Origin of the sequence: Roseibium sp. MMSF_3412, assembly GCF_030733265.1 — a bacterium.
Classification (GTDB): domain Bacteria; phylum Pseudomonadota; class Alphaproteobacteria; order Rhizobiales; family Stappiaceae; genus Roseibium.
Genome location: NZ_JASHJI010000013.1, coordinates 114,778 through 166,203 on the forward strand (window position 1 = coordinate 114,778; position 51,426 = coordinate 166,203).

At 59.4% G+C, this 51,426-nt stretch carries 45 protein-coding genes and 1 pseudogene (1 of these 46 only partly in view); 30 read left to right on the forward strand and 16 right to left on the reverse strand.

All coding sequences use genetic code 11. From position 1 onward, the window contains the following. Positions 1 to 785, reverse strand: partial view of a cache domain-containing protein gene (locus RBB49_RS20610; protein WP_306144773.1) — the 5' portion only. The gene continues 577 nt to the left of window position 1, outside the view; only the first 785 of its 1,362 coding nucleotides appear in the window; the start codon lies at positions 783 to 785; the stop codon falls past the left edge of the window. Positions 786 to 977: 192 nt separating this feature from the next. On the opposite strand from RBB49_RS20610, the gene RBB49_RS20615 reads away from it, so the two are divergent. From RBB49_RS20615 to RBB49_RS20625, 3 genes are all read left to right on the forward strand, one after another. Beyond that, a complete protein-coding gene (locus RBB49_RS20615) occupies positions 978 to 2,078 on the forward strand; it encodes a TRAP transporter substrate-binding protein (RefSeq protein ID WP_306144774.1) in 1,101 nt (366 codons plus the stop codon). A 74-nt stretch (positions 2,079 to 2,152) separates the two neighbouring features. Next, positions 2,153 to 3,190, forward strand: a complete 1,038-nt coding sequence (locus RBB49_RS20620) for a TRAP transporter small permease subunit (RefSeq protein ID WP_306144775.1) — start codon at positions 2,153 to 2,155, stop codon at positions 3,188 to 3,190. A 21-nt stretch (positions 3,191 to 3,211) separates the two neighbouring features. Continuing rightward, positions 3,212 to 5,878: a TRAP transporter large permease subunit gene (locus tag RBB49_RS20625; RefSeq protein WP_306144776.1), complete on the forward strand. Its 2,667-nt coding sequence runs from the start codon at positions 3,212 to 3,214 to the stop codon at positions 5,876 to 5,878. Between the two features lie 133 nt (positions 5,879 to 6,011). Here RBB49_RS20625 and RBB49_RS20630 read toward each other — a convergent pair whose 3' ends face one another. The 4 genes from RBB49_RS20630 to folE all read right to left on the reverse strand — a co-directional run bounded on the left by RBB49_RS20630 (position 6,012) and on the right by folE (position 10,276). After that, positions 6,012 to 6,734 (reverse strand): response regulator transcription factor, encoded by a 723-nt coding sequence (locus RBB49_RS20630; RefSeq protein WP_306144777.1) that lies wholly within the window; start codon positions 6,732 to 6,734, stop codon positions 6,012 to 6,014. Between the two features lie 26 nt (positions 6,735 to 6,760). Beyond that, positions 6,761 to 8,749: a PAS-domain containing protein gene (locus RBB49_RS20635; protein ID WP_306144778.1), complete on the reverse strand. Its 1,989-nt coding sequence runs from the start codon at positions 8,747 to 8,749 to the stop codon at positions 6,761 to 6,763. Between the two features lie 412 nt (positions 8,750 to 9,161). Further along, positions 9,162 to 9,638: a phosphoribosyl-AMP cyclohydrolase gene (gene hisI, locus RBB49_RS20640; RefSeq protein WP_306144779.1), complete on the reverse strand. Its 477-nt coding sequence runs from the start codon at positions 9,636 to 9,638 to the stop codon at positions 9,162 to 9,164. Further along, a complete protein-coding gene (gene folE / locus RBB49_RS20645; protein ID WP_306144780.1) occupies positions 9,638 to 10,276 on the reverse strand; it encodes a GTP cyclohydrolase I FolE in 639 nt (212 codons plus the stop codon). The genes hisI and folE overlap by 1 nt, the downstream gene beginning before the upstream one ends. 387 nt (positions 10,277 to 10,663) lie before the next feature. On the opposite strand from folE, the gene RBB49_RS20650 reads away from it, so the two are divergent. From RBB49_RS20650 to RBB49_RS20665, 4 genes are read left to right on the forward strand one after another with little or no spacing between them, the layout of a single operon-like run. Next, complete coding sequence (locus RBB49_RS20650) at positions 10,664 to 11,017, forward strand: nuclear transport factor 2 family protein (RefSeq protein WP_306144781.1); 354 nt, start codon at positions 10,664 to 10,666, stop codon at positions 11,015 to 11,017. A gap of 7 nt (positions 11,018 to 11,024) precedes the next feature. Then, positions 11,025 to 12,254: a GTP-binding protein gene (locus RBB49_RS20655; protein WP_306144782.1), complete on the forward strand. Its 1,230-nt coding sequence runs from the start codon at positions 11,025 to 11,027 to the stop codon at positions 12,252 to 12,254. Further along, positions 12,251 to 13,240, forward strand: coding sequence for a GTP-binding protein (locus RBB49_RS20660; RefSeq protein ID WP_306144783.1), 990 nt, complete (start codon positions 12,251 to 12,253; stop codon positions 13,238 to 13,240). The genes RBB49_RS20655 and RBB49_RS20660 overlap by 4 nt, the downstream gene beginning before the upstream one ends. After that, positions 13,237 to 13,503 carry a nitrate reductase gene (locus RBB49_RS20665; protein WP_306144784.1) on the forward strand — a complete coding sequence of 89 codons (267 nt, stop codon included), beginning with the start codon at positions 13,237 to 13,239 and terminating at the stop codon, positions 13,501 to 13,503. Before RBB49_RS20660 ends, RBB49_RS20665 begins: the two co-directional genes overlap by 4 nt. Before the next feature lie 77 nt (positions 13,504 to 13,580). Here the strand turns inward: RBB49_RS20665 and RBB49_RS20670 are convergent, their stop codons facing one another. Then, a complete protein-coding gene (locus tag RBB49_RS20670; protein ID WP_306144785.1) occupies positions 13,581 to 14,744 on the reverse strand; it encodes an S-(hydroxymethyl)glutathione dehydrogenase/class III alcohol dehydrogenase in 1,164 nt (387 codons plus the stop codon). Between the two features lie 594 nt (positions 14,745 to 15,338). On the opposite strand from RBB49_RS20670, the gene RBB49_RS20675 reads away from it, so the two are divergent. After that, entirely contained in the window at positions 15,339 to 15,623 is a 285-nt protein-coding gene (locus tag RBB49_RS20675; RefSeq protein ID WP_306144786.1) for a hypothetical protein, read from the forward strand. A gap of 52 nt (positions 15,624 to 15,675) precedes the next feature. On the opposite strand, the gene RBB49_RS20680 is transcribed toward RBB49_RS20675, so the two are convergent. Next, entirely contained in the window at positions 15,676 to 16,281 is a 606-nt protein-coding gene (locus RBB49_RS20680) for a TetR/AcrR family transcriptional regulator (RefSeq protein WP_306144787.1), read from the reverse strand. Positions 16,282 to 16,395: 114 nt separating this feature from the next. Here RBB49_RS20680 and RBB49_RS20685 point away from each other — a divergent pair. Continuing rightward, positions 16,396 to 17,322: pseudogene (locus RBB49_RS20685) on the forward strand (SDR family oxidoreductase); the annotation flags it as partial. Positions 17,323 to 17,377: 55 nt separating this feature from the next. On the opposite strand, the gene RBB49_RS20690 reads toward RBB49_RS20685, so the two are convergent. Continuing rightward, complete coding sequence (locus RBB49_RS20690; protein ID WP_306144788.1) at positions 17,378 to 18,130, reverse strand: SDR family NAD(P)-dependent oxidoreductase; 753 nt, start codon at positions 18,128 to 18,130, stop codon at positions 17,378 to 17,380. 555 nt (positions 18,131 to 18,685) lie between these two features. On the opposite strand from RBB49_RS20690, the gene RBB49_RS20695 reads away from it, so the two are divergent. From RBB49_RS20695 to RBB49_RS20705, 3 genes are read left to right on the forward strand one after another with little or no spacing between them, the layout of a single operon-like run. Beyond that, positions 18,686 to 19,369: a hypothetical protein gene (locus RBB49_RS20695; protein WP_306144789.1), complete on the forward strand. Its 684-nt coding sequence runs from the start codon at positions 18,686 to 18,688 to the stop codon at positions 19,367 to 19,369. Between the two features lie 48 nt (positions 19,370 to 19,417). Next, complete coding sequence (locus RBB49_RS20700) at positions 19,418 to 20,353, forward strand: aldo/keto reductase family protein (RefSeq protein ID WP_306144790.1); 936 nt, start codon at positions 19,418 to 19,420, stop codon at positions 20,351 to 20,353. A 43-nt stretch (positions 20,354 to 20,396) separates the two neighbouring features. Further along, entirely contained in the window at positions 20,397 to 21,584 is a 1,188-nt protein-coding gene (locus RBB49_RS20705) for a GNAT family N-acetyltransferase (protein ID WP_306144791.1), read from the forward strand. A gap of 12 nt (positions 21,585 to 21,596) precedes the next feature. Here the strand turns inward: RBB49_RS20705 and RBB49_RS20710 are convergent, their stop codons facing one another. From RBB49_RS20710 to RBB49_RS20725, 4 genes are all read right to left on the reverse strand, one after another. Further along, complete coding sequence (locus RBB49_RS20710; protein ID WP_306144792.1) at positions 21,597 to 22,667, reverse strand: phosphotransferase family protein; 1,071 nt, start codon at positions 22,665 to 22,667, stop codon at positions 21,597 to 21,599. Positions 22,668 to 22,820: 153 nt separating this feature from the next. Beyond that, complete coding sequence (locus RBB49_RS20715) at positions 22,821 to 24,257, reverse strand: HlyD family type I secretion periplasmic adaptor subunit (RefSeq protein WP_306144793.1); 1,437 nt, start codon at positions 24,255 to 24,257, stop codon at positions 22,821 to 22,823. Between the two features lie 2 nt (positions 24,258 to 24,259). Further along, positions 24,260 to 26,110, reverse strand: a complete 1,851-nt coding sequence (locus RBB49_RS20720) for an ATP-binding cassette domain-containing protein (RefSeq protein WP_306144794.1) — start codon at positions 26,108 to 26,110, stop codon at positions 24,260 to 24,262. A 113-nt stretch (positions 26,111 to 26,223) separates the two neighbouring features. Next, a complete protein-coding gene (locus tag RBB49_RS20725) occupies positions 26,224 to 26,682 on the reverse strand; it encodes a hypothetical protein (protein WP_306144795.1) in 459 nt (152 codons plus the stop codon). A gap of 277 nt (positions 26,683 to 26,959) precedes the next feature. Here RBB49_RS20725 and RBB49_RS20730 point away from each other — a divergent pair, with 277 nt between their 5' ends. From RBB49_RS20730 to RBB49_RS20760, 7 genes are all read left to right on the forward strand, one after another. Beyond that, positions 26,960 to 27,343: an antibiotic biosynthesis monooxygenase gene (locus RBB49_RS20730; protein WP_306144796.1), complete on the forward strand. Its 384-nt coding sequence runs from the start codon at positions 26,960 to 26,962 to the stop codon at positions 27,341 to 27,343. Positions 27,344 to 27,913: 570 nt separating this feature from the next. Further along, the gene (locus RBB49_RS20735) at positions 27,914 to 28,750 is read left to right on the forward strand and encodes a transporter substrate-binding domain-containing protein (protein WP_306144797.1); all 837 of its coding nucleotides are present in this window, start codon (positions 27,914 to 27,916) and stop codon (positions 28,748 to 28,750) included. Between the two features lie 14 nt (positions 28,751 to 28,764). After that, entirely contained in the window at positions 28,765 to 29,439 is a 675-nt protein-coding gene (locus tag RBB49_RS20740; protein ID WP_306144798.1) for an amino acid ABC transporter permease, read from the forward strand. Then, complete coding sequence (locus RBB49_RS20745; RefSeq protein ID WP_306144799.1) at positions 29,436 to 30,101, forward strand: amino acid ABC transporter permease; 666 nt, start codon at positions 29,436 to 29,438, stop codon at positions 30,099 to 30,101. Before RBB49_RS20740 ends, RBB49_RS20745 begins: the two co-directional genes overlap by 4 nt. Before the next feature lie 2 nt (positions 30,102 to 30,103). After that, on the forward strand, positions 30,104 to 30,877 hold the full coding sequence (locus RBB49_RS20750) for an amino acid ABC transporter ATP-binding protein (RefSeq protein ID WP_306144800.1): 774 nt from the start codon (positions 30,104 to 30,106) through the stop codon (positions 30,875 to 30,877). 24 nt (positions 30,878 to 30,901) lie between these two features. Continuing rightward, on the forward strand, positions 30,902 to 31,810 hold the full coding sequence (locus RBB49_RS20755; protein WP_306144801.1) for an aminotransferase class IV: 909 nt from the start codon (positions 30,902 to 30,904) through the stop codon (positions 31,808 to 31,810). 60 nt (positions 31,811 to 31,870) lie between these two features. Continuing rightward, positions 31,871 to 32,560: a GntR family transcriptional regulator gene (locus RBB49_RS20760; RefSeq protein ID WP_306144802.1), complete on the forward strand. Its 690-nt coding sequence runs from the start codon at positions 31,871 to 31,873 to the stop codon at positions 32,558 to 32,560. Positions 32,561 to 32,574: 14 nt separating this feature from the next. On the opposite strand, the gene RBB49_RS20765 is transcribed toward RBB49_RS20760, so the two are convergent. After that, on the reverse strand, positions 32,575 to 32,877 hold the full coding sequence (locus RBB49_RS20765; RefSeq protein ID WP_306144803.1) for a hypothetical protein: 303 nt from the start codon (positions 32,875 to 32,877) through the stop codon (positions 32,575 to 32,577). A gap of 105 nt (positions 32,878 to 32,982) precedes the next feature. Between RBB49_RS20765 and RBB49_RS20770 the strand changes: the two genes are divergently transcribed. Then, entirely contained in the window at positions 32,983 to 34,011 is a 1,029-nt protein-coding gene (locus RBB49_RS20770; RefSeq protein ID WP_306144804.1) for a LacI family DNA-binding transcriptional regulator, read from the forward strand. A gap of 30 nt (positions 34,012 to 34,041) precedes the next feature. On the opposite strand, the gene RBB49_RS20775 is transcribed toward RBB49_RS20770, so the two are convergent. Together RBB49_RS20775 and RBB49_RS20780 are read right to left on the reverse strand one after the other, a co-directional pair. Next, positions 34,042 to 36,015 (reverse strand): C1 family peptidase, encoded by a 1,974-nt coding sequence (locus tag RBB49_RS20775; protein ID WP_306144805.1) that lies wholly within the window; start codon positions 36,013 to 36,015, stop codon positions 34,042 to 34,044. 288 nt (positions 36,016 to 36,303) lie between these two features. Continuing rightward, positions 36,304 to 37,395 (reverse strand): hypothetical protein, encoded by a 1,092-nt coding sequence (locus RBB49_RS20780; RefSeq protein ID WP_306144806.1) that lies wholly within the window; start codon positions 37,393 to 37,395, stop codon positions 36,304 to 36,306. Positions 37,396 to 37,963: 568 nt separating this feature from the next. On the opposite strand from RBB49_RS20780, the gene RBB49_RS20785 reads away from it, so the two are divergent. The 10 genes from RBB49_RS20785 (at position 37,964) to RBB49_RS20830 (ending at position 49,820) form a co-directional block, all read left to right on the forward strand. Continuing rightward, positions 37,964 to 39,949, forward strand: a complete 1,986-nt coding sequence (locus RBB49_RS20785) for a long-chain fatty acid--CoA ligase (protein ID WP_306144807.1) — start codon at positions 37,964 to 37,966, stop codon at positions 39,947 to 39,949. A 17-nt stretch (positions 39,950 to 39,966) separates the two neighbouring features. Beyond that, positions 39,967 to 40,773 (forward strand): ABC transporter ATP-binding protein, encoded by an 807-nt coding sequence (locus RBB49_RS20790; protein ID WP_306144820.1) that lies wholly within the window; start codon positions 39,967 to 39,969, stop codon positions 40,771 to 40,773. Between the two features lie 14 nt (positions 40,774 to 40,787). Beyond that, a complete protein-coding gene (locus tag RBB49_RS20795) occupies positions 40,788 to 41,741 on the forward strand; it encodes a branched-chain amino acid ABC transporter permease (RefSeq protein WP_306144808.1) in 954 nt (317 codons plus the stop codon). Positions 41,742 to 41,746: 5 nt separating this feature from the next. Beyond that, positions 41,747 to 42,823, forward strand: a complete 1,077-nt coding sequence (locus RBB49_RS20800) for a branched-chain amino acid ABC transporter permease (protein ID WP_306144809.1) — start codon at positions 41,747 to 41,749, stop codon at positions 42,821 to 42,823. A 106-nt stretch (positions 42,824 to 42,929) separates the two neighbouring features. Beyond that, complete coding sequence (locus RBB49_RS20805; protein WP_306144810.1) at positions 42,930 to 44,264, forward strand: ABC transporter substrate-binding protein; 1,335 nt, start codon at positions 42,930 to 42,932, stop codon at positions 44,262 to 44,264. Positions 44,265 to 44,322: 58 nt separating this feature from the next. Continuing rightward, entirely contained in the window at positions 44,323 to 45,177 is an 855-nt protein-coding gene (locus tag RBB49_RS20810; RefSeq protein ID WP_306144811.1) for an ABC transporter ATP-binding protein, read from the forward strand. Between the two features lie 39 nt (positions 45,178 to 45,216). Further along, the gene (locus RBB49_RS20815) at positions 45,217 to 46,455 is read left to right on the forward strand and encodes a phenylacetate--CoA ligase family protein (protein ID WP_306144812.1); all 1,239 of its coding nucleotides are present in this window, start codon (positions 45,217 to 45,219) and stop codon (positions 46,453 to 46,455) included. A gap of 624 nt (positions 46,456 to 47,079) precedes the next feature. Then, positions 47,080 to 48,159 carry a ferrochelatase gene (gene hemH / locus RBB49_RS20820; RefSeq protein WP_306144821.1) on the forward strand — a complete coding sequence of 360 codons (1,080 nt, stop codon included), beginning with the start codon at positions 47,080 to 47,082 and terminating at the stop codon, positions 48,157 to 48,159. A 228-nt stretch (positions 48,160 to 48,387) separates the two neighbouring features. Then, a complete protein-coding gene (locus RBB49_RS20825) occupies positions 48,388 to 49,368 on the forward strand; it encodes an SPFH domain-containing protein (protein WP_306144822.1) in 981 nt (326 codons plus the stop codon). Then, a complete protein-coding gene (locus RBB49_RS20830) occupies positions 49,365 to 49,820 on the forward strand; it encodes an NfeD family protein (protein ID WP_306144813.1) in 456 nt (151 codons plus the stop codon). Before RBB49_RS20825 ends, RBB49_RS20830 begins: the two co-directional genes overlap by 4 nt. 81 nt (positions 49,821 to 49,901) lie before the next feature. Here RBB49_RS20830 and RBB49_RS20835 read toward each other — a convergent pair whose 3' ends face one another. Continuing rightward, entirely contained in the window at positions 49,902 to 51,092 is a 1,191-nt protein-coding gene (locus RBB49_RS20835; RefSeq protein WP_306144814.1) for a TIGR03032 family protein, read from the reverse strand. Positions 51,093 to 51,426 lie beyond the last annotated feature (334 nt).

The window sequence follows — 51,426 nt, forward strand, 5'->3', positions numbered from 1 at the left end:
ATACTGTCGTGGAGTTCGGTCGAGACCCGTTTGCGCTCCTGCTCCTGGACCTGGAAGATCCGGTTCGTCAGTTCCTTCAGCTTGCTGTCCGCAAACCGTTGTTCGGAGAAGCGCACGCCCGCAATCAGGCTGCCCGCAACGACGATCCCGGCGAGGGTGATCAGAAAGGTGACGAGCAGCGTCTGACGGATATTCTGCGCGAAGTCCGCCCGGATCGCGGCCACTTCCCGTGCAATGTCGTCGGTGTAAAGGCCGGTGCCCAGCATCCAGTCCCACTTGTTCAGCAAGATGGCGTATCCGAGTTTTTCCTCAACCGACCCCGTCGAGGGCTTGTGCCAGACATACTGGTGGAAACCGCCACCCGACTTGGCCTGTGTGATCAGGTTGCGGATGACATAATCGCCGTTGTCGTCCTGCAGGTCCCACCAGTTCTGGCCGACAAGATGGGGCAGCTTGGGGTGGACGACATTGGTTCCGTCAAGCGTGTAGACGAAGAAGTAGCCGTCATATTCAAATGTCAGGTTTTCGAGGATTTCCTTGACTTCTTCCTGGGCAGCGGCGCGGCCTTCGGGTTCTTCGGCGTAGATCTGCTCGATCGACGTCAGCGCGAGGCTGACATAGTTCCGGATTTCCTGTCTTTTTGCCGCCAGAATGCGCTCTTCGACCGAGCGGGTTTCGGCATCGATGAGCTTCAGGGACTGCAGATAGGTGGTCGCGCCGATCAGCACCGAAACCGCGATCAGGGGGAGGATCGTGATAATGAGGAGTTTGGTTTTGAAAGTCACGAAAGTTGCCCTTGTAATGCGCAGCTGCCCGGTTTCACAGCGTTCTATTGCGAATTTCTCGGTAGTACTACTGAGAAAATGCGCAGAACCACGAATAGCTTTCCTTCTGCTACGTCAACTAGACATACGGCGAGATCGGTGCAAGGTTGCAGTCCGGTCCTGAATTATTTGGTCCGATTAGGGAGGAAACTAATGGATCGTCGTTCGTTTATCAAAAAAGCTGGTCTTGGTGCTGGTGGAATTGCCGCCGGTTCTGCGCTTGCTGCTCCGGCAGTCGCACAGGGCACAACCGACATGGTCATCGTGTCGACCTGGCCGCGCGATTTCCCGGGTCTGGGTATTCCGGCGCAGCGTCTGGCCGCTCGTATTGCCGAGCTGACCGAAGGCCGCATAAACGTTCAGTACTTTGCTGCCGGCGAGCGCGTCGGGGCATTCGACTCCTTCGATGAAGTCGCTTCCGGCAACGCGCAGGCCTACATCGCCGCAGACTACTACTGGAAAGGCAAGCACCCGGGTTGGGCTGCATTCACGGCTGTTCCGTTCGGTCTGACCGTGACCGAGATGGACGCCTGGATCAAATACGGCGGTGGCCAGGAACTCTGGGACGAACTCGCTGCCGGGTTCGGCCTGAAGAACTTTGCTGCCGGTAACACCGGCGTGCAGATGGGCGGCTGGTTCAACAAGGAAATCGAAACCGCTGACGACCTGAAGGGTCTGAAGATGCGTATTCCGGGTCAGGGCGGTGACGTCATGGCAAAACTCGGCGCGTCTCCGGTGTCCCTGCCGGGCGGCCAGATCTACGAAAACCTCGTTTCCGGCGCTATCGACGCAACCGAGTGGGTTGGTCCGTTCAACGACTACTTCATGAAGTTCTACGAAGCCGCGAAGTACTACTACTTCCCGGGCATGCATGAGCCGGGCGCGATGCTGGCCATGGGCTGCAACAAGGCATGGTACGACGGCCTGTCCAAGACGGACCAGGCGATCATCGCCGCTGCCTGCGCGGAAGAGAACGCCAACACCATGGCGGAAACCAACGCCAACAACGGTGTTTACCTGAAGCGCCTGATCGAAGAGCACGGCGTTGAACTGAAAGAGTTCAACGACGAGATCTACGATGCCTTCGGTGAAGCTGCGCAGGAAGTTCTCGAAGAGGCCATGGACCATTCTCCGGAAGCCAAGAAGATCTTCGAAAGCTTTGTCAATGCACGCCAGGAAATCGGTAGCTGGATGGCGATTTCCGATGTCGCGTATTCCAACAAGCGGAACCGCGTCCTGGGTATTCCGTCCTAAGCGGAATTGGGGCTTAAAGGGACGGGAGCAATCCCGTCCCTCTTCTTTATCGAGACAAAAAAGGCATAGGCACGATGACGGCCTTGGACACGGTTCAAGACGGCTCACCTGCCATGAATTCCGGTGATACACACAATCCCGGCAGTGCCCGCATCTTCCGCCTCTTCGGCTGGATCGTTCTGGCGCTTATGGCAGCGTTCGTCCTCAACAATTATCTGACCTACTGGCAGGATCTTCCCGGCATCAACCCGATTTTCGGCGGTCCGGCGAACGGCACCGCGCCGATCCTGTGGTCCTGGCTGCAACTGGCGCTTTATGCCGCGCTTGTCCTGTGGGCGGTCGCCTATGTCATGCGAAGCAGCACGACGCTGCGCCAAGACAGCGAACGCATCAGCAATTTCAACACGTTCCTGATCCGCGCCGCCTTTTTTGCGGTGCTCATTGTCGGACTTGTCGATGCCGCGATCTCGTTTCTGCGCATCGAGGGTCTGCTGCCGGCCGTGGTCGGGGACACGCTCGCCGAAGACCTCGGGAAATCGCGGTTCCGCGGCGCCTATGTGCATATGCCGCTGATCGGGCTGTCCGTCATACTTGCTGCCTTCACCCGAGGGGTCATCGCCTTTCCCTGGCTTGCCCTGCTCGTTGTGGTGGCCGAGCTTTTGATCGTGATCGGGCGCTTCGTGTTTTCCTATGAACAGGCATTCCTCGCCGATCTGGTGCGGTTCTGGTACGCGGCCCTGTTCCTGTTTGCCAGCGCCTACACCTTGCGCGAAGAAGGCCACGTTCGCGTCGACGTCTTCTATGCCGGTATGGCCCCGAAAACCAAGGGCTACGTGAACGCCGTGGGTTCGGTGGTTCTCGGCATGAGCCTTTGCGCCGTCATTCTGGTCCTCGGCATGGGCGGCAAGCAGAACATCATCAACAGTCCGATCCTGTCCTACGAGGTCACCCAGGCCGGCTTCGGTCTTTACGTGAAGTACCTGATGGCCGGATTCCTCGGTGTGTTCGCGGTGTCCATGATGATCCAGTTCGTATCGTATTTTCTCGACGCGGTCGCCGACATACGCGGCGAACCCGGCGGCCGGGATCACGAAAACCACCCCGTCAACTAAGACCCGGCGAGATCTTCTGAAATGGAACTTTTCTTCCTCCTTCTCCTCGTTGTCCTGATGGCCTTTGCGCTGGGGTCCGGTTTCCCGGTCGCATTCGCACTGCCCGGGTCAGCGATCCTGACGATCGGCATCGCCGCCGGTTCGGGGTATCTCTTCGCAGGGGATACGGACGCCTTCTTTGCCCATGGCGGCCCCGGGCAATGGCTCAGTGCGGGCGTCACCAATTTCCGGGGCATCTACTGGGAGGCCGAGCGCGATACGCTGATCGCCATCCCGTTGTTCGTCTTCATGGGGATCATGCTGCAGCGGTCCAAGATCGCCGAAGATCTTCTGGTCACGATGGCACGCCTGTTCGGCCCGGTTCCGGGCGGCCTCGGTATTTCCGTTGTTTTCGTGGGCGCTCTTCTGGCTGCAACGACGGGTATCGTCGGTGCAACGGTTGTCGCGATGGGTCTGATTTCGCTGCCGGCCATGCTGCGCAACAACTACTCCGTTCCCCTGGCAACAGGCACGATTGCCGCCTCCGGCACGCTCGGGCAGATCATTCCGCCATCGATCGTTCTCATTATCCTTGCCGACCAGCTTGCAAGCGCGGTCGATCAGGCGGGCTCGCTGCGACAGACGCTTTACAAGGCCAGCACCGGCGAATTGTCGATGCCGTCGGATTTCGCGGTGGTGTCCACCAGTGCCGGCGAGATGTTCCTGGGGGCGTTCCTGCCAGGTCTGGTGCTTGTCGGCCTCTACATGCTGTTCATTCTCGGCTTTGCGCTGATGAACCCGAAAGCCGCGCCGGCTGTTCATGAGGAAGGCACCTTCACGCGCCAGTTCGCGGTCAAGGTCGTCATCACCCTCGTTCCGCCGCTGGCGCTGATCTTCCTGGTTCTCGGCTCGATCATTGCTGGCATTGCAACGGTCAACCAGGCCGGCGCCATCGGCGCGGTCGGCGCCATGATCATGGCCGGCTACCGGCTCCGCGACGGCGAGAAGGGAGCTTATTCCCCGGCGATCCTCGCAATCATTGCATTGCTAGGCCTTGCCGTGGTCATCAGTTTCATCGGTGCGGTCAATATCAAGCTGATCTCAACCAGCCAGGATGTGCTTGGCCTGGTGCTCGCACTGATCGCCGTCTCGCTGCTTCTGATCGCGATTTTCTGGTCCGGCTGGCGCACGCTCAAGCTTGAAGACACGCTGCGCGGCGTGATGATCGAAACGGCGAAGACGACATCGCTGGTGTTCATCATTCTTCTGGGCGCGGCCATGCTGACTTCGGCGTTCCGTGCGTTCGGCGGCGAGGAACTCGTCAAGGACTTCCTGCAAGGGTTGCCCGGCGGTTTCTGGGCGCAGTTCCTGATCGTCATGCTGGTGATCTTCATCCTCGGCTTCTTCCTCGACTTCATCGAGATCGCCGTGGTTGTCGTGCCCATCGTCGCCCCGATCCTGCTGGCGGACCCGTCCGCCAATGTGACGGCTGTCTGGCTCGGCGTGATGATCGGCCTCAACATCCAGACGTCGTTCCTGACGCCGCCTTTCGGGTTTGCGCTGTTCTACCTTCGCGGCGTTGCGCCGGCGGTGGTCAAGACCATCGACATGTACAAGGGCGTGATCGCGTTCATTGCCCTTCAGCTGGTCGCGCTTGGTATCGTCGGGTTCTACCCGCAACTGGTAAACTATCTGCCGAACCGGTCGTCGCTTCTGTCCGAAACGGCTCCGCCGCCGAAGAACCCGCGCCTGCAATATTGCATGGAAACGCTGGTCTACGAGGACTTCCAGCAGAACGGTGACAGCATTCTTGCCGCCATCGAAAAGGCGGAAGGCGTCGACATGAGCTACCTGCCGGAAGACCTGCGGGACGATCTTGCCGAAGGCTTTGAAAAGGCCAGGGAGGCGATGCCGCTGATGCTGGCGATCCGCGAGGCTGAAAACGAGGTCGGCAAGGCTTCGGGTGAATACAAACCCGTCCATGTGGAAGTCAGGGCCCTGGAGCGCGACGCACGCCGGATCGACGAGCGTATCGAAGAGCTGCAGGTGATTGTCGACCGGTCCGGGGAAGGTGCGGTCTATACCGTCGAGCAGGGCGAGCGCGCCCTGGCCCGTATCGAGGAACTCAAACAGGAGCATGATGCGATCCTGGCCAACATTCCGGGCAACTGGGAAGAGGTTTATGGGACGTTCTCGACAATCCAGAAAGCGGAAACCACCGCGCGCCAGACCTACCGCCGCACGGTAGATCAGGCCTATGAACCGATCCTGGAGGTCAAAGCCATCCTTGCCGATGCCGAGACCGTTGCGGCCTTCGGCCCGGAGCTGGAAGAGCTCAAGGCGCAGGTTGCGCAGCTGGAGCCGGAAGCGGCGGTTGAAGCCATTGCCGCCATGCGCTCGAAAGTGGGAGAGGCTGAAGGCACCAGCGATATCCGCAAGGGCCTGACAGAAGCGCGCAAGATCATGCGCAGTCGCGAGCCGAACGCGGAAGCGGCAATCGCGGAAATCGACAACTCGATCGCGGCACTTCAGGCCGACATCGCCTGGCGCCAGAAAGCGGCGAGCGAGCTGCTGCCGGTGCTGGAGGAATACGATGCTGCGATCGTCAATAATATCGGTCTGAGGCAGCAGGAAAGACTGCCGAACGATATGGCCCTGGATGTTGCCGGGTGCCTGTCCGGACACAGGGATATTTCCCTGAGCTTCTAAAGTGGACCGGGCTTGACTTGAAGCAGGCGGGAGGAGCGATCCTCCCGCCTTTTTTGTCCCTACAGTTCGAAGAAGCGGCCGTTCGGATCGGGCCACCGTTCCAAAGCAACAAGGCCCGGTGTCCGGCGCAACGTCAACTCCAGATCACCGCCGTCGCGAACATGTATCCGGACCCGTAGATCGTGCGGATATGCGCGGCCTCGTTCTTGCGGTTGAGCTTCTTGCGCAGCCGCGAAATGCGGACATCGATCGACCGGTCGAGACTTTCGTCCCGGCCGCCATGTTCGAGCAGGTAATCCCGGGTCAAAACGCGCTTGGGTGCGCGCAGCAAGGCTTCGAGCAAGGTGGCTTCGCCGGTCGACAGGAAGGTTTCTTCGCCTTCCGGGGATGTCAGGCAATGGGAGGAGGGACGGTAAGACCAGTCCTCGAACCTGGCGAGATCCACTTCGCCCTGAGCCGGGGTCCGGTCCGAAGACCGGCGCAGGATCGAGCGTATCCGGGCGACGACTTCACGCGGGTCGAACGGTTTGACGACGTAATCGTCCGCGCCCAGTTCGAGCCCCATGACCCGGTCCGTCGAATGGCCGCGCGCGGACAGGACGATGATCGGCACCGAAGAAATCCTGCGGATCTCGTTGATCAATGCCATGCCTTCCATATCGGGCAGTCCGAGGTCGACAATACAGGCGTCAGGGCTTTCGTTGGCCAGGGCGGCCAGCATGGAGCTGCCGGTGGAAAATGTTTCACCGGCCATGTCGAAATGCGACATGGCCTCACGCAGGAGCTGGCCGATTTCCGGCTCGTCGTCCACGATGAAAACGGTCAGTTTCGCCGATGGTGCGAAGCTCTTCTGCAAGACGTTCACGCTCCCGCTTGATCAGGTCAGATGGGATCAGCATTTGGCTGTTCGATCGATTCCAATTGAACAGCCGATGAATTTCGGAGGATCTTCCGGAGCGTCTGCGCCAGCTGATCGTCGGTGAAAGGTTTCGCCAGGACCGGGAACTGGCAGTCCTGTTCGTTGCCCGCAAGGTCGGACCAGTCCGCATAGCCCGACATCAGGGCGATGCCCAGGTCCTTGCGCTCCCGCCGGATTTCCCGCGCAAGCATCAACCCGTTCATCTGGCCCGGCATGATGATGTCACTGAGAACCGCCCTGAGTTCAGGAAGATCGAGGGCAAGAACGCGCGCATCGTCGGCGCTTTCGGCCCTCAGCACAGCGTAACCCAGGTTCTGCAATTGGTCCGTGACCGCGTTTGCAACGTCAGGGTCGTCTTCGACAAGAAGCAGAAGTTCACCCTGGCCGCGCTTCAGATCGCCATCGCCGCTCACCTTGCCATCGGTGTTTCGGGATGCGGCGACCCTGCGATAGGGGAGATACAGCGTCAGGCAGGTCCCTTTTCCCGGTTTGCTTTCAACCGTGACAGCGCCTCCGGATTGGCGAATGAAGCCGTAAACCATGGAAAGACCAAGGCCGCTGCCGGTTCCGAAGGCCTTGGTGGTGAAAAAAGGCTCGAACACCTTGAGGCGGATCTCTTCGTCCATGCCATTTCCCGTGTCGGTCACGGTGATCCTGGAGAAACGGCCGGAAGCGACGCCAAGGTCGTCCGCCTCGCGCTTTTCGACGAAGGTCTCGCTCAGGGCAATCTGAAGGGTGCCGCCATCCGGCATGGCGTCGCGGGCATTGAACGCCAGGTTGATCAACGCGGTTTCCATCTGTGTCGGGTCGATGCAGGCTCCGATGCTGCGGTCGGCCACCTCTGTTTCAAGCCGGATGGAGGAGGGGAGAGAGCCGTCCAGAAGGCTCCCCGCATTGCACACGAGTGTTGCCAGCGACACGGTCTGCGGATCTATCGCCTTGCCGCGGCTGAAGGCAAGAAGACGCTGAATGAGATCCGAACCCCGCTTCGTGGCTTCAAGAACCGGTTCCAGCTTCCGGTCCACATCCGCCTTTTCAAGCGGAGCTTCCATCCGGCTGATCGAGAGCAGGTTGCCCATCAGGATCGCCAGCAGATTGTTGAAGTCGTGGGCGAGACCGCCGGTCAACTTGCCGACGGCATCCATGCGCTGGGACTGAACCAGCGTGGCTTCGGCCTGCTTCTGATCGGTCGCATCGAGTGACAGGACGAAGATCCCGAGCGTCCGTCCGTCCGCAGTCATGTCGGGAATGAGCGTGGATCGCATATAGGCCTTGGTTCCGTCGGGCCGCATGCGCTCATATTCGTAACTGACGGCATTTCCCCTGAAAGCGTGGTCGATATGCGGTTCGAGCTCGGCAAAAAGGTCCGCGCCGACGACTTCTGCGGCCGCACGACCAGCGATGGAGGCGACCGAGTGGCCGAACCAGTCCGCATAGCGGCGGTTGGCAAAACGGAAAACCGGGCCGGGCGACAGATAGGCGATGAGGGCGGGAATGTTGTCGGTGACGAGCCGCAGCCAGTCCTCGCTCTGTTGCAGGGCGCGTGTGCGTTCCTCAACGGTGCGCTCCAGCTTTTCCTGCTTTTTTCGTTCCTCGGTTACATCGGAATAGATCGTGACGAAGCCGCCCTGAGGCAGCGGGGTGCCGGAGACGGCAATGATCTGGCCGTTGGGGCGCACGCGTTCGAAGTAGTGCGGCTCGAACAGCCTGGCACGTTCGATCCGGCGGGCGATCTTGCCTTCGATGTCGCCCTGGCCATATTCACCGCGCTCCGCATTCACGCGGATAAAGGCTTCCAGATGCGAGCCGCGCCGGATGATGTCCTCCGGCATGTCAAGCATGTCGGACAGACCGCGGTTCCAGGCGACCAGCCTGAGGTCGCTGTCGAACACGGTGAAGCCCTGATTGATGTGATCGAGCGCAGCCTGCATCAGATCAAGCTGCGCCTTCAAGTGCTGCGTCTCCTCCATACGGGCAAGACTATACCAACCACCGCGTTTGAGAAGCTGCCTTATCGGACTAGGGTACGGACCCATAAATGACGCCGATTTGGCGGCAGAAATGGCAAAATCTCGGGAGGAAGCGTGTGCGGAGCGGGCTTTTTGCCCGGTCAAGCGCGGTGACGCTGCGAGGAGAGGCCATTTTGCCGTCCTTCGGATTTGGCCGTTTTGGCGATCCGCCACGTCGCGAAAGGCTCGAAAATGAACCACATTTCCTGCGCTTTCACTTCTCGCAGTTAGTCAAAACGATCCAAACCAAATCGGCGTCATTTATGGGTCCGTACCCTAGCGGCGCTATGTCGTAGTGGTGCGCGAAACCGACCGGCGCTCTTGCCTGTCGGTACTGCACGCTGACGCGCGGTTTTTACAACTGCGTCGGGTTCGGTGCATCGCCGTAGACTTCCTTTGGGTCAAAAGCCTTCCCGGTTTCCGTGAAGTTGAGCTCGACCGGGCTGTCTTCCGTCCCGGTGGGGACCGCGCGGTAAAAACACGAGCGGTAGCCGACGTGACAGCTGGCACCGCCATCAACGGCAACACGCAGCCAGACTGCGTCCTGATCGTCGTCAATCCGCATTTCGACCACCTTCTGGACAAGCCCGCTGGTGGCCCCCTTGTGCCAGAGGCACCTGCGGCTGCGGCTCCAGTAGTGGGCCTCGCCCGTGCGGATCGTCCGCAGCAGGGCCTCCTCGTTCATCACGCCCATCATGAGAACGTCCCCGTTTCCGGCATCCGTGGTTACGACCGGCAACAGACCGTTCGCGTCGAATTTCGGCGCAAGAATATTGCCCTCTTCAACCTGTTCAACAGTCTCGCGGGGTGCGAAAGGTTTCTGCCCGGCCATCACGCAAATCCTTCCTTTGAGACAGGGACCGAAGACAGAAAGTCCCTCCTGAGTTCCCGGTCTGTCTGAAATTCTCCGAGAAGCTTCCGCGTCAGCATGGAGACGCCGGGCTTCCTGATACCCCTGGTGGTCATGCACATATGCGAGGCTTCAATGACAACCGCGACACCGCGGGGCTGCAGCACGTCCTGGATGGTGTCAGCGATCTGGGATGTCAGCGTTTCCTGGATCTGCAGACGTTTTGCATAGACTTCGACCACGCGCGCCAGCTTGCTGATGCCGACCACGCGATTTGCCGGAAGATAGGCCACGTGTATTTTGCCGATGATCGGCACGATGTGATGTTCGCAATGCGATTCCAGCCGCATGTTCCGGAGCGCGATCAGATCGTCATAACCGTTCGTCTCTTCGAATGTGCGGGCAAGCAGCTCCGCCGGATCGATCCTGTAGCCCTCGAAAAACTCTTCGTAGGCGCGTGCAACGCGGGCAGGTGTGTCAACCAGTCCCTCGCGGTCTGGATCATCGCCGCTCCATTCCAGAAGTACACGAACCGCCGCCTCGGCGTCCTCACGCGAAGGCCGCAATCCGTGTTCCTTGCGATACTCTGCCATGGCCGCAACACTCGCAGCATAAGTCATACTCTTCGAAACCTCTGTCGTTGAATTTCAAGCTGAACTGCATCGTCTTTGCACAGTCCCCTGACGCCGGTTGCAGCCATGATCCGTAAACCGTGACCCGATCCCTGTGGGAATGACCGCTCCAGGTGGTGACGTTGCCGGTTTGTCTCAACAACAAACCTGCGCGTCCTTGATTTGGACATGATACGATATAACATAACAAATCAAGATTGAAATGGGGCTGAAGACCGATCGGCGCCGAACACGATGCCGAGTGGCATGTCGTTTTGCAGCAGATTTCTTCATATCCGGGACGACGTAGAAGACAAGGGGCAGCTCTTGGGACATGATCCGGCAAAACATACGCCACGGCCTGACACAGGTTGCACGGACGTGGCGCGCGCAACGTTGATACGGTGGACGGAAGAAGTCGCCGCCGGACGTCTGGACGCAATCCTGCAGCTTTATGCACCTGATGCGATCCTCGTGCCGACACTGTCCAACGAGATCGTCGACACCGAGGATGGCCGCCGCCGCTATTTCGAGTTCTTCCTGTCGGATGGACACCCGACCTGTACGGTCAAAAGTGAACAATGCCGGACCGGTCAGAAACTTGGCACCATCACCATCGGCGGGATCTATTCATTTCGTTTTCCAAGATCGACGGGCGAGGAAATCGTTCCGGCCCGGTTCCTGTTCACCTTCGAGGAGTTCAATGCGGGCTGGCTGATCACCGGGCATCATTCCTCCCGCTGCGTTTGAAACCTTCATGGAACAGCAATCCCCATCCAAAAACCGGCAAGCGGGCAATCCAGGGGTCATGGATTTCCCGAACCGCATACCTGTCTTCCTGCTGAGCGGCTTTCTCGGTTCGGGAAAGTCGACTTTGCTGAATGCGTTCCTGAACGATCCCGGCGTTCGGGACACAGCCGTTGTCATCAACGAATTCGGGGATGTACCCGTTGACCATCTGCTCGTTCGCAAGGGCGAAACGACGATCAGCCAAGTTTCAACGGGATGCCTGTGCTGTTCTGATACGACCGACATCCGCAAAACACTCGACGATCTTCAAAGTGCCGCGCAGGCGGGGCTTACGGCAGGTTTTACCCGCGTCATTGTCGAGATGAGCGGCCTCGGAGATCCGGCACCACTGGTCAATGCGCTTTCGCCAGAAAAGACCGGAACCGGGCAAGTTAAAGGCAACACCAGCGCGCCGGAGTATTATCTGGCCGGTGTCGTGACCCTGTTCGACGTGGTCGAGGGAGCCAGTTCCCTCGAGAACCATTTCGAGGCATTGAAACAGATCGCTTTCGCGGACCGTATCGTCGTGACGAAAACAGACGTTGCGCGGGAGCTTGAGGGGCCGCAGGACTTTGGACTGCTGTCGCAGGAACTGCGGGCACTCAATACAAGTGCCGACATCATCGACCGCCGGGAGGTCGCGTTTTCCTCGCTTTTTTCGCCCCGGCCATACGCTGTCGTGGATCAAGGCGAAGATGTTGTCGGCTGGTTGGCGCTTGAAGCCGCAATGGCCCACGAAGCCGGTCACGACACCCGTTCGGAGGAGCCGCAGGGCGAGTCGAGACACGGTGCGGGCATTCGCACCTTCAGCATCGTGAGTGAAACGCCGTTGTCGGAAGAACGGTTTCACCGGTTTCTTGCCCTGCTTCAGAATTCGGCCGGTCAGCGGCTGTTGCGCGTCAAGGGGATCATTGCCAGCCGGGACCGTCCCGAGGAACCGCTGATCGTGCACGCGGTTCAGCACAGCGTGTCCGATCCGGTCCGTCTCGCCCAATGGCCTGACAGCGACCGCCGGACACGGCTTGTGTTCATCACGAATGGTATCGACCCCGATCCGGTGCGGGAACTGTTCACCGCCGTTGTCGACACCAGTCCCATTTCGCTCACGGCATTTTTGAAAAAGGCCGGGCCGGCCTTTGTCGGCTTGATCCTGCGCAGTGTTTCCAACCTCACCCGTCCATCACGGAGGTCACAATGAACGAATTGCAGAGAACACCGGTCACGGTTCTCACCGGATATCTGGGCGCGGGAAAAACCACGCTGCTCAATCGCATTCTCACGGAAAATCACGGCAAGCGATACGCCGTGATCGTCAATGAATTCGGAGATGTCGGGATCGACAACGATCTCGTCGTCGATGCGGACGAAGAAGTCTTCGAAATGAACAACGGATGCATCTGCTGCACCGTGCGCGGCGACCTCATCCGTATCATCGAAGGTCTGATGAAACGCCGAAATCATTTCGATGCGATCCTGATCGAAACGACCGGTCTTGCCGATCCGGCCCCGGTTGCCCAGACTTTCTTTGTCGACGAGGACGTGCAGTCGAAGACCAGGCTGGATGCGATCGTGACCGTTGTCGATGCCAGGCATCTGCTTGTGGAAATCGACAAGGCGCATGAAGCCCAGGAACAGCTGGCATTTGCCGACATCGTGCTCCTGAACAAGATCGACCTTGTCAGCGATGAGGAACGCGCCGAGGTCGAAAAACGGATCCGGCGGATCAATCCGACAGCCGTGATCCATCGCAGCGAACGCTGCCAGGTCCCCCTGGAGAACATACTCGGGCGCAATGCCTTCGATCTGGACCGCGTGCTTGAGATCGAGCCGGAGTTTCTGAAACACTTTCACGACCACGATCACGACGATCATGTCACGAGTTTTTCGCTGCTGAGCGATGAACCGCTCGACCCGCAGAAGTTCTTTCCCTGGATGCAGATGATTGCCCAGGAATTCGGTCCGGACATGTTGCGCATGAAGGGGATCATTGCTTTTGCGAATGATGACGACCGCTTTGTGATGCAGGGCGTCCACATGCTGCTGGAAGGCGATCACCAGCGGCCCTGGAAACCGGGCGAGCAGCGGACAACACGGATCGTCTTTATCGGCCGCGACCTGCCGCAGGATTCGATCGCAGCCGGCTTCAGGAACTGCGTCCATCAGGAAGGCGTTGCGGCGGAATGAGCAAATTCCACAATCCGCTGGCGCCGAAATTCGGCCGGTTGAAGAACAAGTCGTCCGAGATCAAGGCCTGGGTCCGGGAGCTGCTGAACCTGCCAGACGACACGCCGGTCACCGTTGCCGAGCTGGCGTGCCGGGATGAAGGCTGTCCGGACATCGAAACGGTGATCGGCGTGCTTGAACCCGGCAAACCCATTGCGACCTTCAGGGTCCACTTGACGATGGTCGAGGTGACGCGGGCAAGTGTCGCGGAAGCTGTAGGCTAACAAACAGGGCAGCCGGTGGTGCCAAACCAAACCCGCTGCCCTTTTGCGACCAAATATTCAGCCGTGATTTTAGTGTCTTACCCGGTGACGATTTTTCCGGGAAGCGAGTTGACCGTCAGGGTCTCGCTTGGACGGAAGTGAATCACCGAGCGGATCGATTCGCCCGCTTTCAGGAGATCAAACGCGGTGTTGATCTGCTCATGGTTCATGTGATGCGTGATGTAGGGATCGACACTGAAATCGCCGCGCAGCCATTCATCGACCATGCCCGGCAACTGGCTGCGGCCCAGAACGCCGCCGAATGCAGTGCCGCGCCAGACACGGCCGGTGACAAGCTGGAACGGCCGCGTCGCGATCTCCTGTCCGGCGCCGGCCACGCCGATCACCGTGCATTCTCCCCAGCCCTTGTGGCAGGCCTCGAGCGCGGAGCGCATCAGGTCCACGTTTCCGACCGCCTCGAATGTGTAGTCCAGTCCACCGTTGGTCATCTCGACCAGAACGTCCTGAATGGGGCTGTCAAAGTCTTTCGGGTTGATGCATTCCGTAGCGCCAAGCGCCTTGGCGAGCGGAAACTTCGAGGTGTTGATGTCGATGCCGATGATCCGCGAGGCTCCGTTCAGAACGGCACCCTGAATGACGGCCATGCCCACGGCACCAAGGCCGAAAACGCCGACCGTTGAACCGGGCTCGACCTTGGCGGTGTTGCGCACCGCGCCGATGCCGGTCGGCACCGCGCAGCCCATGACAGAGGCTTTGGAAAGCGGCGCTTCCTTGGTGATCTTGGCGACCGATATCTCCGGCAGCACGGTGTATTCGCTGAACGTGCTTGTGCCCATGTAATGGAGGATCTGCTTGCCCTTGTAGGAAAAGCGGGACGTGCCGTCCGGCATCAATCCGGCGCCCTGGGTCTTGCGGATGGTCTGGCAGAGGTTGGTCTTGCCCGACTTGATATAGGGGCAGTCCGGGTCTTCCGGGATGTAAAGAGGGATCACGTGGTCGCCGGGGGCGACCGAGGTGACGCCTTTTCCGACTTCTTCAACAATGCCGCAGCCCTCGTGGCCGAGAATACAGGGAAACAGCCCTTCAGGATCTTCCCCGGACAGCGTGAAAACGTCGGTATGGCAAAGACTTGTGGTGACGATCCGGACAAGGACCTCGCCCTCTTTCGGGCCTTCCAGATCAATTTCCTCGATTTCGAGGGGCTGGTTCGGTCCCCAGGCGATGGCGGCACGTGTTTTCATTCAGGTCTCCCATGATTCATTGCCGTGATTGCATCTGTTGTGCAGAACGCCGGGATGCCTTTTGCGCGTGCGGGAGAGCGGGAGAACACGTGCGTGTCCCTGCGTACCCGTTTTACACAGCATCCCCTTTCAGCATTTCTGCGGACGGATTCCTACCTTAAGGTAACTGTATAACATTACAATTCAAGCAAGCGGAAAGTATGAATTTTGGGACACATCCCGGTATTTTCCGGACGAGATGCCGGCATTGTTCTGGAAAGTGGGACACGCGCAGTGCCCGCGTTCTCACAGGTTCGGCCAGACACAGAGCGGCTGCGCATTCGCCCTCGAGCCGATTGACTCCGGATGTTGCAACATGCGTGACAGTTGCGACAAAGACCTGACCCGGTTCAGTCAGGTGTGAAATTTAATCGTCAAAAGTATCCATCACGGCATGATTGTTTTTGTAATAAAACTTCCCATAAGTAGCAAATACTGGATAAACAACCTCTTTTAAGGTCTTATGTGCTGTTTCTAAGTCGAATGGTTCTTGTGAATATTCCCCTGCGTCATATTCTGTTTTGGTGAAACAAAACAGAAGAGGGGGGGAGCAAAATGGCCGTTTACCGGATTACAGAGTTTTCGTCGCCGGACATGTCCGCGGCAATGACCGCCGCGGAAGGCTTGAGAGCCGACCTGGCTGCGGCAGGTGCGCTTTTCATCGACATCGTGGACTTCGGTGACGGGAACGGGTTGGTTGTCGCGAAATATGGCGATGAAGCCGCCATGGACGCATCCGCCGGGCTTGCGAAAGCGTCTTTTGGAAAAATGGTGCAGGCCGGTGTGATCGACGGGGCTTCCATCCGGCCCAGATCGGGTGCGGTAGCGATCTCCTACTAGATCTTCTCACAGCGGTTCCATCACCTATGGAGGTGTGCCACACTCGGCTCGCCTAGGCGGGCGGACGTTCCGCGTTTGCGCCGTAGTGCGACAGGAACATCGCGACGCAGTCCTGCATGATGCCCTCTGTCTCGGGTTTTTCTCCCATCAGGAATTCCGGCCAGAAGAAGAAGTTCTTGATCAGGGCGAGAAGCTGACTGGCAGCAAATGCCGGGTCCGCTTTTCTCAGGGCTCCTGCCTCCATCGCATCGGCAATCAACTTCGTAACCGGATAATCATGCGCGGCTGCTTCCGCCAGGAATGCGCGCGACCGGTCGAGGTCCCGCAGGAATTCGGAAATGATCATCCGGTTCACCCCGATTGCCTCCTCGTCCGTGATCACCGCCACGTATCGGTTCAAGGCATCAACAAGCTGTTGGCTCAATGACCTGTCCGGATCGTAGTCGACCGGCGGCATGGCGCAATTGCGGGCGAGCATGATTTCCGTGATCGCGTCGAAGAGCTCTTCCTTGCTCTCGAAATGATTGTAGAGCGTGCGGCTCGAAACGCCGGCCCGCTTTGCGATCCGCGTCGTGTTTGCCCCGAGAAAGCCCTGTTCACGGAACTCCGCGATCGCGGCCTCGATAATGTTTTCTCTTTTCTTTTCAGTCAGTTTCACGATTTTGCGTCACTTTTTCGGATAAAAGTAAAATTAGTTGTTTACATTTTTGCGTCGTCATCCTAAATGTAAACTCGAAATTTTACTTTTGCAACTTCAATCCAGGAGACAATCATGTCTACCAAGACCCCTTTCGGTCCGGAAGGCTGGACGCCCGCGCGCATCGGTGACCTGACGGGCAGGACATTTGTCATCACGGGCGCCAATGGCGGCGCCGGTTTCGAGGCAGCACGGATACTTCTCTCAAAGGGGGCGCGCGTGGTGATGATGAACCGCAGCGCCGAACGGTCAGCCGCGGCCATTGACACCTTCAAAGCGGAATTCGGACCGGACGCGGAGGTAAGCTTCGTGCGCCTGGATCTTGCCGTGCTGGCAAGCGTCCGCGAAGCGGCGGCGCAGCTTCTGGAAACAGAAACCCGTATAGATGCGCTCATCTGCAACGCCGCCATCGCGCAGGTGGCCACCCAACAGCTCACCGTGGACGGATTTGAAAGCCAGCTTGGCGTCAACCATTTCGGCCATTTCCTTTTGTGCGCCCTGCTTTTTGAGCGGATCGAGGCGTCTTCGGGCCGCATCGTTGTGGTCGGCAGCAACGGCTACAAGATGGGCGACAATCGTATCCGCTTTGAGGATCTGAACTACGATCAGAATTACTCCGCGTGGAACGCCTACGCGCAGAGCAAGCTGGCCCAGATGATCTTCGGCTACGAATTGCAGCGCCGGGTGCAGGCGGCGGGCAAGAGCGTCGTGGTCCACGTCTGTCATCCGGGTGCGTCACGCACCGGCCTGATCCGGGACACCGCCGGCATCGCTACGCGGCTTCTGGCGGCCATGCTCTCACCACTGGCGCAGTCCGCCGAGCGCGGCTCGTGGCCCGAAGTCATGTGCGCGACGGAAGAGGGACTGGAACCCGCGACCTATTACGGACCGACGCGTTTCGAAATGGTCGGCCCGGTTGGTGTGTGCCCGCTGAAAGAGTTTGTCCTCGATGCGCAGCAAGCCAAAGGATTGTGGGATGTTTCCGAGGAGAAGACCGGCGTACGGTGGCCTGTCTGGACCACCACCTGGTACGGATCCCCCTGCGCACATCCCGAAATCAGATCGATCCTGCCTCGACCATGTAATTGTTGGCCGAACACATGGCGGCATCGTCCGAGGCCAGAAACAGGACCATGCGTGCCACATAGACAGGGTCGATCAGATCCGGGAGGCATTGACGCTTGCGGTGTGCGTCCAGAGCTTCGGGCGTTGCCCAGAGTTCCTTCTGGCGTTCCGTCATGATCCAGCCAGGGACAACGGTGTTAACCCGGATGCGGTGATCGCCGAGGTCCCGCGCCATGGTGCGCGTCAGGCCGTGGACCGCTGCCTTGGCCGTTGCGTAGGACGGGAAACCGCCGCCCGCCTCCCACCAGGAGTTCGATCCCATGTTGACGATCGAACCACCCCCATTTGCGATCATGTCCGGTGCGATTGCCTGGATCGCGAAGAACATGTGGCGGAGATTGGTTGCCTGGCGTTCGTCCCAGTAGTCTGGCGTGACGTCTTTCCAGTCATGACGGTCATCGCGGGCGGCATTGTTGACCAGCACCTGGCAAGGACCGGTTCGTCCGGTCAGTTTTGCAAGGGCAGCCTGCATTGCGGAGATGTCGCGGAGGTCGCAGATCTCGTAGTCGATGTTTTCCGCCGTGGCGGCCAACGCGGCGCTGGCCGTCTCGTCGAGATCTAGGAACCCGACCCGGGCACCCTGTCCGGCGAAGGCCTTGACGATTTCAGCACCGATGCCCTGCGCGCCGCCGGAAACGACCACGCTCTTGTCTTTGAGGCTTGGATAAATGGCGAAGTCCGGCATCGTGTTTCCTGTCCATGTTTGCAATTGGTCGACCGTTTGCGACCAAAGATCACGAGAAACATGTTCGGTGCAAGTTCACCTGTCAGGGATCAACGATGATTTGATCGCCGGGCCTGAAATTCGGCCACCCGGCCATGCGCCCGGCACAGATCAGCCGGGCGGGTACAAAAACCCGGACCCGGCGCTCCATCGCGTTTCCGTGTTCCCGCTGTTACGCGTCTCAGAATTCTCAATAACCTGGTTCTGCATAGGTTCTCCCTCAAAACAAATCGGTTGCAAGCTTGGCCATCAAGCCCGTTTTCCGTTGATCGGTATGAGGAAGAGATGGGCAGTTCCCGTGTGTGGCCCCATGGGGTGATCCCCCCAATTCGTTTCATGCCGCTCGCGTGGAATGTATCAGTATTAATTGCTATTTTTCTTTCTTCGATGGTGAAAAAATAAATTAAACTCCCAACTAGTTCAACAAACTAGCGTATAGTCTCAATAAAAATAAAGGACGGCAATTCATTCTTAAAATCTTTGACTTACCTTCGAAAGAAAATGGAGGTGAAAAACTTGTCCAAAACAAATGCGCCACTTGCCGGAGTTCGCTTGTGCCAAGCAGCGCTTCCGGAAACCCTGTTCCAGAAAGTCGAGGACGCCGTCCGGTCTGCCTTCAGGGAGAAGGTGCGGGGCAAGTCGAGCTATTCAACAACGTTCTGGTATCCGCGCGGTGCGGCGCCGGCCAATGTCGCGGAAGAGGCGATCGCGGTTCTGATGGAACAGGTCGCGTTGCCGCAAGACTGCATCGGTACCGAATGGTGGCTGGGGCGGCTTGGTTATCGCAAGAAACTGAACTTCCATTTCGATCGCGACCTGGTGCGCAGCCGCGAAACCGGGGAGAGCATCTTTCCCCTGCTCGGAAGCGTCTTTTACCTCAATGATTATCCGTCAAGCCCGACGGTACTGACCGATCAGGTGCCGGGTCCGGACGGCAAGTCAAAACAGCCTGCTGACCCCAATCTGACGCTCAGTGTTGCAGCGATCCGAAACAACTACGTTGTCTTTCCGGGAAATCTTTATCATGGCGTCGTGCCGGATCCTTCGATCCCGCACCCGGATGGCAAGACGGCTGAAGAGCCGGCAGAAAAACGGCTGACGCTGCTGGTCAATTACTGGCACCGCCGGCCGTCCGCGCCGATTTGCCAGGACTTCGACGGATCCGTTTATCCATCATTGCGTTTGCCTGTTGCCGCATGACATCCGACCGGCAAGGTACGGCAAGCACAACCCTGTCCGAGGCCTGACATGCAGTACCGGCAACTGGGGGCCAGCTCACTCAACGTATCGGAAATTTCGCTTGGTTCATGGCGCACCTTTGGAACGGCAATCGAAGCTGAGACGGCGGAACGATGCCTGCGCCAGGCGTTCGATTGCGGCATCAATTTTTTCGACACGGCAAACATGTATGGCAAAGGTGCCGCGGAGCAGGTGCTCGGCCGGTTGCTGAAAGCGTACAGACGCGACGACTACGTGCTTGCGACCAAGCTCTATTTCCCGATGTCGGAAACCGACCGGGGTCTGTCCCGCGCGCAGGTGCTGAAGCAGATTGATGCCTCTCTCAAGCGGCTGGGAGTGGATCATGTCGATCTTTACCAGTGCCATCGCCATGACGGGGAGACACCCCTGAAGGAAACCATGGAGGCCCTAACGGAGATCGTTCGTGCCGGCAAGGTGCGCTACGTCGGTTTCAGCGAATGGCCGGCCGCCGAGATCAAACGTGCACGTGCGATTGACGGTGTGGTTCCGTTCGTTTCCAGCCAGCCCCGGTATTCCATGCTGTACCGCAAGAACGAACGGCGGATCTTTCCCCTCTGCCGGGAGCAGGGCATCGGACAGATCGTATGGTCGCCGCTCGCACAGGGCATCCTGACCGGCAAGTACAAACCGGGTGCAGCCGCGCCGCCCGGTTCGCGCGGGGAACGAAGGAGCCTTGGCCGCTTTTTCAGGCCGCGGGTTTTGCAGGCGGTTGAGAAACTGCACCCGATCGCCCGCGATCTGTCGCTGACGCTGCCGCAGCTCGCCCTGGCCTGGGTCCTCAGAGGCGAGAAGATCAGTTCCGCGATTATCGGCGCAACCCGGCCGGACCAGATCGAGATGAACTGCGGCGCTTCGGGCGTCAACCTGGAACCAGCAGTGCTTCAACGGATCGACGAGGTACTGGATCAGGTCATGCGCCGCTGACAAGTCCGAACCGGAAAACCAGGAACAGGGGAGCAAAAGGCCCATGCGCGTTGAAATCGTCCAGCATCCGGACGCCTTTGCGGCGTTGCGCAAGGACTGGGAGCGGGTGCACGGCAGTGACCCGGAAGCGGGATACTTCCTGTCCTGGCGCTGGCTCGAGCAGGTGTTCCGTTCCAATCCCGGCCGCTGGAAAGTTCTGGCTGTCAGGGGGAGTGGGCCGGGAACGGGGTACGTTTGTTTCCTGCCCCTGAGCCATCACACGCACTGGAGCGAGAGCGGCCAGCGGTTCAAGACAGAGCTGAAGCCGGCGGGAAAGCTGGCTTGGGCTCAATACACAGGGTTCGTCTGTGACCCTGCCGCAGAAGAAGACGCAATCGGGACGATCGCCGACTATCTGGCCGGTGCGCCCTGGGCGCGGATCAGTTTCAGGAACGATGGCTGCCGGCGGAGGCTGGATCTTCTGCTGCGTGTGTTTTCGGACGCGCAGTCGTACCGGATCAATTCACGCACTATGCTGATCAACAACGGCACCGTCGATAATCTCATCTGTCCGAGGCTGACCCTGCCGGACGATTTCGATACCTACGTCCAGTCGCGGCTGAGTTCGAAAACGCGGCAGAAGGTGCGCCGGTTCTGGCGCCGCTACGAGCAGAGCGAAGACCTCAAGATTGTCGACAGCACAAACGAAACCTTTGCCCCGGATCTGGATGCGCTTCTGGATATGTGGCTGCTGCGCTGGACGCCGGTGCGCGGCGAGAAATCTGCACTCAAGGCGGCGTCCAGGTACCGGGAGGTTCTCGCCTTGAGCAACGGGATCGGCGCGATCCGTCTCAGTGCGCTCTGGCAGGGAGGCAGACGCCTCGGATCGATATGCTGCATCGCCGATGATGAGGCGAAGTATCTCTACTTCATTGTCTCCGGGCGTGACGAAACCGCGCCCGAACCGAATATCGGCCTGCTGCTCCATGTCCACACCATCAAATGGGCGATCGCGAACGGCATGCAGATCTATGATTTCTGCCATGGTAACGAAGCCTACAAACTCAGTTACGGGGCAGAGGAGTCTCTTCTGTCCAATGTTGAAATCGTCCGCCGCAGCGCGTGTGAGGTCGCCCAGCTGGATCCGGACCACATAGGAGATGCGATGCGCAAGACAATCGAGATGATCGAGGGCAACAAGGCCGGCGCGGCCGCCAGGGCCTGCCGCGAGCTGCTGCCTCTGATCGCATAAGGCCGGCCGGCCTTACCCCGCCCTGCGTTTTTGTAGCGTGCCAAGATCAGGCAGCGCGAGATCCAGTTTTTCCATGAGATTTTCGCACCAGGGTGCCAGCGTGTGCAGCGGCGTGACCCTGAGCGACCAGCGGCGTGCCCGGTCGCACATCAGTCCGACCTCGGTCGGCGTCACACCAATCTTGTCGTTGTGAAGGCATTTTTCCCGGCTCCACCATTCACCGTCCCTGTAACGGTACCGGATCGCCCGATGCATGCGGGCCATCATGTGAAAGACGCCGAACGCCATGAGATAGTCAAAGGCTTCCGTTTCAGACCGTTTCCGGGCAAAGCTCGCCAGGTGCTTGTCGATGAGACGGCTCTCCGTCTCGGGGTCGATGGCGGTCCACTCGTCCGACAGCACGAAAGCCAGGTCGTCCAGGGAATGCCTGCGGCCGCAGCCTTCCCAGTCAAACCAGACGATCCGGCCGTCGCAGACAAGGGCGTTTCCCGGCCTTGCGTCGGCCTTCACGAATTCGCGTGGATCGAGTGTAAACAGTGTTTCAAGTTTGCCGTAGTCGAGCAGCGGCGGCGCGATATCGACGATTTCTGAGATTTTCCGGGCGCGCATGAGATTGCCATCCGACCAGTCCCGATCAGGTCCGACCCGGGGGACGCGGTGGTGCAGGTTTTCCGCGTGCGCGAATGTCTGCAGCTCCGCCAGCGAGGACAGTGCCAGGTCGAGCGCAGCCTGGCGTTCGTGGACGGTCTCCAGGCCATCGAGGTAAACCGGAAGCCGGACACCATCGACAAGTTCCTGAACGACCCATTCGTCGACGACCCTGATCACGCGTGGCACCAGGCCCGTTCGAGAAAGCACTTTCATGACAATGCCCTCGATTGTGGCATCGCCGGGGGAGTCACGCTTGGCAAGTACAAAACGCTCATCGCCGATTTCAGCCATGAATGCCGACCGCGACCGCCCGCCGGGGAACGCAACCCGATCGGGAATGCGTCCGAAGGCCCGTTTGCACAGGGCCTCGATTTCCTCGCGCCGCGCCGCTTTCATGAAAGAACTCGCGTTGGATGATTTGCGTCTGGCCATTCGGTTTCCCTTTCGGATTTGAGGTGTTGTTCTCTCGCTGTCGTGTCTTGCCGGAATTGCTTTTCCGCGTGTGTTGCGGCGCGTTTCCCAAGATGCTGCCGCGGTTTGAAACGGGATTGTCCGATGCCCCTGACGGCTGACTGGATGTGCGGCTCATGGTTCGGCAAACGCCATGTCGAAACTCTGAAACAACGGACTGAGCAGGTAGACGAGGAAGGGTTGCCTGCCGGCATTGATATGGGCGTTGACGACCATGCCGGGTTTCAACAGGTCGATAAGCTGCGCATTTGCCGGCACATTTTCGGGGCGGGCATGAACCAGATAGTAGGGCTCGGTCGCCGGCGTCTGACTGACCGCGTCTGCGGACACATAGGTCAGGACTGCGCTCAAAGGTGCGTATTTGCGGCTGTCCAGTGCGGTGATGGAAACGGTCGTTGACTGGCCCTGCCTGACTTCGGCAATGTCCTGAGGCCTGACACGGGCGTGGATCGTCAAGGCGGCGGCGCTAGGCACGATCTCGCCGATGGTGTCGCCCGCGCGGACAACACCCCCGACGGTGTTGGCCGAAAACGAAACCAGTGTTCCGCTGACCGGTGCCCTGATCTCGGTGTTGGCGAGGGCTCGCTCGGCCGAAACCACGCGATCCCGGATCTCGGCAAGCTCCCCCAGTACCCTTGTCATTTCCCCGGCGACCCGCTGGCGCTGGCCCGAGACATAAGCCTCGACCCGGTTGCCCGCCTCATTCCGGCGTTCGTCGATCCGGGCAATCTCGCTGTCCAGGAATGCAATCTCCGCAACAAGTTCACTTTCTTCGCGTTCGTTTTTCCAGGCCCGGGCCCGTGACACATAGCCGTCGCGCACCAGCGGCCGGATGGCGGCGATTTCCTTTCTCAGGAACCGGAGTTTGTCAGTGAGGCCCGTGTGGCGGGCAACCAGTCCCGCTCTCTCGTGTGTCAGGCTGTTGCTGTGGTTGCGAAGCGCTTCGATTTCCGCGTCGACGGCCTGGTCGGCAAACCGCTGTTCCAACTGCTGGCTGGCGAAAATTGCGCGGATCGGGTCACCTGAAGGGTTTGACGCCCGGTTCGCGGAAAGAGCGCCGATCTCCGCTTCCGCGCCGCGCTCTTCCGTGCCGGCATCAAATTTTTTCATGCGCAGTTTCCATCCGCCGTCACGTGCGGTTCGACCGTTCTCTTGCGCGGGATGGAAACCGGCGCCGGTCCGCAGCGCCTCAAGATGTGCCTTCGTGGCCAGCAGCACGGCCTGCCGCGCCTGCAATTCCGACAACTCGGCGCGTTTCGCCTCCGCGTCGAGAAGCATGATCAGATCGCCGGCCGCAACCTTTGCGCCTTCGGCAACTTCGATGGACCGGATGCGGCCGCCCTCCTCGTGTTGCAGGAGCTTGTTTCTGCCGGCAGCCGCAATGGTGCCTTCGGCGACAATCGACGACTGGAGCGGAACCAGTAATCCCCACAACAGGAAAACGGCGAGAAACGTGTAGACGATTTTCTTGCCGCGCGAGACAATCCCGCCAATCTCCGTGTGCGACATGTAATCCGTTGCGGCCGGGGTCTGAATTGCGCTTTCCTTCATCGTCACAACATCCGTGATTGCCGTGAAGAGGCTTCGAAGAGTGCATCAGGCCGCGCGAGCAGATCTTCCGCGTCGTTCTCGAGGCCATCTCCGATGTGCTGGCGCCTGACCTCCCGGATCCGGGCAAGCGCCGTTGCCGCATTTGCAGACCTTTCCGGCGGCGCCGGCCGGGCAGGCCCACCCCCCTCCTGCTTGCGTGACGAGGACGCGCCTTTTGCCTGTTTGCCGTTGAGGGGGTGGAGTTGACCGGAACTGATCTCAAAGACCCTGTCCGCGGCTGCCTGCATCCGTGAGCGGCGTGACATCACCAATATTGCGACGCCGGCTTTAGTCAGCTTTTCGAGCGTGCCGATAAGTTCCTTCTGGCCGTCGCGGTCAAGGTCTGCGTCCGGTTCATCGAGAACAAGGAAACGCGGACTGTCAAAACATGCGCGGGCAAGCGCAAGCTTGACCTTCTGCCGGTCGGTGAGCCTGATGTTGCCGCGCTCAAGAACCGTTGCATAGCCTTCCGGAAGCGACTGGATCATCTCATGCGCATTGGCGATTTTTGCAGCGCGAACAAGACGGTCGGAACTGTTGCTCCTGGAGAGCCTGGTGATGTTTTCCGACACCGGCACCGGGAAGAACTTTATGTCCTGGGCGACATAGCCAACGGTCCGTCCCCAGTCCGCGTCGCTCCAGTTCTGCCTTGGAAGGTCGTTTATCTTCAGGAACCCGGCCTGCGGATCGATGGCCCCGCACATAATCCTTGCCAGCGTGGTCTTGCCACTGGCCGGCCTTCCGGTCACGACCGTCAGGGTTCCGGGCGTAATGTCCATTGAGACACCGTCCAGGATGCGGAGACGCGCCTTTTGCCTGGTACTGGAATAGTGAATGTTGTCTGCGCTGATGCGGTTGCTGCTTGCGCGGAAGGCCTGTTCCACGGGAAGGCACTCCGCAGTTTCCATCAAGTCGCCGAGGCTCAGGTGCGCGCGATAACTTTTCGTGATTGCCGCCCAGCCGCCGATCGTCAGATCCACGGGAGACAACATCCTGTTCGTGATCAGGATCGCTGCAAAAATGATCACACTTGGCATTGAAGAGGACAGCACCAGCAGCGCTCCCACCGAAACGATCATGACCTGGATAATCTGTTTCAGAAACGTGCCGGCGGCCGAATAGCCCGACGTGAGACGGGAGACATCGTCGGCCGCTTCGGTGTTCGTGCCCAGTTTCTTTTTCCACCGGTTCTGAAGTTTGCCGGTCATGCCCATGGCACGCACTTCGTCGGTGCCGCGCAAGGTTGCAGAGGCGAAATTGAAGGCATCCGCTTCCCGGTTTTCCGCTACCGTCTGCGCGGCCGAGACCGACCGGTTGCTCAGAACAGCCAGGCAGACCATCGCGGCAAGGCCGACGGTCGCAACAACGCCGAGCCAGACATTGAGCAGAAACAGGGCGATGAGAAACAGCAGTGAAAATGGAAGGTCGTGCAATCCAATGAACAGCCGGCTGCTCAGGAAACCTGCAACCGTTCTCAGTTTGCTGATCGTCTTGGATGTGCTCAGTGTTTGATCGTCGGTTCGAACCATGCATTGGACGAGCTTGTCATGGTGATCCATGAGGTATCTGTTTGCCAATCGACGAGCGATCCTGCGGCGTGAAAAGTCTGCGAACGCGCTGACTGCCAGCATGGTCACGACAATCAGTGTGAGGAAGACAAGTGTTGATATGCTGCCCGATTTCAGGACGCGGCTGTAGACCTGCAGTATGTGAAGTGGGAGCGCCAGCAAGAGGATGTTTGTCGCGACTGAAAAAACGAGCATCCATCGCATGTACGGGACGTAGTTTTTGTCTATTTTCAGATCTTCAAACACGAAATCGCGTTCCTCTGATTGATCGTTTTTCGAGACGTATCCCGTGAAAGTCGTGGTCCTCGCCGACTGCCGGCGAGGACCGATTTTTTCGAGGTGGCTATATGGTTGGCCGACTAGGAGTAGTCTCCGTCGTCGTGACCGCCGTGATCGCCGTGGCCTCCATGCCAGCCGCCATGGTCATAGTGTTTGTGGCTGTCGTGGTACGAGCCGTGATCATTGGATCCGCCGCCGGAGCCTGAGCCTGAGCCTTTCGATCCGGAACCTGAACCGGAGCCTTTCGATCCGGAGCCTGAGCCTGAGCCTTTCGATCCGGAGCCTGAACCGGAGCCTTTCGATCCGGAACCGGTGCCTTTCGTGCCAGAGCCTTTCGTGCCGGAGCCTGAACCTTTTGAGCCTGAGCCTTTCGAACCGGAGCCGGAGCCTTTTGAGCCGGTGCCCGAACCCTTCGACCCGGTACCGGAACCCTTGGATCCCGAGCCATCAGACCGGGTGTCATGGTTGTCTTCACGATCGTCATCATCGTTGCGACCCCACGAATACCATTGATAGTGTTTTGAATGTGATCTTGGCATCGAATGCTTCCCTTGTTGTTTGAAGCATTTCTATATTTTAAATAAAATTAAGTAAAAGCGTTGTTTAATCTACAGTTAACTTTAAGCTTTTTTATATAAATGTTAAGTCTCGTCCGTTTTTCATTTCGTTGTCTTGTGAATTGATTTCATTTGCTAGAATCGTGATCTTAACCAAGACCGCGATCAACTTTCCATTTTTTTGCAAATCGGCCTCGCGCGCGCCTGTCCAGGGCTGATAATCTGTCCGGTGACAGCTTTGCAGGTTACGGAGATCGGTATGGTCATTTGCACTTTCGGCGTCCGCTACCGGGACGACATCGACTGGGAACTGCACAGGAAGCTGACCGATGACATGGCGCATGCAGTTGCAGGAATGCCCGGCTTCATATCCCTCAAGTTCTACAAGGCGGACGATGGCGACCAGATCGGTATCATCCGGTTCCGGAGCCGCGAAGATCTGAAGAGCTGGCGCGATGACATTGCCCACAGGGGCGCCTGGGGACATGCCCCGAAGCTCTATCACGAGTTCTGGGTCCAGAACGCGGAAACCTTTGACGACTACGTCTGGATCGACGGCGTGCATCATGACTGTGATCAGACCGACCGGTTCCAGATGACGAAGGACGAGGTTCTGAAATCCATTGCGACGGACCGATCCTGACGCGCTGCCGTGCAGGCCGGTGCACATGACGGCTGGGGGCTGACTTCCGCCGGAAGCATGTCATCCGGCTGCAGCGCAACGCGAGCCGGAACCGGGGTGGCCATGGCCTGCCGGCGCTCGCGATGACCGTTCCGGCAGAACGTGGCACCGCGGTCGCGGGTCTCAAACCGTTCGCCGGGCGTGACGAGTGCGGAGCCGGAGCATTTGCTGCCAGCGTGCCGCATCTGATTTTGAGGCTTCGCCATTCCCCGATCTCATCCCGTGTAGGCGCGGGAGTGCTGACTCACAGGTAAGGCGGCAAGGCCCGAATACGTGGCCCGTCCTTCGAGGCTTCGCTTTGCCGCGCATCTCACGATGAGGGGGAATTGCGAGAAGCTTCTGCGCATTCTCGTTCGCTGCTTTCATAACCACCACACGCCGGTCGCGTTTACTCAAGCAAGCATGATGTCGGCCGCGGGCACGCTGTCGTTCAAATAGTCGATTGTTGACAATCTACCATTGTCACGCTTTTATGATGTGAGACGCGCGCTTCCCAAATGGCGCCGGAAGCAGAAAAAGGGGAACCCACAGATGAAACTGAACCGTCGAACAGTTCTGACCCTCGCCGGAGCCACGGTGGCTTCAACACTCGCCGCCGGCGGACTGCCTGCGCTTGCCGCCGGGTCTCTGGATGACATCAAGGAACGCGGCAAGCTCCGTGTCGGCGTGACCCAGGCGCCGCCCTGGTACTCGAAAGATCCGGCAACCGGTGAATGGTCATCGGGCGTCGGGGTCTCCGCAGGCAAGGCGATGGCGGAGGCACTCGGGGTGGAGTTCGAACCTGTAGAGGTTACCTGGGGAACCGCGGTCGCAGCACTCCAAAGCAACAAGATCGACGTCATGTTCGTTCTGGATGCAACGGAAGAGCGCAAGAAAGCCGCCAGCTTCCCGGACAATCCGCTGCTCTATTATTCGCTCGCCGTTCTTGCCAAGGACGACGTTCCGGTCACGTCCTGGGATGATCTCAACAAGCCGGAGATCAAGATAGCCGTTCCGCAGGCGACCAGCATGGACAAGTTCCTGACCGAAAATGTCGGCAATGCGGACATTCAACGCTTTCCGGGCAACACCGAAGCCATCGCAGCGTTCCAGTCCGGGCGTGTCGACGCAGTCTGCCTGTTCCATCCGCCGCTGATCGCCGCGCGCCAGAAACTCGGCCGCGGCAAGATCGCCGTTCCGTCTCCGGTCAAGTCGAATCCGACCAGTGCCGCCGTGCGCAAGGGCGATACGGATTTCGTCGCCTTTGTCGATGCGCAACTGGCGGACTATTACCAGTCAGGCCAGATCCAGACATGGTACGAGGAATTCCTCACCGGCTTCGGTCTCGATCCGAAATCCGCTCCGCCGATCATCAAGGAACTCCTCTAAAGCGCGGACCGATCATGTACGAGTGGGACTTTTCACCGGTACTTGCGGAAGGCGGCTTTCTCCTCGTCGGCTTTCGTAACACCCTGATCCTGACGGCGACAGCGCTTTCCGGTGGGCTGGTGGTCGGTCTGCTGCTGGCTTTCGCGCGCCTGTCCCACAGGCGCTGGCTCAACGTGCCGGCCGGGGTGGTGATCGAGGTTTTCCGGACGACACCCCCACTCGTACAGTTGTTCTGGTTCTATTTCGGCCTGCCGATCGTGCTATCGGTTGAAATGACGCCGTTCCTTGCAGCCTCGCTGACCTTCATGATCCAGAGCGGTGCGTTCTTTGCCGAGATCTTCCGGGCGGGCATCGTGTCGATCGAGCGCGGTCAGTGGGAAGCCGCCAGGGCAATCGGCATGACCTACAATCAGTGCATGGGCAGGGTTATCCTGCCCCAGGCCGTTAAGCGGATGTTTCCCTCCATGATGGAGCGGTCCATCGAGTTGATGAAAACCACGACGCTGGTGGCCACCGTGTCCTATGCCGACCTTCTGTTCCAGGCCAATGAACTGGCTCAGAAGACCTTCCGTCCGCTGGAAGTGTTCACCGTTGTTGCGCTGATCTATTTCGTGTCGATCTCGTTCATCAGTTTCGTCGCATCGCGCATGGAGCGCCGCTTCGCCAGGAGCGGTGAGTTCACGCCATGACCTATATCTGGAACTTTCAGGACGTCTTCAACAACTGGTACGCACTCGCCATCGGTGCAGCCGGAACGTTGCGTCTGTTCGTTGTCTGCCTCGTGCTCGGCATGGGGCTGGGCCTGGTCATTGCCCTCGGAAAACGTTCGAAAAACCGCCCGATCCGATGGCTTGCCACGGCGTTCGTGGAGTTCTTCAGAAACACGCCGGTGCTCGTGCAGATCCTCTGGTTCTACTACGCGCTGCCGATCATCGCGCCGATCGAGATCGGACCGTTTCTGGCGGCGATCCTCGGAATTTCCCTGAATTCGGCAGCTTACTCGGCGGAGATCTACAGGGGCGGTATCCAGTCGATCGAGCCGGGCCAGTGGGAAGCCGCCAGGGCGATCGGCATGAACGGGCTTCAGACCCTGCGGCGCGTGATCCTGCCTCAGGCCATCAGACGCATCATTCCCGCCCTGACCAACCGCGGCGTCGAAATCTTCAAGATGACGACGCTCGCGTCGGTCGTTGCCTATGTGGAGCTGCTTCAGCAAGGCAAGCTGATCGCCTCGCTCAGCTACAATCCGCTTGAGGTCTATACGGTGATCGCGGCCATCTTCCTTATCATTCTCTATCCGATCGTGCGCCTGACCTATGCGCTCGAGCGCCATCTTGCACGGAGTGACTGAACGTGAACGCACCTGTTCTCAGATTGTCCGGTTTCGGCAAACATTTCGGGTCGCTGCGCGTCTTCTCGGACATCGACCTCGATGTCATGCCGGGCGACCGGATCGCCATTCTGGGCGCGTCGGGTTCCGGCAAGAGCACGCTGCTGCGTTGCATCAACGTCCTGGAGACACCAAGCGAGGGCAGCCTGGAACTGGATGGAGACGTCGTCGGTCAGCCATCGAGGTCCGGGGACATGCGTTTTTCGGAACGTGAATTGTGCGCCCTGCGCCAGCGGGTCGGCATGGTGTTTCAGCAATTCAATCTCTTTCCGCACATGACGGTCGCCGGCAACGTTGCCGAAGGATTGAAGACGGTGCGCGGAGTTCCGGCCCAAAAGGCCCAGGAAAGAGCCGTAACGGAGTTGCAACGCGTCGGCCTTGCCGACAAGGCCGATACATTTCCCTCCCGCCTGTCCGGTGGCCAGAAGCAGCGGGTTGCGATCGCGCGCGCTCTTGCGATGGACCCTGAGATCCTGCTCTTCGACGAGCCGACATCCGCCCTCGACCCGGCGCTGGTCGGAGAGGTGCTCGGGGTGATCGAGCAGTTGGCGACCGAGGGCCGCACCATGCTGCTGGTCACGCATGAAATCGGCTTTGCCTATCATTTCGCGACACGGATCCTGTTCCTGGCCGAAGGCGGCATCTACGAGAGCGGGACACCCGACGACGTTCTCAAGAACCCGAAACGCCCCCTGACGCAGCAATTCCTTGCAGAGCACCGGCGATTTCAGTTTTAGACCTTTTCTGGAGACCAAATTTCGATGAACACGTCTGCAAGCGCCCAAGGCTATGTGGCAGATCCGCGGAACGAAACCGTTCTGGTCTATGTTGACGGACAACTGGTGCCGCGCCGTGATGCCGTTGTCTCCGTTTTTGACAGCGGGTTTGTTCTTGGGGACGGCGTCTGGGAGGGGCTGCGGGTCATCGACGGGCATGTTCTCCAGCTCGAAGCCCATCTTGAGCGCATGTTCGAGGGGGCCAACTCCATTGCGCTCGACATCGGCCGCACGCGGGAAGATCTGAAGAACGCCATTCGTCAGACGCTCGATGCCAATGACATGACGGACGGTGTTCATATCCGGCTTATGGTTTCGCGGGGGCTCAAAAGCACCCCGAACCAGGACCCGAGATTCGTTATTGGCAAGGCAACCGTCGTGATCGTCGCCGAATACAAGTCACCCCGGCCCGCCGCGAAGACAAAGGGACTTTCGCTGTTCACGTCCACGTTCCGCACCAGCGGGCCCGATATCTTCGATCTTCGCCTGAACTCCCACAGCAGGCTCAACCTGATCCAGGCTCTTATCCAGGCAATCAATGCGGGTGCGGACGAAGCGCTGATGCTCGATCCGCGCGGGTTTGTCGCCAGCTGCAATTCGACGAATTTCTTTATTGTCAGAGGCCGCGAGCTTTGGACATCCACCGGGTCGTTTTCCTTCAAGGGACTGACGCAGAAAGCGGTAATCGATAGCTGGCAAAGCAAGGGCAACATTGTCCGGGAAAAGGACTTCACGCTCGCGGAGGTCTATTCTGCCGACGAGGCGTTTATTACCGGCACGCTCGGAGGGGTTACCCCGGTCGTGCGCATTGACGGGCGCACAATCGGCGGCGGTTTGCCGGGTGCGGTTACGGCGGAGGCCGAAGAGGCTTACAAGGACTGGGTCTTGCGTTAGAACAAGAGGAAAGCCAACTGCAGCAATGCGCCAGCCAAAACCGAACAAGTGCACGGGACCATGAACAAACCGCAACTGATGTCGCAAAACCGGGTAAAACCCGTCAAGCGCGAGACGTTCAGCAACCAGATCGCGGCCAACCTGCGCCGTGCGATCATCAGCGGCGAGATTGAGTCCGGCAGCCAGATCACCGAGTCGGACCTCGCCGCCAGGTTCGGCGTGAGCAGGGGACCGCTGCGCGAGGCCATGGGGCAGGTCGCAGCCGAAGGCCTGATCGAGACCATTCCCTATACCGGCACGCGCGTCCTCAAGCTGTCGCCTGAGGATGTCAGGGAAATCTACTCGCTGAGAACAGCGCTGGAGACGCTTGCGTTCCAGGAACTCTGGGAGCACCGGGACGACGCGTTCGCGCGCGAACTGGAAGCCCGGCACAAGGACCTTCTTGCAACGCTCAGGCTGGATGATCACGTGGCATCGAGCGAGGCGGAAGTCCGGTTTCATTCGCTTGTCTACGAAATGAGCGGACACAAGCTGCTTCTGGAAAGCTGGCGCCGCATCGCCGGGAGGCTGCAGCTTTACCTTGCCGAGCACCAAAGGGCGCATGGGCGCAAGGGGCCGATCGTCGATGCCCACGAACGCTATCTGCAGCTCGCGCTTGGCGACAGGCTGGATCTCATGCTGAAGGAAATCGACGCCCACATGCAGCGCGGGGTCAAGCAGATCGAACAGTATCTGGGCGTTACCGAGTGACGGATTTCAAGCCGCTAGCCGTAAGAGGCAGCGATCTGTTCCCAGACCTCCTTCGGATCTGTCGCGCCTGACGCTTGCTCCGCGCGCCGGAACCAGTATGCGGCGTTGCCGAGATCGCCCTCGATCAGGTGACAGAGCGCATGGACCCAGTCATGCGCCTTTTCCCCTTCCGCTTCCTGGCAGATCATGTGAGCCCGTTCCCATTCCGGCCCGAGGCGGAGCCCGCCTTTCCGGAGCCACCAGAGCGCCTTTTGGGGCGCTGAAAGATCTGCGGGAGGTTCGTCGGACGATGTGTCCGTCAGTCGTTCGTCGGGCATTTGCTGCTCCTGAAGTCGCCAATTCTCATACAACCATTGCCTTTCCGCTGCGATATTTGAAGAAAAAATCGCCAGATCTAATTTTTGTCGGTTAAGAACGAAGGAATGAGCGAGTCGAACGTCAGAAAAGCCAATCCAACCGTGCAGGACGTCGCGCGGGCTGCCAAGGTCTCCACGGCAACGGTCAGCCGGGCGCTTTCCACGCCCGAGCGTGTTTCGATCAAGACCCGCGACAAGGTGGCAAGGGCGGTCGAGGAGACAGGCTATGTGCTCAATCACGCTGCGCGAAATCTGCGCCGGCGCGACACGGGCACCATCGTGGCGCTGGTCCCCGATATCGGCAACTCCCACTTTTCCAACATCCTTCAAGGCATCGAGACGGTTTGTGCGGCAAAGAACCTGAAGGTTCTGATTGCCGACACGAGGAAGCCATCGATGTCGCGTTCGACGATCAGCGATTTCTTCAGCAAGAACAATTGCGACGGCATCGTCATCCTCGACGGACACTTCTCGATATCCGACGTCCGTGCAATGAACCCCAAGCTCCCGCCGATCGTGGCCTGCGGGGAATGGAGCGACGATCCTGCCGTGCCGATCGCCGTGGTCGACAACCTGCTCGGAGCACGCCTGGCGGTTTCCCATCTCCTTGAATGCGGGCATACGAATATCGGACATGTTACCGGATCACTGACCCACAAGCCGGGACGGGACCGGCTTGAAGGTTTCCGGACCACGCTAGCCGGTGCAGATCTTGATCCGGACAAGGCCTGGGTGTTCGAAGGCGACTACACACTGGATGCAGGGGAGAAGGCAGCCGAAGCGTGGCTGCGCCTGAAGGACCGCCCCTCAGCGGTTTTTTGCGCGGCCGACCGAATGGCCTTCGGATTCATCTGCGCCCTGAACGAGGCCGGTGTGCGTGTCCCCCGGGACGTCTCGGTGGTCGGCTTCGACGATATCGATATTGCCGGTCACTTCGTGCCGCCGCTGACGACAGTCCACCAGCCGCGCCGTGCCGTCGGCGAACAGGCGGCCCGCCTTCTGCTCGACCTTCTCGAAGGCGCACCGCCCGAGCAGGGAAGTATTCAGCTGAAGCCCTGGCTGGTGGCCAGAAAGAGCACGGCTACTGCTTCCTGACCAGGCAGCGCATGCCCGCCCGCGCAAGATCTAGTAGCCGGTCATGTCCTCCGGCTGGAAGCCCTTGGCCGGTGACGGCTTGGTGCCAAGAATATTCTTCAGGATGTTGTTCATCGTCGCCCGGTCGTTGTCGAAACCGCCATGGGTCTTGCTGTCCGTGATCGTGTCGCCGCGCCCTGCGTAGTGGAGCTTGTGAGCCGCTTTCAGGGAGAGTTTCTTGCTGAACTTCTCCATTCCCAGAAGCGGCATCTTGCGTTCATCCTCGAAGGCATTCGAGACAAGGTACAGAAGCGACTTCCTGTAGGGGCCGACTGAGTCGTCCCGTTCACGCTGGTCGATCAGATTGTACTGCACCAGTTGCGCGATATCCGATGCGGCCTGCTTGCCGCCAATTCTGGGATGATAGAACCTGTTGAAGAAATCGATGGTGCAGGCCGGCGCCATCAGGGAGCAGGACTGGACCGGTTCGGAAAGCGGGTTCACGGAATTGAGCCGGTCGAGCAGGTGGCCGAGAAATATGCCTCCGGCACTGTGGCCGATCAGATGTATCTTGAGCGGCTTTTGCCGTTTGGCATTGCCCTTGAGCAGAATCTTGAGCGCCTTCGCTCCACCACCCGACGAAACGAAGGACTGACCGGCATCGCGTTTCATGTCCCGCCAGATGGCCCGTCCGGGAAGCCGGACCGTCGTTTCGAAAACACGGTCAAAAAAGTCCGAGACGCTACCGACGCGCGCAGCCGCCTTGGCGTTTGACGCAAAGATGATGTCTCCAAGCGTCTCGAAAAATCCCGTTTCCCACATGAAATGGATCGGGTAGATGCCGTTGCGCTTGAACACCTCCTTCATTTTTCTGACGCGGTTCGCGGAAGCATTCTGGTCGTTCAGGCCGCCGTGGGCGTAAAACATCAGGTGCTTGTAGTCGCGTCCTGCCGTCGCCTCTTCATCCGCCAGAAAGTCAGCGGTTTCCTGGAGGCTTGCAACGGGGGTCGGGTATTTTCCGGTTTCAACGAGATTGCCGTCATCGAGATGGATGATGTGGCCGACGATCTCCTCGTGGCGTGGCCCGCGTGCGGTGGGGGAGCCCAATAGATTCCGGCTGCCGTCATCAGGTGACTGGACCGTGAGGTCGAAAGAGTCCGGGGTCGGAACATTGAGCCGCAACACCCAGGCATCCATGATGTTTGCCGACCAGTCTTCGTAGCGCCAGCGGGCAATCCCGGGCTGTCCGTTGAAACCGCCCCATTGTTCTCCCCAGGAATTCTGGATCAGGAAGCCCTTGTCATCATAGCCGACAATGATGAAGGCGTGACCGCCCTCGGTCACGTTCGAAGGGGCAATGTCGCCCCGGCGCGGGCGCTGCCATCCCCGGTGGACCATCGCAGAGGCATAGATTACCCCGGCCTCGTTCAGGGCCGCGTGATAGTCGATGATCTGGGGGCGCAGGCGAAAGTACGCTCCGAGGCCGACCTTTCTGGCGTCCTCGGCCTGATGTTTCCTCAGATACCAATTGCGCTCGCCCTCCACGTAGGGTGCCAGGTCCTCGCTGCAGACGCCATTGTTGAAGAACCCCTTCAGAGCCGCCCTGATGCTGGAGCCCTCGTAATCCTCGCCTGGCCACTCATCGTTGAGCTTCGCCATCTCATAGAGCATGCGCGCACTGGCCAGAGGCGCCTCAACAGGATTTGAGAGCTGGCTGTGGCGCTTGCGGTTGAGCAACGTGATCGCACTGGAAAGCGCAAAGCCAGTGCAGGATCCTTCACCGCCCTGGTCGCGGATCGGGCTCATGTCCGGACCGGGCGGATCCATGGAGAGTTTCAGATCGAGAAGAGCTGGTTCATACTTGCGATCACGCAGGTCGGTCGCATCCCGAGGCACGTTCAAGACACGCTGGCCGAGCGAAGGGCCGGCCACAGGCTGCGATGCCTTGACCGCCGGCGCTTTCTTTTTCGCCGCCTGTGATTTTGTCTTTTTGGCTTGTTTCGCTCTGGCTGGACGCTTGGCCATGCCGTCTCCCCCCTCGAAATTATTTGTGGTTGTATTTCGGTTGTATTTTTTGAATTTGTGCGTCTGCCGAGTATAGGGGTGATGCTGGAGCGGTGCAATTACCTAACGTAAGCTTGGGGGCCGGGTTCCGGGATGCACACGTGCAGGCTGCCTTTCCTCCGGTGCATTTTCCGCGTTGACGCGGGAAGACCCATGCAGGATACGGATGCCTGCAGCGGGGCGGGCTCCATGGACAACAACCGTCCGCTCGAAGAGCGGACGATGCTCCGACAGGATCTGTTTCCCGGGCTAGCGATCCCGGACCGGCTGCAGCGTCGCCGGTGCTGTTCTGACGTAGTTTTCAGCCCATTCGAGGATCAGGCGCGGATAGTTGTTTTCCCGGCTGTAGCGCAACGCTCCGGCTCCGGTCGGCAGACGCCGAACCTGGATATGCAGGTTGCAAAGCCTTTCAAATACCTCGTCGGGAACCGGTGTGATGGTCTCATACGAACTTGGGATTTTCGTGTTGGCATAGCGGGATCCGCCCTGGCTCAGAGCGGCGTAGCCATACCCCAAGGCATAACTGTTTACCTGTTTCGTTTCGCGCCGAATGTGCTTGAGCGTCCACATGGCCCAGATCGCCTTTTCCATGCGGTTGCGAATGCCAATCAGTTGTTCCTGTTTCAACGGTTTCAGGCCTGCTGCATTTTTCATGAATTCGCCTTGACGGAACTTGTCGAGTTCCTTCCGCAGGCCCTCGACAGTTTTGTAGTCGCCGTCGGGGTTGTCACGCATATGGATCGCCCGCGCCAACAGCGTTGCCGGGATTTCGTAAAACAGTTGCTCCATCCAGGCTCTCTGGATCGCAGTGTTGGGCGTGCTTCCCGGAGGCCCATTGCCGACAAACGCCACTCCGGACTGAGGGTGCGATTTGGGCGTTGTCGAAGCCGGTGTCTGACCCTTGAGATAGTTTTTCACGGGTCCGGAAATCGTTGCCTTTACGGCAGTCGATGTTCCGCCGATAAATCGATGCAAAGCTGCTTCCGCTGTCCGTTCGTTTGCAAGGTTTAACTGGCTGAGCCTGCCCGCCAAACGGGTCGCCACCTGGCGGGACGCGTTGCCGGTCGCTGCCAGCGCCGCTGCGATGGGCGCAGCGCCAAGGACGGTCGGACCGACAACGAGCGCAACCGCCGTGAAGATTTCCACGTAGGTCGCGTGCTTAAGTGCATCTTTTTTCTTCTTCTTGTCGAGGACGTGGGTGAACCAGGCATATGCTGTTCCATAGCATCGCACATAGGGCAAAACACGCCTGTTTATCCAGGCATCCCTGGCACGCTCCAGGTCCGTTTCGAATGTATTGACTGCAAGTTCACGACGTTCTCGTTCGGTCAATTCTGGCATTTTTTGCCTCACGGTTTCTGATAAAGGGTCGCAGATATCGGGCCGGATAATCTCTGTTCCCAGCAGATTCCATTGTGTCCCAAGTAATAATTCTGTTATGTGTTTCTCGTCACGAATCTTTTATTTTATTTTATTTAATTCAACCAATGGTAGCGCTTAATAAAACTTAAATTAATTCTGATATTGCATAGATCTTACTTAGAAAGTTTTGAGGAGTGCGGATTTGGCCGGGCGACCTGTCGCGGCCCGCCGAAATGGAAAAGCAGCGCTTCGCAGCCGCAGCGCAATTGCAACAATTGGAAACAATTGGATCATATTGCTGCAAATCAGCCGGTCTAGCGTCTCCATCATAGCGATGGGACGTGATGTCCACCCGTCTTCGGCAAATTACCGGTTGAAGGTTGGTGCGGCAGGCTGTTTCATACTCGTTGAAAGAATGACCCCGGAACCGGGGCACCTTCCAGACCGGCCGTTTCGTTTTCGTTGCAGCCGGTTGAACAAGAACGGATCGGCGAAAGATCTGTGAAAACAGATCCGGACAAGGCGGTCCAAGGGGAAGAAACGAATAATGGCAGGGTCGAGCGGCACGTCGCCGAGCGGGGAAGATACCTTTCCGAAAATCCTCTTGCGCAATGCAAAGGTGTTTGGAAGCCGGACAGCATTCCGGGAAAAGGACTACGGGATCTGGCAGAGCTGGACCTGGTCCGAGGTATGCGAGGAAATCCGCGCCTTTTCAATCGGGCTGAAATCACTGGGACTGGAACAGGGCGACAAGATCGCCATTGTCGGCGCGAACCGTCCGAGACTGTACTGGTCCATGGTTGCCGCACAGGCGCTGGGCGCGGTTCCGGTGCCCGTCTATTCCGACTCCGTTGCCGAAGAAATGGCCTATGTCCTCGGTCATGCCGAGGTGAAGTTTGCGGTCGTCGAAGACCAGGAGCAGGTCGACAAGCTGCTGTCCATGTCCGGCGAAGTGCCCACCCTCAAGGATGTGATCTACGACGAGATCCGGGGCCTGCGCGATTATGACCACACCCATTTGCACTCATACGAATCCGTTCAGGACAAGGGCCGTGCCCTGCAGGCGGAAAACGGATCGCTTGCCGGCGAATGGGAGAAGGGGTTTGCCGGGGGCAAGGGCTCGGATATTGCCGTGATGCTCTATACGTCCGGCACGACCGGGCGCCCCAAGGGCGTCATGCTGTCCTTCGACAATCTGGCGATTTCGGCCCGGAACGCGAATGTTTTCGATCATCTGGACGAAACGGAGGAAGTGCTCGCCTACCTGCCGATGGCGTGGATCGGCGATCATGTGTTCTCGCTGGCGCAGGCGTTCACGGCCGCCTATTGCGTCAACTGTCCGGAAGGCATGGACACGATCGATGTCGACCGGCGGGAAATCGCGCCGACCTATTTCTTTGCGCCGCCCAGGGTATTTGAAACCCTGCTGACACAGATCATGGTGCGCATGGAGGATGCAGGCAAAACCAAGCGCGCCATGTTCAACTACTTCATGGATGTTGCGCGCAAGGTCGGAGAGAAGATCCTCAACGGTGAAACCGTGGCCTTCAAGGACAAGCTTCTCTACAAGCTCGGCGAGTTTTTCGTCTATGGGCCATTGAAGAACCGGATGGGACTGACGCGGATGAAAGTCGGTTACACCGCCGGTGAGGCCATCGGACCGGAGATTTTCCAGTTCTACCGCTCGCTCGGTCTCAACCTGAAACAGCTCTACGGGCAGACGGAAGCCAGCGTCTACATCACGCTGCAGCCGGATGGCGAGATCTTTGGCGATACGGTCGGAAAGCCGGCTCCGGATGTCGAGTTGAAAATCGCCGACAACGGTGAGGTCATGTACCGGTCTCCGGGCGTTTTCGTCGGTTACTTCAAGAATGACGAGGCAACGGAAAAGACCAAGACGCCGGATGGCTGGGTGCATACGGGCGATGCCGGCATCATTGCCGAAAACGGACACCTGAAGATCATCGACCGGGCCAAGGATGTCGGCAAGCTCAATGACGGTGCCCTCTTTGCTCCGAAATATATCGAGAACAAGCTGAAGTTCTTTCCCAATATCAAGGAAGCGGTCGCCTTCGGTCACGAACGCGACATGGTCGCCGTGTTCCTCAATATTGATCTGACAGCCGTCGGTTCCTGGGCGGAACGGAACAACGTCAACTACGCCTCCTATCAGGAACTCGCGGCGCATCCGGATGTCTACGCCATGGTGGAAAGCCATGTCGATCAGGTCAACCGCGACCTTTCGCGCGAGCCGATGATGGCGGGTGCCCAGATCAAGCGCTTCCTGATCCTGCACAAGGAGCTGGACGCCGATGACGGGGAACTGACCCGGACCCAGAAAGTGCGGCGGAGCTTCATCGCGGAACGCTACGACCCTCTGATCGAGGCGCTCTATGACGGCTCGACCTCCAAGCATATCCGCACGGAAGTCACTTTCGAGGACGGCCGGAAAGGGGCGATCGAAGCCACGGTCGAGATCCGTGACATGGAAACCCACGATCCTGGCAAGGGCTATCAGGAGGCTGCCGAATGAATGCCTTTGCAACAGACATGACAACGGCTCCGGACGGGTCTGCCGAAGCGGCGGCGCGCGAGGAATTGCTGCGGGTGGACAACGTCTCGCTGTCCTTCGGCGGCGTAAAGGCCATCACGGATATTTCCTTCGACATCCTGAAGGGCGAGATCCGGGCGATCATCGGTCCGAACGGTGCCGGCAAGACCTCGATGCTCAATGTGATCAACGGCTTTTACCATCCGCAGGAAGGCACGATCACCTGGCAGGGCAAGGAACGGCGCAAGATGAAGCCGTACGAGGCCGCCAGCCAGGGCATCGCGCGCACGTTCCAGAACGTTGCGCTCTTCAAGGGAATGACCACGCTCGACAACATCATGTCCGGGCGCTCCTTGAAGATGCATCGCAATTTCTTCTGGCAACTGATCTGGCGCGGACCGGCGGAGGCCGAGGAGATCGAACATCGCCGCAAGGTCGAGGACATCATCGACTTCCTGGAAATCCAGGCAATCCGCAAGACGCCCGTCGGACGCCTGCCCTACGGTCTGCAAAAGCGGGTCGAGCTCGGGCGTGCCCTTGCCATGGAACCGGATCTGCTTCTGCTGGATGAACCGATGGCCGGCATGAACCTGGAAGAAAAAGAGGACATGAGCCGCTTCATTCTCGATGTGAACCAGGAATTCGGCACCACGATCGCGCTGATCGAACATGACATGGGCGTGGTCATGGATCTGTCCGACCGGGTGGTCGTGCTCGACTACGGCAAGAAAATCGCGGACGGTCCGCCCGAAGACGTGCAGGCGGACCAGAACGTTATCGATGCCTATCTCGGCGTCAGTCACTAGGGGAGAGTGAAACGATGCTCTACGACATTTTCATTGATCCCTTCGTGCAGATGTACGATATGCCGGATTTCTTCCTCCAGGTGCTCTGGGAGGGGTTCGTTGCGGGCATCCTCTACGCGCTGATCGCGCTCGGGTTCGTGCTGATCTTCAAGGCATCGGGCGTGTTCAACTTCGCGCAGGGCATCATGGTGGTGTTCGCCGGGCTGACGCTTGTGGGCCTCAACGAAAACGGCGTTCCCGCCTATCTCGCACTTGCCCTGACGATCGGTGCGATGGGCATCCTTGCCTACGGGGTGGAGCGTGTGGTCATGCGGCCGCTCGTCAACCAGCCCGACATCATCCTGCTCATGGCGACCATCGGCCTGACCTATTTCCTGATCGGCTTCGGGGAATTCGTCTTCGGCGGCGAGCCGAAGCAGATGATTACCGAGGAACTCGGACTGCCGACCGGCTCCACCGCAATCGAATTCGGGGAGCGCGGCCTGATCATCCTGCAGCACATCGATATTGCTGCCGCCGTGATCGCGGTGCTGATGGTGGCGGCGCTCGGCGTCTTCTTCAACAAGACGCGGATCGGACGGGCCCTCAGGGCTGTTGCGGACGATCACCAGGCGGCGCTTTCCGTCGGCATCTCACTCAACCAGATCTGGGCCATCGTCTGGTTCGCAGCCGGCCTTGTGGCGCTTGCAACCGGGATCATGTGGGGCGCGCGTTCGGACGTTTCCTTCGCGCTCGAAATCGTCGCCTTCAAGGCGCTGCCGGTGCTGATCCTCGGCGGCTTCACCTCGATACCCGGCGCGATTGTCGGCGGGCTGATCATCGGGTTCGGCGAGAAGATCGGGGAGCTCTACTGGGGTGGTCTTGTCGGCGGCGGGATCGAATCGTGGCTCGCCTACATCATTGCCCTCATCTTTCTTCTGTTCCGTCCGCAAGGCCTCTTCGGCGAACGCATCATTGAGCGGGTATAAAAAGAATGTTCTATCGCGAAGCTGGCCAATTCAAGACGAGCTACAAGGCGGATCAGGCGCTGATGCCGATCCTGCAGGACCGGATCGGGCTTCTGGTTATCCTGGCCATTGCCTTTGTGGTCATCCCGGTCCTTGCCAATGACTTCTTCCTAACCTCGATCATGATCCCGTTCCTGGTTTTCGCGCTGGCGGCGATCGGGCTGAATGTCCTGACAGGTTTCTGCGGGCAGCTCTCACTGGGGACCGGTGCCTTCATGGGTGTGGGTGCCTATGCGGCCTACAAACTCACGACGATCTTCCCGGACGCAAATGTCATCGTCATGGTGCTGCTCTCGGGCGTGTTCTCGGCGGCGATCGGTGCCGTGTTCGGACTGCCGAGCCTGCGCATCAAGGGGCTCTACCTTGCCGTGACGACCCTTGCCGCCCAGTTCTTCCTGGAGTGGTGCTTCATCCGCATACCGTGGCTCTACAACGACAACGCCTCAGGTGCGATCGAGATCCCGCATCGCGAAGCCTTCGGGGTCGTGGTGTCGGGCGCGGAGGCAACCCCGATCGTGCGGTACTTCATCGTGCTCAGCATCACGGCGCTGATTGCCTTCCTGATGGCAAATGTGCTGCGCGGCCGGATCGGACGATCCTGGATGATGATCCGCGACATGGACATCGCCGCCGAGCTGATGGGTATCCGTCCTCTGCAGACCAAGCTCATGGCGTTTGCCGTCTCGTCCTATATCTGCGGCGTCGCCGGCGCGATGATGGTGTTCTTCTGGCTGAATGCAGCAGAGCCGTCGTCCTATTCGATCGCGCTGTCGTTCCAGATCCTGTTCATGGTAATCCTGGGCGGTCTCGGCAGCCTGAGCGGATCGTTCATGGGCGCAGCGTTCATCTGGATCCTGCCGGTGTTCCTGAAATTCATTCCCGGTACCATCGGGATCAACCTTGCCGCCGAAACGGTCGAACATGTCACGTTCATGATCGTCGGCGCTCTCATCATCTTCTTCCTGATCGTCGAACCGCACGGGTTTGCGCGGCTCTGGCAGATCGCGAAGCAGAAGCTCAGGGTCTGGCCCTTCCCCTATTAGGGGGCCAGTCATTTTGAACGTCATCCGGATTTGGACCGGTCCGGAGAGGAATGGCGCAACAGGTCTGGCGGTGCCGGATGGTCCGGAGCCGCATGGGAGGAGAAACATGAAACGCATCAAACAAATTGCGCTGGGAACCGCTGTTGCGCTCGGGGTCGGAATTTCCGGCCTGGCCACGACGACGGTTGCTCAGGCTGAAGACAGCAATTATGTGCCGCTGCTGACCTACCGCACCGGTCCGTTTGCCGCGTCCGGCATTCATATCGCCAACGGCATGCACGATTACCTGAAAATGCTCAACGAGCGTGACGGTGGTATCGGCGGCGTGAAGCTGGAGCTCGAGGAATGCGAGACCGGCTATAACGCGCAGAAGGGCGTCGAGTGCTACGAGGCAACAAAGGGCAAGGGCGCTTTGGTCTACAACCCTTACTCCACCGGCATCACGCTTCAGCTGATCCCGAAAGCGGGCGTCGACAAGATCCCGGTCCTGTCGATGGGCTACGGCCTCTCCGCAGCGGCCGTCGGTTCCACGTTCCCGTGGGTCTTCAACGTTCCTGATACCTACTGGGACGGCGCATCCGTCGTCATCAAGTATATCGGTGAGCAGGAAGGCGGGCTCGACAACCTCAAGGGCAAGAAGATCGGGTACATCTTCCTGGATGCCGGCTATGGCCGCGAGCCGATCCCGCTTCTGGAGCAGTTGGCCGAAAAATACGGCTTCGAGCTGCTGCAGTATCCGGTCGGCGTGAAGGAAATGCAGAACCAGTCATCGCAATGGCTGAACGTACGCCGGGACCGCCCGGACTACATGGTGATGTGGGGCTGGGGGGCGATGAACCCGACAGCCATCAAGGAAGCCGTCAAGATCCGCTTCCCGATGGACAAGTTCATCGGTGTCTGGTGGTCAGCGGGCGATGATGATGCCGCTGCGGGCGGTGAAGGCGCCAAGGGCTACAAGGCCATGAACTTCTCCGGTGTCGGCAGTGACTTCCCGGCTCTTGACGACATCAAGAAGCACGTGATCGATGCCGGCCTCAGCTCGACCGATGCAGGTTCGATCGGCGGCACGCTCTATAACCGCGGCGTCCTGAACTCGGTGATCATTGCCGAGGGTATCCGCACAGCACAGGAGCTGACCGGCAAGAAGGTCATCACCGGTGCAGACATGCGGATGGGCCTGGAAGCGCTTGATCTTGACGAAGCGCGTCTGAAGGAACTCGGTCTTGCCGGTTTCGCGCATCCGATGAAGGTCACCTGCGATGATCATGCTGGAAGCCACCCTGTCTTCATTCAGGAATGGGACGGCAAGCAATGGCGTCAGGCATCGGGCTGGATCGAGCCGATGACCGACATCGTTCGTCCGCTTCTCGAAGCAGCTGCTGCCGAGTATGCGCAAAAGAACGCTCCCTGGCCGGAGCGCACCGAGCCCTGCCCGAACTGATATGGCAGTCCGTTCCGCCGCGCACCCCGCGCGGCGGAGCATCCCAGGAGAGAGTTGAATGGCATTGCTGGATGTAGAACAGAACGGTTCGGACGGCGCACCTGACGCTTCGGAGACGATCCTTTCGGTCAACAATATCGAGGTCATCTACGACCACGTGATCCTTGTCCTGAAGGGCGTTTCGCTGACCGTTCCGAAGGGCGGGATCGTGGCGCTGCTCGGCGCGAACGGTGCGGGCAAGACAACGACCCTGAAGGCGATTTCCAATCTCCTGAGCGCCGAACGCGGCGAAGTCACAAAGGGATCGATCCTGTTCGATCAGGACGAGGTCCAGGCGCTGTCGCCGAACGAGCTTGTCCGGCGCGGCTGCATCCAGGTGATGGAGGGCCGCCACTGTTTCGGTCACCTGTCCATCGAGGAGAACCTTCTGACCGGAGCCTATACCCGCAAGGACGGGCATGCCGCAGTCAAGGCTGACCTGGAGATGGTCTATAACTATTTCCCGCGGCTCAGAGAGCGCCGCCAGAGCCAGGCAGGCTACACGTCCGGCGGCGAACAGCAAATGTGCGCGATCGGACGCGCGCTGATGAGCCGGCCGAAAATGATCCTGCTGGACGAACCGAGCATGGGCCTTGCGCCGCAGCTTGTTGAAGAGATTTTCGAGATTGTCCGCCAGCTCAACGAGAACGAAGGCGTGTCCTTCCTGCTGGCGGAACAGAACACCAATGTTGCACTGAAATACGCGACATACGGATACATCCTGGAATCCGGCCGCATCGTGCTTGACGGCGATGCCAAGGCGCTTCGGGAAAACGAGGATGTGAAGGAATTCTATCTGGGCGTTGGCGGCGAAGGGCGCCGCTCGTTCCGGAATGTCAAACATTACAAGCGAAGGAAGCGCTGGCTGGCCTGACGGGCACGTGACCCGGAAGCCAAAGACGCGGAGACGACCATGAGCGACCAACAGTTTGATGCGCGCGAGCGGCAGGACCCCGCTTTGCGCGAACGGGATCTCTTTGTCCGGTTGCCGGAACTCATGGCACATGCCATGCGCCGCGCACCCGCCTGGGCCGAGCAGCTGGATGGCTGCGATCTGACGGCTGTCGTCGACCGCGTGTCGCTGGCCGCCCTGCCGATCCTGCGCAAGCCGGACCTCATGGAGCGGCAGAAAGCCGACCCGCCCTTCGGGGGATTCCTGGCGGGCGAACTCTCCGAAGCCGCACGCGTCTTCATGTCACCCGGGCCGATCTGGGAACCGCAGGCGCCCGGTCTCGATCCCTGGAATGGCGCACGCAGCCTGTTCGCCGCCGGTTTCCGCAAGGGTGACACGGTTCTGAACGCGTTCTCCTATCATCTGACACCGGGAGGCTTCATTCTGGACCAGGGGGCCATTGCGCTCGGATGCACGGTCTTTCCCGCTGGCGTCGGCAACACCGACACGCAGGTAGAGGCCATCGGGGTGCTGAAGCCTTCAGGCTTTGTGGGCACGCCCGACTATCTGAAAGTGCTCCTCGACCGGGGGCGGGAACAGGGCCGTGATGTTTCCTCCATCAAAAAGGCGCTTGTCTCCGGCGGCGCCCTGTTTCCGTCCCTCAGGCAGGAATACGAGGACCAGGGCATTCGGGTCGCCCAGTGCTACGCGACCGCTGATCTCGGCGTCATCGCCTATGAGACCGAAGCCCGCACCGGTATGGTCGTCAATGAGGACTTTATTGTCGAGATTGTGCGTCCGGGCACCGGCGAACCGGTTAAAGACGGGGAAGTCGGCGAACTGGTCGTGACCAATTTCAACACGCTCTATCCCCTGATCCGGTTCGGAACCGGCGATCTGTCCAAGGTCATTCCGGGGCGGTCGGGCTGCGGGCGCACCAACATGCAGCTCGCAGGCTGGATGGGACGTGCGGACCAGCGCACCAAGGTCAAGGGCATGTTTGTCGATCCGGCGCAAATCGCGCAGATCGTTGCCGCGCATCCGGAAGTCAGCAAGGCCCGGCTCGCCGTCAGCCGCGCGGGCGAAAGCGACGCGATGACCCTGTCGGTGGAAACCGACATCAGTGCCGACGGGTTGACCGACCGGGTGGCGGTGACGCTCAAGGAAATCACACGGCTGAAAGGTGACGTTGAGATCGTGCCGCCGGGCGCTCTTCCCAACGACGGCAAGGTGATTGCCGACGAGCGCGAATACGGGTGAGGAAAGACGGCAGCAAGGTTGGAACCCGACCAGTGACATGGGTTCCGGCATGCGTCGTTTTCTTTCCGCTTCTCGCCGCCTCCTCCCGGCGGATCGGGGCGCCCCGGCCCCGGGTCTCACTTCGTTCGCCCGGGGTGACGATGGCGAGGATTGATGCATTTCCGTCCGTCATTGCCGGACTTGAACTCGCAGTCCATGCCGTTCTGCTTCACATACGAGAAGTCCTTCAGGAATGATGAATACCCCTTGTTTTCGTCATCCCGGCCAAGCGCAGCGCGAGCCGGGATCGGGGAGACAGAGAATTTGAGCTTCTCGCCGCCTCCTCCCGGCGGATCGGGGCGCCCCGGCCCCGGGTCTCACTTCGTTCGCCCGGGGTGACGAAGGAGAGGATTGATGCATATTCGTGCCATGGCATGACCCGGGGTTCGGCAAATCAGCTGTCAACCCGGAATGACGAACCATCTGCCGATGGTTTTGAAGCGTTTCCTCCCGGCGCATCGGGGTCGTGTTTCCCGGTGATCCGGCACAATTCTCCAGCGTAAGCGCTATGCCGCATTGGCCTTCACTGGAGGTTGGCCTATGTATGGCACCAGAGGACATGCCGCTGAGGGACACACCGAGCTTATGAACGTTCAACCAACCGCACCGCTGGCGACTGACAAGGCCGCCGAATTCCGCAAACTGCATCTGCCGGGAGATCACCCGCCGGTCAAAAGCGGCAAGGTCGGTGTCCTGCTGGTCAATCTCGGTACTCCGGATGCAACGGACTACTGGCCGATGCGCCGTTACCTGCGCGAGTTCCTGTCCGACAAGCGCGTGATCGAATGGCCGCGGGCGATCTGGTACCCGATCCTGTATGGCATTGTCCTGATGACCCGTCCCGGCAAGTCCGGCAAGGCCTATGACGAGATCTGGAACCACGAGAAGAACGAGTCCCCGCTTAGGACCATCACGCGAAGCCAATCGGAAAAACTCGCCGAGGTCATGGGGGTCGAAGGCGACCGGCTGAAGGTGGACTGGGCGATGCGCTACGGGCAGCCGTCCATTCCAGACAAGCTGAAGGCGCTTAAGGAGGAAGGCTGTGACCGGATCCTGGTGTTCCCGCTTTATCCGCAATACTCGGCAACGACGACCGCAACGGTGAACGATGTCGTCTGCAAGACCCTGCTGGAGATGCGATGGCAGCCCGCAATCCGGACCGTGCCGCCCTACCACGATGACCCGGTCTACGTGACCGCGCTGGCGAATTCCGTGAAAGAGCATCTTGCGACGCTCGATTTCGAACCTGATGTTGTCCTGACGTCCTATCACGGTATCCCGCAATCCTATTTCAAGCGCGGCGATCCCTATCATTGCCACTGCATGAAGACGACGCGGCTGATGCGCGAAGTTCTTGGCTGGGACGACCAGAAACTGCGCGTGACGTTCCAGTCGCGGTTCGGCCCCGAAGAATGGCTCCAGCCCTACACGGACAAGACCGTTGAACAACTGGCAAAGGACGGCGTTTCCAAGGTCGCTGTCATGAACCCGGGTTTTGTCGCCGATTGCCTGGAAACACTTGAAGAGATCGCCGGGGAAGCAGGCGAGATCTTCGAAGAGGCCGGCGGCGAGCACTTCACCCATATTCCATGTCTCAACGACACGGAGCTTGGCATGGACGTGATCGAACACATCGTCAGGCGCGAACTCGGCGGCTGGATCTGAGGCCAAGCGCCGACCCCTGCGGACACTCTTTTCGACCTATCCGAAGCGAACGCGGCCGGCAGTCGGCAGCGCCGACACCCTATTGCGCCCATAACCTTGGAAAAAGAGGTGGGAAGTGCTGCGCACTTGGGGTGCGTAGCCGGTAAAGGCGCTGGAACGACTCACGCAAAAAGAGCATAGTGGCCGCGGAAATCCAGACGTATACAGGAGACATTCATGCCAATCGATATCGATGGAGCCAGTATTGTCCTGATCGCACTCGTGGTGCTGGTCATCCTGGTGTTCTTCGCCGGGGTCAAGACCGTTCCACAGGGCTACAACTACACGATCGAACGGTTCGGCAAGTACCGCAAGACGCTGTCGCCGGGCCTGAATTTCATCATTCCGTTCATCGATACGGTCGGCCACAAGCTGAACATGATGGAACAGGTTCTCGACGTTCCCTCCCAGGAGGTGATCACGCGGGACAACGCGACGGTGACCGCCGACGGTGTGACCTTCTACCAGGTGCTGGATGCAGCGCGTGCCGCCTATGAGGTTCTCGGGCTGCAGAACGCGATCCTGAACCTGACCATGACCAATATCCGTTCGGTCATGGGATCGATGGACCTGGACAGTCTCCTGTCAAATCGCGATGAGATCAACGCGAAGGTGCTGCGGGTCGTTGACGCCGCAGCAGAGCCCTGGGGCGTCAAGATCACGCGTATCGAGATCAAGGACATCAACCCGCCGCGGGATCTGGTCGACGCCATGGCACGTCAGATGAAGGCCGAGCGCGACAAACGCGCCTCCATCCTCGAAGCGGAAGGCAAGCGGCAGTCCGAAATCCTGCAAGCTGAAGGCGAGAAGCAGTCGCTTATCCTTGAAGCCGAAGGCCGGCGCGAATCCGCATTCCGCGACGCGGAGGCCCGTGAGCGGGAAGCGGAAGCCGAGGCAAAGGCAACACAGATGGTCAGTGCCGCCATTGCCTCCGGCGACGTCCAGGCGATCAACTATTTCGTCGCCAACAAATATGTCGAAGCGTTCAAGGCGCTGGCGACCTCCCGTAACCAGAAAACGCTGATCCTGCCGATGGAAGCGACCTCCCTGCTTGGTTCGCTGAGCGGGATCGGCGAAATAGCGAAGGAAGCCTTCGGTGACAAGGCTCAGGAAGAGCGTACATCGTCTCGTATTCCGAATACGGGCCGTTCCGAAGGAGACCCCTCGTGACGCTGATTGAAAACACGATCAGTGCTCTCGGGCCCTGGACGTGGTTCGTCCTTGGTTTGCTGCTGCTCGGTCTCGAGATTGTCGCTCCGGGAAGCATCTTCCTCTGGTTCGGGCTGTCCGCCCTCGCAGTCGGTGTCGTTGCCCTCATTTTCGATCCCAGCTGGCAGGTTCTCGTCAGTATCTTCCTCGTCCTGTCAATCGTCAGCCTCCTCGCCGGCAGACGGATGATGCGCAAGCTGGCATCCGAAGCCGGAGATCCTGGCCTCAACCAGCGCGGCAGCCGCTATATCGGGCGGGAATTCACGCTGCAGAAGCCGCTCAGCGAGGGTGCGGGAAACCTCTCCATCGATGACACGATCTGGCGGATCACAGGCCCGGACCTTCCGGCGGGAACGAAGGTGCGCGTGGATGCAATCGATGGCGCGCGGCTGGTGGTGTCCGAGGTCGACTGACTGCGATCCAGAAGGTGCCCCAACAATCGCCGCCCCGGCCCGAAGCCGGGGCCTCTGGCCGGGTGTTCCCAAGGTCCCGGATCAGCTGCCGTCAGGGGCAGGTCTCCTGAACGTGGCAAAGTCGTCGCTGAAACGGATCGTCTTCCGGATGTCGTCCCCCACGAAGCCAAGTGCCATGGGGCAGCGGGTTTTTTGCAGAACCGCCACATCGAAGAGTTCCCGGATGCCACCTGTAAGGCGTATCCATGCGACAATGCTGCCGGACTTCAAGTCGACGATCTGGATGCCGCACCAGGGGTCGGCGTCCTTTTCCTGCAATGTGCCGTCAAGGTCGAGACCGGAAAAGGACCGGTCGCGGGGCAACGACAGCCCGACGATCGCGTGGTCGTTCTGAAAGGCAAGCCCGCGCAGGAAGCCGGGGCAAAAGGCGACCGCTTCGGCAGTTCCGGTGGTCCGGTCGATCCGGCAAAGATTCCCGCGCCCGGAATCGAGAACGTAAAGTTGATCCTGATAGAGCCGCGGCGAATGCGGCATCGACAGGTTTTCGGTCAGGACGGTGTCATCGGCTACATCCATGATCATGCCGCCTTCGGCACGCCGGTCCCGCCATCCGTTAAGAACATCCGATCGGCAAACGGCGGTGACATATCGGGGCTGACCCGCCTTCATGGCGAGGCCATTCAGGTGACAGCGGTCTTCGGCAACTAGCTTGGTGATGAAGGGCGGTTTCCACAGCGGGCGAAAGGAATAAACCGGGTCCGGAACCGCGAGGCAGGAATAGGCCGTGTTGACGAAAATGATCCGGCCATCAGTATCGACACCGATATCGTGCGCGTCCACGTCGCCCGTGACGAAGGACTGCCGCGGGATGTAGCACTTGTCATGATTTGCATTGGCGACCTCTCCGGGTCGCAACATGTTTTCAAAGCGCCAAAGCTGGAAAAGTGAGCTCATATAGAGGCTTTGCGCGGCGGGATCGGTCCAGAGCCCCATGGCCCTTTGAAAGTTGCGCTGATGAAAGGACAGCGAGCCGTTCGGCATGACGCCGACAAAAAAGACCTGACCGGTCTGGTAGGACGTGAAAACGATGGAACACGCGTTCGCCAGAAGCCAGTTTGCGAGACCGGCGGAACAGGAAATTTCCGGCGCTTCCTGCTTCGCACCCGGCGGTGCCCCACCGCCCACTCCGTCATCTGAAGAGGGCGCAGTTTCGGGGTCGTCAGCCGGTTGAGATCCGGCTTCGATCGAGTTGGCGTCCCGGAATCCGGTCAATGTTCGACTCCTTCGTTATTCTGTACAGCCCCGCAATCATTCACTTGGAGCCGGACCGCAAGGCGGTCCAGCAGGCTCCTTTGTTTGCCGCCCCGGCCCCGAGCCGGGGCCTGCCGTCCAGCCGTGCTCAGGTCTCGGATCAGGTCCGGGACGGCGCAGTTGCAGGGCCGTCATCATACTGCAGACGGAATTGTTCCAACGCGTGCCGCCCCGGCCCCGAGCCGGGGCCACTTGTCGGGCGCTGCTCAGGTCCCGGATCAGGTCCGGGACGGCGCGGGCGCTGATCATCATCAGAACCGGATCGCCAGACGCGCCATGCCTTCCAGGGCGTCGG

Coding starts and splice junctions, on each gene's coding strand:
- RBB49_RS20615 (WP_306144774.1), top strand. CDS start 978: ATGGATCGTCGTTCGTTTATCAAAAAAGCTGGTCTTGGTGCTGGTGGA.
- RBB49_RS20620 (WP_306144775.1), top strand. CDS start 2,153: ATGACGGCCTTGGACACGGTTCAAGACGGCTCACCTGCCATGAATTCC.
- RBB49_RS20625 (WP_306144776.1), top strand. CDS start 3,212: ATGGAACTTTTCTTCCTCCTTCTCCTCGTTGTCCTGATGGCCTTTGCG.
- hisI (WP_306144779.1), bottom strand. CDS start 9,638: ATGGCCGGGCAGAAACCTTTCGCACCCCGCGAGACTGTTGAACAGGTT.
- folE (WP_306144780.1), bottom strand. CDS start 10,276: ATGACTTATGCTGCGAGTGTTGCGGCCATGGCAGAGTATCGCAAGGAA.
- RBB49_RS20655 (WP_306144782.1), top strand. CDS start 11,025: ATGGAACAGCAATCCCCATCCAAAAACCGGCAAGCGGGCAATCCAGGG.
- RBB49_RS20660 (WP_306144783.1), top strand. CDS start 12,251: ATGAACGAATTGCAGAGAACACCGGTCACGGTTCTCACCGGATATCTG.
- RBB49_RS20665 (WP_306144784.1), top strand. CDS start 13,237: ATGAGCAAATTCCACAATCCGCTGGCGCCGAAATTCGGCCGGTTGAAG.
- RBB49_RS20670 (WP_306144785.1), bottom strand. CDS start 14,744: ATGAAAACACGTGCCGCCATCGCCTGGGGACCGAACCAGCCCCTCGAA.
- RBB49_RS20675 (WP_306144786.1), top strand. CDS start 15,339: ATGGCCGTTTACCGGATTACAGAGTTTTCGTCGCCGGACATGTCCGCG.
- RBB49_RS20690 (WP_306144788.1), bottom strand. CDS start 18,130: ATGCCGGACTTCGCCATTTATCCAAGCCTCAAAGACAAGAGCGTGGTC.
- RBB49_RS20700 (WP_306144790.1), top strand. CDS start 19,418: ATGCAGTACCGGCAACTGGGGGCCAGCTCACTCAACGTATCGGAAATT.
- RBB49_RS20705 (WP_306144791.1), top strand. CDS start 20,397: ATGCGCGTTGAAATCGTCCAGCATCCGGACGCCTTTGCGGCGTTGCGC.
- RBB49_RS20710 (WP_306144792.1), bottom strand. CDS start 22,667: ATGGCCAGACGCAAATCATCCAACGCGAGTTCTTTCATGAAAGCGGCG.
- RBB49_RS20715 (WP_306144793.1), bottom strand. CDS start 24,257: ATGAAGGAAAGCGCAATTCAGACCCCGGCCGCAACGGATTACATGTCG.
- RBB49_RS20725 (WP_306144795.1), bottom strand. CDS start 26,682: ATGCCAAGATCACATTCAAAACACTATCAATGGTATTCGTGGGGTCGC.
- RBB49_RS20730 (WP_306144796.1), top strand. CDS start 26,960: ATGGTCATTTGCACTTTCGGCGTCCGCTACCGGGACGACATCGACTGG.
- RBB49_RS20735 (WP_306144797.1), top strand. CDS start 27,914: ATGAAACTGAACCGTCGAACAGTTCTGACCCTCGCCGGAGCCACGGTG.
- RBB49_RS20740 (WP_306144798.1), top strand. CDS start 28,765: ATGTACGAGTGGGACTTTTCACCGGTACTTGCGGAAGGCGGCTTTCTC.
- RBB49_RS20745 (WP_306144799.1), top strand. CDS start 29,436: ATGACCTATATCTGGAACTTTCAGGACGTCTTCAACAACTGGTACGCA.
- RBB49_RS20755 (WP_306144801.1), top strand. CDS start 30,902: ATGAACACGTCTGCAAGCGCCCAAGGCTATGTGGCAGATCCGCGGAAC.
- RBB49_RS20760 (WP_306144802.1), top strand. CDS start 31,871: ATGAACAAACCGCAACTGATGTCGCAAAACCGGGTAAAACCCGTCAAG.
- RBB49_RS20765 (WP_306144803.1), bottom strand. CDS start 32,877: ATGCCCGACGAACGACTGACGGACACATCGTCCGACGAACCTCCCGCA.
- RBB49_RS20770 (WP_306144804.1), top strand. CDS start 32,983: ATGAGCGAGTCGAACGTCAGAAAAGCCAATCCAACCGTGCAGGACGTC.
- RBB49_RS20775 (WP_306144805.1), bottom strand. CDS start 36,015: ATGGCCAAGCGTCCAGCCAGAGCGAAACAAGCCAAAAAGACAAAATCA.
- RBB49_RS20780 (WP_306144806.1), bottom strand. CDS start 37,395: ATGCCAGAATTGACCGAACGAGAACGTCGTGAACTTGCAGTCAATACA.
- RBB49_RS20785 (WP_306144807.1), top strand. CDS start 37,964: ATGGCAGGGTCGAGCGGCACGTCGCCGAGCGGGGAAGATACCTTTCCG.
- RBB49_RS20790 (WP_306144820.1), top strand. CDS start 39,967: ATGACAACGGCTCCGGACGGGTCTGCCGAAGCGGCGGCGCGCGAGGAA.
- RBB49_RS20795 (WP_306144808.1), top strand. CDS start 40,788: ATGCTCTACGACATTTTCATTGATCCCTTCGTGCAGATGTACGATATG.
- RBB49_RS20800 (WP_306144809.1), top strand. CDS start 41,747: ATGTTCTATCGCGAAGCTGGCCAATTCAAGACGAGCTACAAGGCGGAT.
- RBB49_RS20805 (WP_306144810.1), top strand. CDS start 42,930: ATGAAACGCATCAAACAAATTGCGCTGGGAACCGCTGTTGCGCTCGGG.
- RBB49_RS20810 (WP_306144811.1), top strand. CDS start 44,323: ATGGCATTGCTGGATGTAGAACAGAACGGTTCGGACGGCGCACCTGAC.
- RBB49_RS20815 (WP_306144812.1), top strand. CDS start 45,217: ATGAGCGACCAACAGTTTGATGCGCGCGAGCGGCAGGACCCCGCTTTG.
- hemH (WP_306144821.1), top strand. CDS start 47,080: ATGAACGTTCAACCAACCGCACCGCTGGCGACTGACAAGGCCGCCGAA.